A 57,671-nucleotide genomic window follows, 5' to 3' on the forward strand; every position below is an offset into this window, starting at 1 on the left:
TTTTTTCAGAATGATGCGGAACATGTCCACCTAGTTCCGGAACGTATTCGAATGGGCAACCGGCAACCGCTGTAAGCTCTGCTAATGGATACAAGCCACCCGCGATACATACGAAATCGGCTTCGTACACTTTTTCCGTACCTTTGATCACATTTCCATTCGCATCAATATCTGCAGTGAGGACGCCCTCCACGTGCTCCTTGCCAAGAATTTCAAGAGCTGCTTTTCTAAGTTGCAATGGTGTGCCATTTACCTTAACTCCGCTCTTAGGGAAAAACTTCATTGCTAATTTGCGGAATCCTTCATTTTTCATAAAACGGCTACCAAAACGCAACATTGCTGACGGGGCAAGATGGGCCGCATTTAGAAGCGACTTTATGACTTCCTCTGGTTCTCCGGCATTTTTGCTAAGCGGGCTCTTTTCAGGTAAAACAATGCGTTCCACATTAATTCCGGCTAATTGCAGCTCGTTTAAAATCGCAAATGCTAGAATGTTAGCACCAATGATGATGCCTTTTTTGCCGACTTCGACACGATGTACATTGGTCATGACCTGTGCAGCGCCAATGGACATAACGCCTGGAAGAGTCCAGCCTGGCACAGGAATTGGAAACTCAGCTGCACCAGTTGCCACTAGTACATAAGGAGCTGTTAGTGTTCCAATATTAGTATGAACATTCCATGAAACCTCATCTTTTTCTAGGTTGTATACAGTAACGCCGCAGCGGATATCTACTGATAGTTTTTGAGCTTCATTGTGCAGACGCTCTGATTCTTTTATTCCATTCCACCATTCACCAGACGGTTCCTGGTGTAATTGGCCGAGTAATCTTCCACCTGGTCTAACAAATTCATCAATGACGGTTACTTTTAAGCCATTTTCAGCACAGGATATGGCACCAGCTAAACCAGCTGGTCCAGCTCCTATTACGATTACATCTATCATTGCATCTCCACCATCCTTTTAACAATATTAGGATGCTGTTTCCCACTTTCAACAACCATATTTTCCTTCACAACAGTTAAACAGGCTCTTACATTGGCCTGACCATTTACATTTACACGGCATTCCATGCAGTGACCGATATTGCAGTAGAACCCTCTTGGTGTTCCGCCTTCCTCATGAACACGCAGTGTTCTCGTACCGTTTGCTAGCATGGCTGCTGCGATTGTTTCATTTTCATGTGCTTCATATTCTTTTCCATCAAATGAGAAAGGAATCTTTTTTCTATGGTCTAATTTTCCTAAAATAGGATGATCTATAATTCTAGTCATTATTTTCACCTACGGTTCCAAAAGTTACTGGGCGAATTGGAGGCTGATATTTTAGTGGGATTTCGGCTTCTTTTGCATCCGATACGATACTTTCAATGATCCCATCGACCGTTACTCTGCAAGTACGTCCTCCGCAGAAACCCATTCCTGCCCTTGTTCTAAGCTTTAGTTCCCTGGCTGTGCATTGATATTCATCCGCTGTTGCGAAAAGCTGTCCATAGGTAACTTCTTCACAACGGCAGATCACAAGTGCATCTTTGTTACTCATTTGGAAAGTCCCTCCTCTTTAATTATATGTAAAAATATAATGCAAGAATCGTACCAACTTTGAAGCCTGTATTTTAAATTAGCCTAAGCCGAGGCGTTTTAGACGATTGTAAAGAGTCGCTCGGGTGATTCCCAGTTTTTTCGAGCATTCTAATTTGTTGCCATTGGTTAATGTCAACGCTTTTTCAAGCACCTTCTTCTCATACTGGTCCATTTCCTCCTGAAGTGGCAATATATCTGTGTCCACTTCCATATAGTTTTCCTGAGGGACCTTATCAGCCCTATCCGAGTGAATCAATCCCGAATGAAATGGTAAATATTCTTTTCGAATGACGCCATCTGTTGCAAAAACAACAAGACGTTCAACGACATTACGCAGCTCCCGGACATTGCCCGGCCAATCATATTGAAACAATTCCTTCATCACTTCCTGTGGAAAATGATGAATAGGACGCTGATAGCGCAGTGAAAAATCTTTTAAAAAATAATGAATCAGTTCAACGATATCCTCGTTGCGTTCTCTTAATGGAGGAAGTTTTAAACTGACAACATTAAGCCGATAATATAAATCCTCGCGAAATTGACCTTCTCTTATTGATTCCTTTAAATCCCTATTGGTTGCGGCAATGACCCGAAAATCAGCTTCCAGTTCCTTTTCGCCGCCAACTTTGTAATACTTTCTTTCCTGAAGCACTCGAAGCATCTTGACCTGCATGTCTAAAGGCATTTCGCCAACTTCATCAAGAAAAAGAGTGCCCCCTTTTGCGAGTTCAATTTTTCCTTTTTTCCCTCTATGATCAGCACCGGAAAAGGCACCGCGTTCATAGCCGAATAATTCGCTTTCAAATAATGTTTCAGGAATAGCGCCGCAGTTTATAGAAATAAATGGTGCTTCTGGCCCCTCGGTAGCCTCATGAATAGCTTTGGCAAAGACCTCCTTACCGACGCCGCTTTCTCCTAAGATCAATACAGTTGATCGAACTGTGCACACCTTTTTCGCCATTTGCACCGTTTTCTCCATCACAGTACTTTTCCCTTTTATGCTATTAAAGGGATCTGAGGGCCTGTATTTCGCCATCTCCTGTTCTAAACGACGAACTTCTGACGACATATTAAACAATTTTTCATTAAGAACAACTTGGCTTGTCACATCGGTTTCCGAAACAACTGCCCCAATAATACTTTCATTAAAGTAAACAGGGTTTGCATTTATAAGAACAAATAGATTAGATCTTGCCTGGTGATGCTTTCCCCGAATTCTTTTTCCTTTGTGCAAGGATTCCAAGATTTCTAGATTCTTATGTTCAAAGAATTCTATGATTGGTTTGCCTATAATCTCATCTTTTTTAACAGAGAAAATTTTTTCTGCACCTTGTGTCCAAGTACGGACACGCTCATTAGCATCAATCACTGTCACTGAGGCGTCCATCGTTTCAATGACAGTTTCATAGAAAGCCTTTAATTGATTGTAGGAATCATGCAAAAAATCAATGATTTGTTCATTTGTAATGCAGCCAAGGTCTTTACCGCTTGAATCTGTGACGGTAACGGCTGGATAGTGCTTGCAAACATTAGCTAGTACAGAGAAGGAATCATGCAAATGAACCCTTCCTAAAGTGCTTTCATTATCTACTTGGTTTAGGTGGATAAAATTATTTTCAATTATTTCTTTTACTGACGGTAATTCAAACATAACAGTCTCCTTAAAATGTAAAAATATTTTTACACTGTTTAATATTTTATACACTAGTTTATCAATAAATTTAACAATTGCAAACGGATACAAAGTGAATATTCGGAATAATTGTAAAAATAGTATGGGATTTGTTGTTTTGAAACATTTACAAAAGTTGGCACGCAATTTGCATTAATAAAAAGATGTAACAGGATGAAGGGAGGTTGGTTTTGTGAGACATCATTGTGATGTTTTGGTTATAGGCGGGGGAATCATTGGCTGTGCAATTGCCTATTATACTTCTAAATCTGGAAGAGATGTAACAATAATTGAAAAAGGTGAATTTGTCAGTGGGACTTCATCCCGCTGTGATGGAAATATTTTAGCTATTGATAAAGATCCTGGCTTTGACAGTCAAATGTCACTTGTCAGTCAGAAATTAGTTGATGAATTAAGCGGAGAATTGAAACAACCTTTTGATTATCGCGCACCCGGAAGCATCCTTGTCTGTGAGACAGAAGAAGAAATGGAAGCAGCACGAAAATGGGTTGACCGTCAGAAGGAGGCCGGTTTGCCGTTCAGGATGTTGGATCGTCAGGACATCCGCCAAGATTCCAAGTATTTTGCTGATGATTTATTAGGCGGCTTAGAGTGTGCAACAGATTCAACAGTTAACCCATATCTTCTTGCCTTTAACCTTCTTGATGGTGCAAAGAAGATGGGCGCTAAAGCCCATAAACAAACTGCGGTTACGGGGATGAAAAGGGAGGCGGAGGGTACATTTACCGTTGAAACAACCAATGGGACGTTCACCGCGAATTATGTCATTAATGCTGCAGGTGTATGGGCTCCATATATTGGCGAGATGCTTGACTTATCAATTCCAATTAAACCGAGAAAAGGCCATATCATTGTTGCATCACGCCAGGAATTTGTTGGGCCAAGAAAAGTGATGGAATTTGGCTATTTAATATCCAAATTTGGCGGAAGGCGCCAGGTGGATCCGATTACCGAAAAATATGGAGTAGCACTTGTTTTCGAACCAACAGAAAGTCAAAACTTCTTGATTGGAAGCAGTCGTGAATTTGTTGGATTTAATACAAAAGTCAACAATGAAATTATTAAATGCATTGCCAATCGCGCCATTCGATTTTATCCGAAAATGGCTGACATGATGGTCATACGTTCCTATGCTGGTTTACGCCCTTGGACGGAGGATCATTTACCTATTGTGTCAGAAGTCGAGGGAATTCCGAATTATTATATTGCAGCCGGTCATGAGGGAGACGGAATTAGTCTTGCGGCTGTAACTGGAAAAGTGATAGAGGAAATGCTGAATAAAAAGGAGACTTGCATCCCGATTGAACCGCTAAAATTTTCTCGATTTAAGGAAAGGGTGTTGAGCTGATGAATGCAAATCGAGTTTTTACAACGATTGATACACATACGGGTGGAAATCCGACAAGGACTTTGATTAGTGGACTCCCAGAGCTAATAGGAGCAACAATGTCCGAAAAAATGCTACATATGCAAAAGGAATATGACTGGATTCGTAAGCTGCTGATGAATGAACCAAGAGGACATGATGTGATGTCAGGTGCGTTGTTGACAGATCCATGCCATCCGGAAGCAGATATCGGTGTGATCTATATCGAAACAGGAGGATACTTGCCAATGTGCGGTCATGACACAATCGGTGTTTGTACTGCATTAGTGGAAGCAGGGCTCATCCCTGTTCAAGAACCAGTGACTTCAATCAAAATTGATACACCAGCAGGCCTTGTGGAGGCTGAGATTAAGGTAGAGAACGGAAAGGCAAAAGAGGTTTCCTTCTGTAATGTCCCTGCCTTCCTGTTAAAGAATGTGTCAGTTGAGGTCGAGGGAATTGGAATCGTTGAAGCAGACATTGCCTATGGCGGTAATTTCTATGGAATCATTGATGCCGCATCTGTTGGGGTAGAGCTGATTCCGGAGAACGCATCAAAAATCATTGAAAAAGCGATCAAAATTAGAAATACGATTAACGAAATAACAGATATCGTTCATCCGCAGTATCCATTTATACGTGGTTTGACTCATATTGAGTTTTTCACTGAGCCAACTCATGAGGAAGCAGATGTGAAAAATGCAGTTATCGTTCCTCCAGGCGGGATCGATCGTTCACCATGCGGTACAGGTACATCAGCCAAATTATCTGTCCTTTATTCCAAAAAGGAGATCGGCATCGACGAGGAATTTGTGCATGAAAGTATTGTCGGCTCTTTATTCCGTGGAAGAGTCCTTGAAACAACAGATGTTCAGGGTGTGGAGGCTGTCATGACTAGAATCGCTGGTTCAGCATGGTTAATGGGAATGCACCGGTTCTTTTATAACGAGGAAGATCCGCTTAAAGAAGGCTTTTTACTCATTCCCCCAATGGAACATGAAATGGAGGATGTAAAATGAACATTCAAAAGGCTTACACAGCGACTGATGTACATGTAGCAGGCGAGGCTTTTAGAATTATTAAGGATGCACCATTTATTCATTATCAAAGTTTACAAGAGTTGAATGAGCAATTTCCGCATGCCTATGAGATAGAAATTAAACTTCTTTTAAATGAGCCTCGCGGATTTGCAGGCTTGAATGGTTGTTTGGTCGTTCCGCCTTTTAAAAGCGGCGCCGATGCAGCGGTTGTCTTTTTCGATCATAACGGAACCGTTCCCATGCAATATGGCGGAATTGTGGCTGTTATCACTGCATTACTGGAATGCGGTCAATTAAAGGCAAAGCCGTCAAATGAATACAGCATTGAAACAGTCAGCGGTATTGTTACGGTTACGGCTGTGATGGAAGCCGAAGAAGTGAAATTAGTGAAGTTAAAAAGCGAGCCATGCCAGGTTGCACAAACCCATGTGGCATTGTCTTATTTAGATTTACAGACAGAAGTTACTCTTGTTCAAGCCGATCAGCAATATGCCATTTTTGATAAAGCAGAACTGCCTTTTGAGATTGAGATGGACAACCTTACTGACATTAATCAATGGGGACAAAAGGCCATTAAAGCCTTAGAAGGCAAAAATAAGGTGGATCGAGTAGTCCTGCTGGATCATTCGCAAAAAAGTGAAGGAAAAATCAAAACGGTCACATTCCGTCCGGATTGCTATATTGTGCGTTCCCCAGGATTTGGCACAACAGCTGCCTGCAGCACCTATTTATTAGGCAATGGTGATGTTTCTGTATATAGTCCTATTGAAAATGAAAGTATTTTTAATGGCAAGCTGACAGCAGAACTTTTATCACAAATTGAAACTGATTACGAGTTTAGATTTTCAGCCCGTGGATTTATTACGGGTATGCAGACATATGTTTTAGACCCGACAGATCCTTTATCAGCTGGGTTTTTACTAAAATAAAAAAATTTAAGAATTTAGGAGGAAAATAAAATGACTAAAATTAGAGGAGCTTATCCAGTATTAATTACACCAATGACACAGGAGCAAGAAATCGATTGGGGCGGAGTAAAGAATAATGTTAATTACTTCATCGATCAAGGTGTGGCAGGTATTGTCATCAATGGAAGTACTGGAGAATTTGTCAGTCTATCAAAAGAAGAAAAATATCAAATGGTAGAAACGGTAATGAAGGAAGTAAACGGACGCATCCCTGTTATTGTGGGCACTTCAGGTGAGACAACAAAAGAAACAATCGAGAATACAAAGCAGGCAAAAGCGCACGGAGCGGATGCTGCTCTCATCATTAATCCTTATTACATGAAGCCGAAGGAAAATGAAATCTACTATCATTTCAAAGAAGTATCTCGTTCTGTTAATCTACCAATCATGCTTTATAACAACCCATTTACTTCTGGGGTTAATATGAGCACAGATTTAATGTTACAGATTGGTATGGAATGTGAAAATGTCACTCACATTAAGGAATCAAGCGGTGAAATTGGCAAGGTAAGAGATCTTGCAAGAAAAGGTAAGGGAGATTTTGAAGTATTCTGCGGTGCTGAAGAGCTTGTGATGGAGTCTTATTTAGTTGGTGCAACTGGCTGGATTTCTGTTGCTGGAAACATCGTACCAAAGCTTGTTACAGAAATGTATAACCATTTCCAAAACGGGGAGCTTGAACAAGCGTGGGCAATCAATGATCGTATTTTACCGCTTTGTGCATTCCTTGAAGGATCTGGAAAGTACGTGCAAATTGTGAAGAGAGCGATGGAATTAAGTGGACAAGCTGGAGGTCCTGCACGTTACCCTCGTTTAGGTTTATTACCTGAGGAAGATCAACTGCTAAAAGAACTACTTGCCAATTTAGAAACAGTAAATAACTAAAACAGCAAAGGAGAGAGAATATGCAAGCGACAAACTACAATTTAAAACCGAAAGTTCAAGAATTCTTGGAAGGTGTGAAAGGATTATATATTAACGGTGAATATGTACCGGCAATTAGTGGTAAAACGTTCTCCGTCGTTAATCCTGCCAATGAAGAGGTTATTGCACAAGTAAGTGAAGCGCAAGAGGAAGATATTAACGTAGCGGTAGCTGCAGCAAGAAATGCGTTTGATGAAGGCGAATGGACAAAAATGGATGCGGCTGAACGCTCTCATCTAATCTATAAATTTGCGGATCTCTTAGAAGAGAACCGTGAAGAGCTTGCACAGCTAGAATCATTGGATAACGGAAAACCATTTACAGTAGCTCTGTCAGATGACGTTGACGGAACGATCCAGCATTTTAGATATTATGCCGGCTGGGCTACGAAAATATTTGGTAAGACCACTCAAATTTCAAAGGATTATGTAACCTATACTCTACACGAGCCAGTTGGGGTTGCAGGGCAAATTATTCCATGGAACTTCCCGCTTGCAATGGCTGCTTGGAAGCTCGGATCTGCACTTGCTGTTGGCTGTACAGTTGTCATTAAGCCGGCAACAGAAACACCACTTTCTCTTCTTTACGTAGGAAAACTATTCAAAGAAGCTGGATTTCCAGATGGTGTTGTGAATATTGTGCCTGGATCAGGAAGAATTGCCGGAGAAGCGATCATTACACATAAAGATGTCAATAAAGTAGCCTTCACTGGATCAACAGCTGTTGGAAGAGAAGTTATGAAAAAGGCTGCGGATCAAATTAAAGGCGTTACACTAGAGCTTGGCGGTAAATCCCCTGCGATTATTTTAGAAGATGCCAATCTTCAAGAAGCGATTGAAGGGGCATTTAACGGAACGATGTACAATCATGGCCAAAACTGCAGTGCTTGTACACGTGTATATGTACAACGAACCATTTATGATAGAGTGGTAGAAGCTCTAGCAGAGAAAGCAAACGCTCTAAAGGTTGGGCCAGGTATGGATCCTGAAACAGAAATGGGCCCACTTGTTTCAGCTAAACAGCATCAAACTGTTCTTAATTATATTGAACAAGGGAAAAAAGAAGGGGCACGCCTTGTAGCTGGCGGTGAAAAAGCCTTTGAAAAAGGATATTTTGTTCAGCCAACCATTTTTGCTGATGTTGAAGATCATATGGTGATTGCTCGTGAAGAAATATTTGGTCCAGTTATGTCGATTTTCGTGTTCGATACGATTGAAGAGGTGATTAAACGAGCAAATGATAGTGATTACGGCTTAGCTGCAAGTGTTTGGACAGAAAATATCAAAAAGGCTCACTACATTTCTGGTAAACTTCAATCAGGTACAGTCTGGATTAATGATTTTGGTCTTGAATGGGAAACAATGCCTTTCGGTGGTTACAAACAATCAGGAATCGGCCGCGAAATGGGTGGAGAGTATGGGTTACAAAACTATACAGAAGTGAAAAGTGTATTTGTTAGCATCAAATAGGATGGGTCATTAGAAGGAACAATGGGACAAGCTGTATAGTTGAAAGGGAGCGGGACAGCATGTCTGTCCCATATCCCTTTCCATACCCTTTTCCTATCTGAAAATTTTTAATGTTATAAATACAAATAAACTATATAACGATTTATTTGAAGCGCTTACAGAGGAGGAATAAGATGGAAGAGTTGGTGAATAAAGCGTCGGGTATGGTTTGGAGTCTGGGGTTAGTAGCGTTTGCACTTGGTGCTGGATTGTTCTTTTCCATTATTACGCGTTTTGTGCAAATTAGATACTTTAAGGAAATGATTAAACTTCTTTTTGACAAGGGTGAACCGGAATCTGGTGTGTCCTCTTTCCAGGCGTTTTGTATGGCATTAGCCGGTCGGGTCGGTATTGGAAATATTGCTGGGGTTGCTACTGCGATTGCATTTGGCGGTCCGGGAGCAGTTTTCTGGATGTGGATTATGGCTTTATTGGGAGGAGCAAGTGCGTTTGTTGAATCGACTCTTGCTCAGGTCTATAAAGTAAAAGATGGTAACCAATACCGCGGCGGAACTCCTTATTTTATTGAGAAAGGTTTAAAAATGAAGTGGTTCGGGGTGTTTGTTGCGATTGTTGTTACACTGTGTTACGGAATATTAGTTCCAGGTATTCAGGCTAACACGATTGCTGTTGGATTTGAAAACACAATGGGTCTCAATAAAAGCATCACTGGTATCATTCTTGTGGCATTACTTGGCATCATTATTTTTGGCGGTGTTAAGCGAATCGCTTCTGTTGCAGATAAAGTTGTACCTTTTATGGCTTTAGGATATGTGATTGTCACGTTCGTACTTTTATTTGCTAATGCATCAGAAATTCCAGCAATGTTTAGGTTGATTATTTCAAGTGCATTTGGAGCAAATGAAATGTTTGGCGGTATGTTCGGTGCAGCGATTGCATGGGGCGTTAAGAGAGCTGTATTTTCCAACGTGGCTGGTGTAGGGGAAGGAACATATAGTTCAGCCGCGGCTGCCGTATCCCATCCGGCAAAACAAGGTCTTGTTCAAGCATTTTCTGTTTATATTGATACGATCATTGTATGTACAGCTACGGCACTTATGATTTTAATCACCGGCATGTACAACATTACTCCAGAAGGACAGTCTTCGATTGTTGACAACATCCCAGGTGTTGAAGCTGGTCCGATGTGGACACAAGCGGCTGTTGAAAGCGTTATTCCTGGATTTGGTGGATTGTTTGTTGCGATTGCGATCTTCTTCTTTGCCTTTACAACGCTAATGGCTTACTACTATATTTCTGAAACAACCCTCTTTTACCTTGGAAGAAATAGAAATTTGAAAGGGTTTAGAGCAGCCTTAATGATTCTTTTCTTAGGAATGATCTATATTGGAAGTGTCGAAAACGCATCCCTATTATGGGGACTTGGTGACTTTGGCTTCGGAAGCATGGCTTGGCTAAACTTAGTGGCTATTTTAATGCTAACGAAAACGGCCTTAAAAGTATTTAAAGATTATGAACAACAAAGGAAAGCGGGAATGGAACCAGTCTTCGATCCTGTTAAACTCGGCATTAAAGGTGCTGATTTTTGGGAGGAGAAATTGAAAGCAAGTAATACAAAAGGTAAGAAGAAAACAGAGGAAAAGCAAGCAAGAACAGGAACTACCTTACATTTATAAATCTAAAGTTCCCTTATTGCTGTTGGTGATAGTTCTTTAGTACTTCCCCAAACTTTTGGAGCTTGATTCATTGATGAATATAAAAAGTGCGAAGAGGACTAGTAAATTAAAAATTTGCTAGCCCTTTTCTCGTAAAGGATTGTGAATCTAATCCTAAAAATTTCAGGCTGGCCATGAATGGGCACTCGGTCACTTTGAACAATCGCTAGGAGCCCAAGTTAAATAGACTTCCGGGTGTATTATTGGTTATAATGATGAAAAAGCTGAAATAGTACTTCGGAGGTCAGATGATGAAACACTTTTACCACGATGATAGTTTAACTCTGCATACGGATCTATATCAGATCAACATGGTTGAAACGTATTGGAGAGATGGAATACATAATAAACGAGCGGTCTTCGAACTATTCTTCCGTAAGCTTCCGTTCGGGAACGGTTATGCTGTATTTGCTGGATTGGAGAAAGTGATTCAATTTATTCAAGGTTTCCGCTTTAGCGAGGAAGACCTCGAATATTTGAAAAATGAAGTAGGGTACCAGGCGGATTTCATTCAATATCTTAAAGATATCCGATTTACTGGAACTATCTGTGCCATGGAAGAAGGCGAGCTAGTTTTCGGCAATGAACCAATCATACGGGTTGAAGCGCCCCTTGCAGAAGCCCAATTGATTGAAACAGCCCTGCTTAACATTGTGAATTACCAAACATTAATTGCGACGAAGGCATCGCGAATCAAGCAAGTCGTGGGCGAAGAAGTGGCGATGGAATTTGGAACGAGAAGGGCACAGGAAATGGATGCAGCAATTTGGGGAACACGAGCAGCCTATCTTGCAGGTTTTGAATCAACAAGTAATGTCAGAGCGGGGAAACTGTTTGGTATTCCTGTATCCGGAACACATGCCCATTCGATGGTCCAAGCATATAAAGATGAATATACGGCCTTCATTAAATATGCTGAATCACATAAGGATTGTGTTTTTCTAGTAGATACATACGATACCCTCCGTCTTGGTGTGCCAAATGCGATCAAAGTGGCTAAGGAGCTCGGGGATAAAATCAATTTTATCGGTATCCGCCTTGATAGTGGTGACCTAGCCTACCTTTCGAAAGAAGCACGCAAATTGCTTGATGAAGCTGGATTCACTGATGCCAAGATTGTAGCCTCCAGTGACTTAGATGAATACACCATAATGAGTTTGAAATCACAAGGTGCCAAAATTGACAGCTGGGGAGTAGGGACCAAACTGATTACGGCCTACGATCAAGCTGCGCTTGGGGCAGTTTATAAAATTGTGTCCATTGAAGATGATAACGGAAAAATGGAAGATACGATCAAAATTTCATCCAATCCGGAAAAGGTGACGACACCTGGATTGAAACGGATATATCGAATCATCAATAATACGAACAACCATGCCGAAGGGGATTATATTGCACTAGCCGATGAAAAGCTCCCTGAAAAACGGCTGCGGATGTTCCATCCAACCCATACATTTATGAACAAGGTTGTTACCAACTTTACCGCAAAAGAATTACATGTGAGAATTTTTTCTGAAGGGGAACTTGTTTATGAAGTACCTTGCTTGGAAGAATCCCGTGATTATTTGAAGCAAAATCTCGTTGCCCTTTGGGATGAGTATAAGAGGATTACCAATCCTGCAGAATATCCAGTCGACTTGAGTCAAAAATGCTGGGATAACAAGATGAGGAATATAGAAGAGGTCAAAGATAAAGTTGCGGCCATGAAAGGCGACCAAGAAGAGAGCTTTTAATTAAAAAGGGCAGACTCCAAACGGGGATTAATAAATCCCCGCCTGAGTCTGCCCTTCATTTATTTTTGCCTAAAGAAATCCGTAAACGCATGGAAAATTTCAATCCCCTGGTAGGTAAGCATGCTTGCGGCTGATACGGAAAAAAAGCCAATAATAATAAAGCGAATCCACATTATAATTTCCTCCCTTATCATTGATAGATATCAGAATGATTCGGGAGCGTAGATCACATAGTTGGATTGATGAAATATTGGTATCAGAAAAATAAAGCTTCTGATAAAAATGATCGATAAATAAACAAGCGGAGAGGCAACTGCTGCAAGGATGACAGGAAGTACGAAAAGTGTGGGTAAGTCCATGGGCAGTTTCTTGTCATCGTCCCATTGCCCTTTCACCTTGGCATCATCTATGTTGATGATGGCCTTGATATTGGTATGAGAGTGGGAAAGTGAATATGAAAAGTGAAAATAGGTGAAAGCAAGAAAGGCAAGGAGTAACGAAATCGTAAGGTTATATTTCATCTTCATCATTATCCACTCCTTCCAATATTGAGATTGTTTTAATCATATACACTTTTATTATATTTGAAAATAAAAATATTCTGACAATTTTCTTGGTTTTTTCGAAAAAAAGGCTCTTTTCCTGAGCAAGTTTCGCAATCAACCATGCTTTGTGTTACAATCTTAGCAGTCAAAACGTGCAAAGGAAGAAACGAATGAGCAGAATCGTACCGGTTAATAAAAATGATTTTATAGATGTAGTGTTTGAAGATTTAACCCATGATGGGTCGGGTGTAGCCAAGATTGATGGCTACCCGTTATTTGTTCCCAATGGACTGCCTGGCGAAAAGGCAAAAGTGAAGGTCATTAAGACGGGTAAAGGGTATGGATTTGGGCGGTTGGTGGAGCTTTATGAAAAAAGCCCTGACCGGGTCGAGATTGAGAGCAGTGATATTCATAAATATGGAGGCTGCCAGCTCGAGCATATTAGTTATGAAGGTCAGCTAAAGTACAAGGAAAACCAAGTTCGTCAGGTACTTACACGGATCGGTAAACTAGAGGATGTCGTTGTACATCCCATTTTAGGAATGGACCAGCCCTTTCATTACCGCAACAAGGCACAGGTGCCAGTGGGGGAAAAGGACGGCAAACTAATTGCTGGCTTTTTTAAACCAAGAAGCCATGAAATTGTTGATACGAACGAAAGTGTCATTCAACTGCCTGAAATTAATGAGGCAGTAAAGACGGTGAAGGAAATTTGCAGTGAGTTAGGGATTCTTGCCTATCATGAGGAATCACATAAAGGTGTGCTAAGACACATTATGGCCCGATATGGTAAGCAAACAGGCGAACTTATGGTGGTCATTATCACAAGGACGGCTGACCTTCCGCATAAAGACAAGCTAGTGGAGCAAATAGTAGCGCGGCTCCCGAAGATAAAGTCGATTATCCATAATGTGAATTCCAAACGGACCAACGTGATTATGGGGGCGACAACGAACGTGTTATGGGGGAACGAAGTCATATACGACTATATCGGCGATGTGAAATTCGCAATTTCAGCCCTGTCCTTCTATCAGGTTAATCCTGTTCAAACAAAGGTTTTATATGATAAGGCGCTTGAATACGCGGATCTTAGCGGAGAAGAAAGTGTGATTGATGCCTATTGCGGGATCGGGACGATTTCTTTATTTTTAGCACAAAAGGCACGGAAGGTATTTGGTGTAGAGGTAGTTCCAGAGGCGATTGAGGATGCCAAGCGAAATGCCGCATTAAACGGAATGGATAATACCGAGTTTGCTGCTGGGGAAGCCGAGGTTGTCATTCCAAAGTGGTATAAAGAAGGGAATGTCGCTGATGTCTTGGTCGTTGATCCGCCACGTAAAGGCTGCGACGAGGCTTTGCTGCAAACGATCATCGAGATGAAGCCGAAAAAAGTCGTTTATGTATCCTGTAATCCAGCTACCCTGGCGAGGGACCTGCGGATATTGGAGGACGGAGGATACAAAACGGTGGAAGTGCAGCCAGTTGATATGTTTCCGATGACGACGCACGTCGAATGCGTCTCGGTTATGATTTTAAAAGAAGAGGCAGGAACCAAGTAAGGGATTTCCTGCCTCTACCACAAACAAGGAGTTACTCCCTAAATGGAGAAACTCCTTTTTCCCATTTAGTTTTATTTTTAGAACTTATACTTCAATTTTTCTTTTTCAAAACTACTTTCATTTCTCTCAAATCATCCCCATTCGAAGCCCTTACTTGTGTTTACTTCTAAGTTTTACTTAGTCAGAGTGTTCCCATAATAAGTATAGTCTACCGTATACTAATCTTCGAAAATCAATAGCTTTTTTATTTTAATTTATATTTTAAAATTTTCGCAATTCTTTAAATTTATATTGTAAATTGGTAAAAAAGCACATATAATCAAAAATGAGCATAAAACGTCAAATTCATTCAAAAGTGAGCTAAAACAGTCAAACGGCGCATTTTAAATGAATGGGAGGGAAACAATTCTGTGTACGGTATAGAAAGAAAGTCGGCCATACTAGAGTTACTAAACAAGAATGCTAGAGTAGATGTACAAGAATTAAGTCAACACTTCGACTTGTCTGAATCAACAATTCGTAGGGACTTAAAGGAACTAGAGGAAGCACAATTGTTAAAAAGAACGCATGGTGGGGCTGTCTTGTTCAAAAGTGTAACCTTCGAACCGACTTACATTGAGAAAGAAGTGCAGTTTCAAAAAGAGAAAAGGGCTATTGCAAAGGAAGCGGCTAAGCTTATTGAGAACGGTGAAAGTATCTTGCTCGATTCGGGTACGACAACTTATTATCTTGCTCAAGAACTAAGAAACTTTTCTAGCTTACAGGTAGTTACCAATTCAATATTATGTGCCAACGAATTAAAGGATGTATCGGGAATTGAAGTCTTATTATGTGGTGGTTCTCTGCGTTCAGAAACACTAGCGTTGGTAGGTCCATTGGCTGAAAACAGCTTTAATCAAATTTGTGTAGACAAATCGTTTATTGCTACGAATGGCGTTGATGTAGAAAATGGCTTAACCACCCCAAATTTAACTGAGGCATCAACGAAAAGGAAGATGATTGATTGTGCGGAAAAGGTTATTCTCATCACTGATCATACCAAAATAGGTCAAGTAAGCTTTGCGAAGTTTGCGGAGATTCATGAGGTAAATTATTTAATAACCGATAGTGCCGCAAAAAAGACTGTGCTTAGCCGCATTGAGGAATCAGGAGTTTCTGTTCGCGTAGTCTGACTTTTCCCCCAACGTAAGGATCTAATATCAGATAAAATTAAAAAGTGAAGGCGTTTAAATGAAAGCGTTTTAAAGAAATATCCACATCATTTTTAGGGGGTGGTGCTTATAGAGTTGTGAAAATAAAAGAAGGAGATTTTAATCGTTTAAATTACTTTTTCTTTGGGAGAGAAAATGAAAGAATCACAAAAAAGGTTACGAATTAGGGCAACCACGACCAAATGGAAAAAAGCCCCAAATCATAACCCTGCCTGAGTATATCTAAAATTAATACTAATTTTAGCACTCATTTTTATAATACGAAATTACAGATTTTTTTACAAGAATTGTGTTTTGCTAGAAGTATTTATTACTTTACATAACTATATTTAGGAGGAATTACAAACGATGAAAAACTTTAAAATTTTTAACATAGTATTATTAATTTTAACTTTATGCTTTTTAGGTGCATGCAGTAATAATGAAAGCGCTTCTAATTCTGGTAAAACAGATGACAAGTCTAATACTGAAAAAAAGCTAAAGATTGGTTTAACAGTTCCAAATTTAAGTAATCCATTCTTTGTAGCAATGTCTAAAGGGGCTAAAGAAGTTGCTTCTAAGTATAATGCTGAAGTAACGACTGTAAGTGCCGATCAAGATCTTGCTAAACAAACTGCACAAATTGAAGACTTTATCACAAAAAAAGTTGATTTAATATTATTAAGCCCATTTGATTCTGCTGGCATTGCTGGTGCAGTTAGTGAGGCAAAAGCAGCAGGTATTCCGGTTGTTGCTCTTGATGGATTTGCAGAAGGTGGCATTGACACAGTGGTTATGTCTGATAACGTTCAAGCAGGTAAATTAGCTGCGGAGTACCTTGTTAAACAACTTAATGGAAAAGGTAATATTGTTATTATTGATGGACCTCCTGTTTCAGCAGTGACAGACCGAATTAAAGGTTTTAACGAAGTAATTAAAAAATATCCAGAGATCAAGGTTGTTGCTAAACAAAATGGTGAGGGTAATCGTGAAAAGGCTCTTACCGTAATGGAAGGGACACTAACAGCAAACAAAAAAATCGATGCAGTATTTACAATAAATGATGAAGAGGCTGTTGGAGTACAAATTGCTCAAGAACAAGCTAGTAGACAAAAGGAATTCTTTGTCGTAAGTGTTGACGGTGCGCCTTCTGCTGTTGATGCGCTGAAAAAAGGCGGAAGCTTTGCTGGTACTTCAGCACAATTCCCAAATCAAATGGTTATTGATGGTGTTGCCTTAGCATTAAAAGTCATTGATGGAAAGAAAGTTGACTCAAAAGTTCTTATTCCAACTAAATTTATCACTAAAGATAATGTTAATTCCTATAGTGGCTGGTAATTGACTTCCCTCTAGTGGAGGTAAAATATGGTGCTCTCTTTGGAGCACTATATTTATATCTAAGTAAAATAGGGCTTAAAAAGAGACTTAGGGAGTGGCGCTAATGGCAGTATTTCAGGTTCAAGAACAAATAAATCGTCGTCTACCAGAGAGTCAGTTACCCATCCTTAGGATGAAGGCGGTTACGAAGAAATTTTCCGGTGTTAAGGTGTTGCAAAACGTTAATATCGAACTCTATAAAGGGGAAGTTCATGCCTTGATGGGGGAGAATGGTGCAGGGAAATCTACGTTAATGAAGATCATGGCTGGTGTGTATCAGCCTGATGGAGGAACAATTGAATATAAAAGTCAAGAAGTACATTGGAATAATCCAATGGAGGCAAGAAATAAAGGGATCAGTGTTATTCACCAAGAAATAAGCCTTTCACCTAATTTGTCCATTGGTGAGAATATTATGATGGGGACAACATTTAAGAAAAATAGGCTGGGCCTAATAAATTGGAATGATATTTATGAAAGTGCGGCCCAAGTATTAAAATCCATAGGATCTTCCTTGGATCCTCGAGCGGATGTTTCCACCTTAAGTGTGGCCCAGCAACAAATGGTAGAAATTGCTCGAGCCTTATCACTTAACTCTGAGATTTTAATTATGGATGAACCAACGGCATCTCTGACAGATAAAGAAATAGAAAAGCTTTTTGGCATCATTGAAGAATTAAGAAGAAAAGGCGTAGCTATTGTTTATATCTCTCATCGAATGGATGAGATTTTTAAAATTTCAAATCGCTTTACAGTTCTTAGGGACGGTCATTGGGTTACAAGTGGACCAATTTCGGTTACAAATCCTGAGAATCTAGTAAAACTTATGGTAGGAAGAGAGTTAAATGAGCTATTTGTAAGAGAAAGAATCGAAAGTATTGATAGGTCTGAACAAAAACCTGTCCTTGAGTTAAAAAATGTCTCTGACAAGAAGTTTGTAAAGGGGATATCGATGAAAATCTACCCTGGAGAAATTGTGGGCTTAGCAGGCCTTGTCGGTGCGGGACGGACTGAGCTGGTAAGAACAATCTTTGGATTATCCGAACTGTCAGAGGGTCAAATAATTTTGGATGGCCAGGAGGTTCATATAAAAAGTCCTATTGACGCAATAAAACTTGGCATTGCTCATGTTCCTGAGAGCAGGAAGGAACAGGGGTTATTACCAAATTTATCTGTAAAAGAAAATATACTGATGGCACAATTGCCAACCTATCGTAAATTTAAACTATTGCAGTATAAGCAAATGAATCGTGATGCGGATCGATACATTAAAGAACTTGGAGTAAGAACGGCATCAAAGGAACAAAATGTTATGGGCCTTAGCGGAGGAAATCAACAAAAGGTTGTTATTGCTAAATGGTTATCTATAGGTCCTAAAATACTGCTGCTTGACGAACCGACCCGGGGTGTAGACATAGGTGCAAAGACTGAGATTCATAAAATCATAACTAAATTAGCAGAACAAGGGCTTGCTGTATTGATGATTTCTTCTGAATTACCAGAAGTATTAGGAGTTAGTGATCGGATTTTAGTGATTCATGAGGGGAAACTCAGAGCTGAACTATCTCGTGATGAAGCTACACAAGAAAAAATTATGTACTATGCTACAGGAGAGGTTAAACAATGAATACAAACTTACAAACGTCAAGTCCATCCGTAGTTTCATTCAGGGAACGGTCAAAACAGATTTTTAATCAGCTGGGCATGGTAATCATTCTTGCCTTATTAATCATCGTTATGATTATTGTTGCACCGAATTTCACGGACTCAAGTAATATCTTAAACGTACTAAAGCAGAGTTCAATCACTGCTATTCTGGCAGCTGGGATGACTGTAGTTATATTAACAGGAGGAATTGATTTATCGGTAGGCTCAACCCTTGCATTAAGCGGTGTTATATCTGTATTACTATCAAATGCCGGAACTCCTCCAGTTATCGCTATGTTAGTAGGAGTTGCGGTAGGATATGTTGCTGGGGCTATTAATGGATTTTTAACAGCTGTACCTAAGTTGCCTGCCTTTATCGTGACGCTTGGAAGTATGACCTACCTGAGGGGGTTGGCTTATGTTATAACCGGAGGATATCCTGTAGTTTTGGCATCAAAGCAGTTCAAATTCATTGGTGCAGGTGAAATTCTGGGGATTTCTACTCCTATTTATGTGATGGCAATTGTTTATATCATCATGATAACTGTTTTAAAGAATACGATGTTCGGGAGACATGTTTATGCTATTGGCGGTAATGAAGAAGCTGCACACCTTACAGGGATTAAAGTTAATCGCACCCTGATTAATGTATATTCCATCAGTGGCTTATTGGCCGGTGTTAGTGGCGTTGTGATGGCAGGACGTTTGTTCTCAGGGCAGCCCATGGTAGGAATAGGATTTGAGCTAGATGCGATAGCAGCTGTCGTACTAGGTGGTACTAGTTTTGTAGGGGGACGTGGCCGTATACAAGGAACTATCATTGGGGTTTTGATTGTGGCTGTGTTAACGAATGGAATGACCTTACTTAACGTGGATTATTACTGGCAACAAGTTGTAAAAGGGATAGTTATTGTTATTGCCGTCCTTCTTGATAGATTACGAAGCAGAACTTAAATTAGTTCTTTCAAATAACAAGCCAGAAGAGTAGTCTTCTGGCTTAATAAATTCTAGACATTGCCAAAACGAATGGCGTATTTGTTGAGAAAAAGGAGCTACAGGACGCTTTCAATAATAAGATTGAATTTTGTTTTATTGATCCAACTTTGGAGGAAATAAAATAGGCAAACAGTAAGTGGGGAATTTATTTTTACCTTATATCTAAACACGACTTTATTACTTTAAATAATATTATGTATTTCATTTTAACCGATACTCATATATAATGTAGCTTAAATGAATATAAATAACTAGGGGTGTCCAATAAGTTGGGCTGAGAAAGAAACACGATGAAGTTTCTTGACTCTTGGGACCTGATCTGGATCATACCAGCGTGGGGAAGTTAGAATAGACAATCTTCAATGCAACTATACTTCTGCATACATTTTAGCCGGGTCCAACCATTTATGGTCCCGGCTTTTTGATGTACTTTTATACGCTTATTCACTTGTTATGTTCTGTATCTCGGCCTTTATATTCAAAAAAAAAGGAGAGATTTATTATGTCAACGACTTCATTAAACGAACAAAATATTTCCATCATGTCTAGTTTTCCAGGAAGTAAAAAAGTATATGTAACAGGTTCGAGATCCGACATTAAAGTACCAATGCGTGAAATTGAGTTAAGCCCTACTACGGGTACGTTTGGTGAAGAGGAAAACCTTCCAGTACGCGTGTATGATACAAGCGGTCCTTATACGGATCTAAATTATTCTGTTGATATTTCAAAAGGTCTTCCTGCCATTCGAAGCACATGGATTCATGAACGAGCAGATGTTGAAGAATATGAAGGTCGAGAAATTAAGCCTGTAGATAATGGGTATAAGGATGAAAAAGATCCTCGTGCCAATCATAATGTGTTTCCGGGTTTGAAGCGCAAACCATTACGTGCAAAAAAAGGGAAAAATGTTACACAGCTTCATTATGCAAAAAAGGGAATTATTACTCCTGAAATGGAATTCATCGCAATAAGGGAAAATATGAAACCTGAATTTGTGCGTGATGAAGTTGCAAAAGGTCGAGCGATCATTCCTTCTAATATCAATCATCCAGAGTCAGAACCTATGATAATAGGACGTAATTTTCATGTTAAAATTAACGCGAATATCGGTAACTCTGCTGTTTCATCATCCATCGAACAAGAGGTTGAAAAAATGACATGGGCGACACGCTGGGGTGCTGATAATATTATGGATCTATCAACAGGTAAAAACATTCATAAAACAAGAGAATGGATTATTCGAAACTCAGCCGTTCCTGTCGGCACCGTCCCCATTTATCAAGCACTTGAAAAAGTAAATGGTGTTGCTGAAGATCTTACATGGGAGATTTACCGTGATACCTTGATTGAACAAGCGGAGCAAGGTGTTGATTACTTCACAATTCATGCTGGTGTTCTTTTACGATATGTTCCACTAACGGCAAAACGATTAACAGGGATTGTATCCCGCGGTGGTTCAATCATGGCACAATGGTGTTTACACCACCATAAAGAAAGCTTTTTATATACTCACTTTGAAGAAATCTGCGAAATAATGAAATCTTATGATGTTGCATTCTCTTTAGGGGATGGTTTACGTCCTGGGTCTATCGCAGATGCGAATGATGAAGCGCAGTTTGCAGAATTAGAGACTCTTGGAGAGTTAACAAAAATTGCTTGGGAACATGATGTACAGGTGATGGTTGAAGGACCTGGTCACGTACCAATGCACCTTATTAAAGAAAATATGGATAAACAACTAGAAGTGTGTCAGGAAGCACCATTCTACACACTTGGACCTCTTACAACTGATATAGCACCTGGTTATGATCACATTACATCTGCTATTGGGGCTGCCATGATTGGTTGGTATGGAACAGCTATGCTTTGTTATGTAACGCCTAAAGAACATTTAGGTTTACCGAATAGAGAGGATGTTCGTGTAGGGGTTATTACATATAAAATTGCGGCCCATGCTGCTGATTTGGCAAAAGGACATCCAGGAGCACAAAAAAGAGATGATGCCTTATCAAAAGCTCGTTTTGAATTCCGTTGGAGAGATCAGTTTAATTTATCTTTGGATCCTGAACGAGCGATAGAATATCATGATGAAACTTTACCTGCGGAAGGTGCAAAAACAGCTCATTTCTGTTCAATGTGTGGACCAAAATTTTGTAGCATGAGAATCTCTCAAGATATTCGTAATTATGCGCAAGAAAACAAACTTGATACGAAGGAAGCTATTGAAACAGGTATGAAGGAAAAAGCTAAGGAGTTTAAGGTATCTGGGGGCAGCATATATCAGTAACTTTCTTGGGAGGTTATTCGGATGAATGTTCAAAAGATTAAAGAGGAAATTACCCAAATGAAAACTAGCCTTGCTTTTTTAGAGGAGCGTTTAAAGGAGATTCAGCAAAATTGTGATCATCGTTTTGATGGCGATCAATATTATGAAAAATGTTTGAAGTGTTATAAGGTAAACGTATTATATTATTAAACAAAAAACTCGAAAAAAAACACTCTCAACAAGAGGGTATTAAAAAGATAGCCATGTAACCTTACCTTGATTAATAATCGGGTAAGGTTTTTTATTTTTCTCAATAAAATTCCGTAGTAAAAACTATTAATCACTTATTATTATTACAAATGTAAGAGAAGGTAATTCGCCATTATTAGGATTTTTATATCACATTCCAGAAACAGGGCATGACTATGACTATTGTGAATATGATGAGGTATATCTTACAGAATGTTTTTTAGAAGGCTCTGTTAAATAGTATTGGTGATTTTCTCCTTAAATTAATAGAACTGGTTCGTTAGAAAGCGATAACAGTCTTCGTGGAACTAGAAAACACCACTCTGAAGTGATGTTTTCTTAGAAACAATGCTTTCACTCGGAGGAAATTTACCTAATCAATGTTCTACCAGGCTTGATACAGAAACACTTTGTTTATTATTTGGTTCATCTAGAGGATGGATTGTAGTTGTTCCGTTTTGTTGATCTACATGCTCAATATAGATACGTGTTCCGTTATACGTTACATTAGCCATAGTCGGTGAATTAGTAATTTCTTGTGCTCGTTGTACGTCCATGTCACGACCTCCTTTCCGTATTAAAGCCATTTTAAGTATTTCCTCTGAACTACTTGTTATACGACTATTTTAGAAATGAAGTTATTTGATTACCTTTTTTTTACTGGTTCAGTCTGTTTATTCATTAACAAACAGGCAGCTTTACAGTTATACTCGTCCCTTCATCTGGCTTACTACGAACCTCAATCGTTCCTCTATGAACATCTACAATCCATTTACATAAAGACAATCCAAGCCCAGTTCCTCCATGACTCCTTGATCTGGAATCGTCCGCGCGATAAAATCGCTGAAAAATAAAAGGCAAGTGTTCCTCTGAAATCCCGATCCCATTATCAATTACATTAATATAAATGAATTTTTCCGTCCTGTTTGCCTTGATTTCCACTGTGCCACCTTCTGGTGTGTACTTAAGCGCATTTTCAATCAAGTTTATAAATAATCTTCGTAAGAGATCTTCATCCCCGAATAAAATGAATGGATCGGGTATTTGAATATGTAATTCAATCTGTTTTTTCATTTCCAATGAAAGTAAATGATTCCTAACATTTTGGAATAAGAGCATTCCGTCAACGGTTTTTCGCTCTATCAGATTTGAATTAGAGGTATTTCTCGATAAATATAAGAATTTTTCTACCATATCAGATAAATAGATGACCTCTTCCAAAACAGCATACAGGACGACTTTATATTCCTCTTCAGATCTATTTCTATTTAAGGCAACATCCAATTCTCCTCGCATAATTGTTAAGGAAGTACGAAGTTCATGAGAAACATCGGAAGTAAACTGCTGAATTTGCGTGAATGAGCTTTCTAGTCTGTCAATCATATGATTGAGAGTTTTAGATAAACTATACAATTCATCTTCCGGCCCTTCGATAGGCAGCCGTTCGTGTAAACTGGTTGCAGTAATGGTATTAGTCGTACTGATAATTTGATGAATCGGCTTCAGAGTTTTTTTCGAAATCAACCATCCCATCACGATGGATATTCCTAGGAATACAAAATTAGAGATGATAATAATGTTCCGCAACTGATCAATGGCGAAATGCCGTATCGTGTCGTTAGTAGCAACCGTAATTCTGTATGTCAATTTATTTTCTGAAATCAGTTGCATGGACATCGCACGAAGCGGTATCCCATTTAGCTCAGGATCCCAGCTGAAGGTATTTTCGTCCATCTTCTTTAAAGTTTCTGAATCGTTGATGAGTTGACCGTACAAATTTCGAGATTCAGCAATGATTTCCCCTCGATCAGTTTCAATTGTCCAATAGATCTCTTCTTGATTTACGCTTTCAAAACTTCGCAATCGGTTGATGTGTTGTTCGATTTTAGAATATGAATCCCCTTCCTCCAAACAATAGGCAATCAAACCAAGTTCTCTGGTAAGAATCGAATCGACTTCTTTGGTTACCATTTCAGAAAATGTAAAATATAAGAATCCACTAAATAGGAATAAAATGAATATAAACATAATCGAATGCCAAATCGTAATTCTCCATACGATACTTTTTAAAAACCTCATGATGGTTTATTCTTCACTTTTGATTATATAACCAATACTATATACCGTTTGTATTAGTTTAAAATCAAAGTTTTTATCGATTTTATTTCTTAAGTGATTAATATAAACATCAACTACATTGGTTCCTATGTTATAAGCATCCGTCCAAACGCGTTCTAGAATTAACGTTCTAGATAAAATCTTACCGGCATTTCTCATCATAAATTCCAAAATAGCATATTCCTTATTGGAAAGGAATATATGGAGTCCCCCTCGAGTTACCTCTCTCGTAGAAGGATTCAACGTCAGATCCGCTACCTGTAAAAGAGGTGATGCCAGTTTTTGGTCTCGTCTTAATAGACACCGTATACGTGCTAATAACTCCGTAAAAGCAAACGGCTTTGTCATATAATCGTCCGCTCCTAAATCGAGTCCATCTACTTTATCTGCCACGGAATCTTTAGCACTGAGAATGAGAATAGGAATATTTTTTCCATTCAACCTTAGTTCCTTAATCAATCGCATTCCATTTTTCTTCGGAATCATTAGGTCGACAATTATAAGATCATATTCTTCTGCAAATGCGAGTTCAGAAGCGATTTCACCATCGTTCGCCACATCTACAACATAATGGTGTTCTCTTAATCCTTGCGATATAAAACGGGCTACCTTTGACTCATCTTCAACCAATAACAACCTCATGTACATTTCCCCTAACAAACTCATTCATTTTATATAACGATAGTGATAATCATTATCAATTATTTTATAATAATATCTTAAATTATCACTCTTTTTTGGTCAATCAGGTAATAGTTTCCTTTTGAAATTCAACTAAAACAACTCTTCTCATTAAGCAACATGATAATTTGCTCATTGAGATTTTATCTAAACTGTAAGATACCTTAATTGAAAATAATCATAACCAAGTGACTTGACTAGAAATATTAAATTTTTTTAATTTTATTTTAAATAGTTTTTAAGAACTTTTTTATAATATATCGCCAACGGTTAAAAAGTGATAATGATTATCATTGTCACTTTTGCTTCGATCAATATATATTTTGGAGGGGGCTTATGATGCAAAATCAAAATAATTTAGGAAAACATTTTTTTCATAATTTAGTCGTTTTAATGCGCATTCTATTTGGAATAGGCTGGCTTTTAGCAGGAGTAACGAAGATTTTAGGTGAAGGGGGTTCTTCAGGACATTCTTGGTTTACTCAACCAGGAGTATTTCTAAGTGATTATCTGATGAATACATTAGATAAACCCAATGTGCCAGAGTTTTATAGATTTTTTATAGAAGAAGCAGCCTTGAAGCAAGTAATGGCTTTAAATTATGCCATTCCCATCGTTCAGGTGACGGTTGGTTTGTTTCTCATCGCCGGGTTTATGATACTTCCATCCATTCTGGCGTGTCTCTTTATGCATATTAACTTTCTCCTTTCAGGTAATATCAATATAATGAGCCTTACCCTTTATACAAGCGCATTTGGATTGTTACTTAGTGGAAGAAAAATGTATCGTTTAAGCTTGGATAAATATTTCAAGTTAAATCAGTTATTGAACTTAACTATTAATAAATCCAGAGATTTAACGATTCCTAAATTTAAAGAAATGTATCCTCAAGACGACCTTAAAAAACTTTTGCAAGACAGTATGAACGAGGTTGTAAGTTCTATAGAAAAAGCACAGGTGTCCCAAAATGAGCGGATCGAACAATTTATCACTTATATTCAAGAAACTTACTTTAGTGAAAATAGTCATATTGAAAAAGAAAAGCATGTAAAATCATTAATTCGTCAAGAATAATATCATTTTGGCACCCTTATAGACCATTTTTTATAAGGGGATGTGAAAATAAATAGATTATGAGAAATAACTTAATTACGTAAATGAAGCTAACTTTAATTGATAATGATTTTTATTATCAATTAAAGTTAGAAAATGACATAATAATCATTTTTCAATTATAGAGTCATAAATTAAGGGAGTGAAGAACGATAATGAGAACACTACCATGGAAAGTGATGACAACATTCGCATTGGCTACATCGCTTTTATTAACGAGTGCCTGCTCAAACGAGAAGTCAATTGCAAAAAAAGATACAAAAGCGGAAACGGAAACAGAAAAAAGCAGCGTATCTGTTCCAGTGATAGATTATAGGTTTGATACAGCGGCGAATATGTTTGCTTATGCAGAATTTGAGCTCTCCGGAGAGCCCTTAGTAGAAGGTCTTGGCTTAGATTTAGATGTTCTTGATGTAAGAAAGCTTGATCAACCATCCAAATTTGACTACACGTCAGGTGTAGAATCATATGAATATTCAGAAGAAGCGATGTATGAAGTGACGGAGAAGTCCGGAATGGGCATACATTTAATCCACGGCCCGGCGGTTGCAGAATTAGCGAAGAAAACAGGAAAAGACGCACCAACTATGCTAGGTGAACGTTTTTATGAACTGGCAGACAGTGTCGGTTATCCAAAAGATGAATTGTTTAGGAATATGTTTCCAACATTAATTGAATATTCCTCTGGTGACCCGCACTACATACAAAATGTGGATACAAAGGATTATGCAGAAAATGACGATGACTCTTATGTCCCAATGTATCAGGTGAATTTTGAAACGTTGCGCTGGGGTCGGGCAAAGATGGACAAAACGTTAAATCCGTCAGCATATGGAGCAACCTTCTTGAAGCAGGCTCTTTGGTCTGGAGACTTTATGGGAGGCTTACATAAAGTAGACAGCGATGAAGAACTTGAAGCGACATCACCGAAAGATGATGATGACGCAAACATCGCGTTAGGGGTTAGTTCAGCTGATGGGATGCAGGGAGCCATTCTGACGGAACAAATTTGGAACAAGTTGGCCTACATTCGCGAAGGATTATTTTATGATACAGCTAAAAAGCAACTGACGGCTGGGACTGGAAGCAAATATAATCCAGCAAATGGCTTTGTTTATTTGCCGCACCAAATCGAGGTCGTGGAAGACGGCCATAATGAGATGCCAAGCGCCAAACAATTGACCGTAAAAGATGCACGAAGCATGCTGCAAGATCAATGGCTGATGCTGTGGCCGGCATCCGAATTTTACGGCATGACAGATCAGCGCCCGGAAAACAAAGCGCAAAACCCGGCGTTTTTAGCCGCATTTGACGGTAAACCGTTTCCGAGTGCAGTTAAGGAGAATGTAGATGGTTCTGCTGCCAACGATGTAAAGGCATCTGATCCTTATTCCATCAACCGCGATGTGTTGCTGCAAGTCTTTAAAAATATCGATGCCATGCACTTTAACAATGAAGCGGGAGCTTTTATCGATCAACATGACGGAAAGACACAGGGAGCTCATGTAGATACATTTCAGGCCGGATACACGACAGAGGCGCTGCGAATGTTCCAGCGTGCGATTGACGGTCTTCCTGTCGGATACGCCAATGGTGAGGATGCAAAAGGATTAGAGACTGAAGAAGGAAAGCGTGCTCTGGAAATGATTAAAAAGCAAGCCGACTTTATCATCAATGAGTTAAAACGTGAAGATGGGCTAGTTGCAAACGGATATACGATCGGAAAAGGTAAGGACGATACAGAGCCAACTTTAGATGCACAACTAGGAGCGATTAGAGGCTTGACTGGGGCATTCTTAGCAACGAAAGAAACGAAGTACCGCGATGAAGCACGTGAATTATACCAAGCGATGGATGAGAAAATGCTCGATAAAGAAACCAATTTATATTACACAAGTAAAGATGAAATGGAATATAACCCCATGACCGCAGGGGCTTTATCAGCTGTCTTCCGTGTTGCTTTAAATAACTTATACAATGCGGACGGAGACCAAGAGACGCTGTCATCTCTGGACCGTGAAACGATAATCTCCCGCTATGTTTCTTTTTACGATACGGTTATTGACGGGCCATCGTTACAGGAAGGAATGCAGGCAAGTGAGTTCTGGGATACAGGAGATGCTTATATTGATGGTAAAAAGCTTGGGAATACCGACAAAGACAATGTTCCGCAAGTGCAGGCAGGGCACGGGAAATATGGGATTGCGCCTATTTTAGTGAATGTAGAAGTGAAGAAACGGTAAGGAAGGAAATATTATGTGGTGGAAGAGACTCTTGCAATTAACAATTTTATCTGCAACGGCCATTATCGCTGTAAGCTGTATGCCGGAACAAATGGCCACGAACAAAGAGGTCCTTCGTGACCATGCGGTTCATAGTGATAATATGGTGCTAAATGACAAAGGTGATACACTTTATGTGGCCAATATAGATGTAAATACCATATCGATTCTTGATGCAAAAACGAAAAAAATACAAGCGGAAGTTTCGGTCGGAAAACAACCGCAGCAGCTAACATTAAGTCCCGATGGCCAATTCGTGTATGTCTCGTGTTTATTTGATAATCAGGTAGACGTCATTTCCACAAAAAAGAGGAAGGTGGTCGACTCCATTGAGGTTGGCATTCAACCATTTGGGCTTGTCACAAGCCCAAATGGTGAAACACTTTATGTAGCAAACTATCAGTCTGGTACTCTATCTATCATTGATACCAATGAGAGGGAAGTAAAGAAGGAATTAAAAATTGGTGACCGTCCTAGAACGGTTGCCATGACCAAGGATGGGAAAAAGCTATATGTTCCTCATTATTTAGATGGCCATATCTCTGTCATCGATACAGAGGCAGACAAAGTGACAAAGACTATTACCTTGGCTAATTCACCGGATCAGACTAACCGTAAGAAAAGCCAGGGAATTCCTAATACTTTTGAGCAGTTTGTGATATCGCCTGATGGGAAAAAAGCGTTTGTTCCACACTTGTTAACGAATATCGATACCCCAATTCATTTTCAAGAGACGATCTTTCCTGCGGTGTCCGTTATCGATTTAGAAAAAGACGAAGAAATCGTAGATGAGCGAAAAGAGCTCTTTGACGAAATGAAAATACGGGATGTAAAAAATGAAACCATCATCGTAGCGAACCCATATGATGTAGCCTTTCAGCCGGATGGCAGCAAAGCCTATGTGGTGATGTCGGGCAGCGAAGACCTTGTCGTTTTTGATTTAACACGTGGCGGAAATGCGACCCAAATTTTGCGGCGCATTAAAGGAGATAACCCACGGGGAATTGCCATTTCAAAAGATGGCCAGACACTATATGTTCATAATGCGATGAGTCATAATTTAGCGACGATTCAAACAGGGGGAGACAGCCCTTATGCACGGGCCACTATGTCAGGGGAACCTATAAAACTGATTAAAAAAGATTCTCTGTCAAAAGAGGTGCGGGAAGGTAAAACAATATTTTACAGTGCAAACAGTGATGAATTCGCCACAAGCATAACGGGGAACAACTGGATGAGCTGTGCTTCGTGCCATGCCGATGGGGACATGAATCGCTTAACGTTAACGACGGCAAAAGGTCCACGTAATATTCCAAGCAATGTGGTGACGACAGAAACAGGGCTGTTTTTGTGGGACGGGTCACGCAATGAGTTTACGGATTACATTCATACTGTTCAAGGCGAAATGGGAGGCATGATGGAACTTGATCCTGCCAAACCGATCCCAGAAGATGTACAGCACATGTATGATGCACTCCTGGCTTTTTTGCAAGATCCAAACTCGTATCCTCCTCCTCAAAGTCCTTTTCGGAAGAAAGATGGCAGTTTAACAAACACAGCCAAAGAAGGAGAACGGTTGTTCAACGGAAAAGGAAACTGTCTCAGCTGCCATGGCGGGGAGTTCTTCACTGACAGCGGCAAGGCTGTGAATGGAGAAGGAGAGCTGACGGAACGAAACACAAACTTTCTCCATGATATTGGAACAGGAAGCAAACTCGACGTGCCTTCAAAAGGAGATGCACGCGGTCAATATCAGAATCCGCGTGATGGCAAAAGGTTTGATACTCCAACTTTAAGGGGTGTTTGGGCAACTGCTCCGTATTTTCATGATGGCAGCGCAAAGACCATAGAGGATGCGATTGAACGTCATGGAAATGACAGCATTCCGAAGCTATCAACATGGGAAGTGAACGCCATTGCCGAATATATTAAATCGATTGAATAATAGAAACCTGTCGTGAAAGCGGCAGTTTTTTTTAGTAACGAAAGTATAAACGGTACTCAATTAATGGAGTGCCGTTTTTTTGCACAGAAATATGTTTTATTAATTTATTTACCGATAAATTCGTAATATCCGAGCTAGACGAAATTTCATCCAACAAGTTTTTTAGATGTTCAATTTCCTCTAAATTGTCTTGTTTCTCTAGGAGGTATAGCAACTGTTTAATGATTGCCGAATTTGTTCACATAATTGTAGAAAAGCTTTTGAAAAGACTAAATTAATAGGAATTCTAATGTGATATTATTTTATCTGTAGGAGGTAGCAAAATGGAAGCATGACAAAAAAATAATAGTTTTTCATTTGGACGTTTCTGTCCTCTATCATTTTCCCCAACCAAACAATGATTTTATGAAAACCTCGAAGAATAAATCCAACTAGTAAATTTTGCGAACGTTTTCTAATAACCATCTTATTGAATCCACACTTTTTTCTGCTTTAACATCCATTCTTTCCATATTTTTTCGGATAAATTGTTTTATAAAAATAGACCCGAAGGCATAGGTCTGTTTTGTAAACATATTATCATTTAAAAGTTTCCCTAGACTATGATTTCTGGTACGTAAATTATATCTGAAGGAGGATAATTTAATGGGTCACGATATATCAGGATATAATAAAGCAGGGCATGAAATTGCTTATGCTCGTTTTAGCATGGGGAATTATAATGCTATCATACTGTATGATTTACTTGATGCAAATAAGTACTATGCAGGAGTTAGTGGGTCAGGAGGCAGTTCTATCTTTTCGAAACAACAAATTGAAAAGGCTGTCAATGCCTACAAACAATTTTTTAACAATGGTGAGTCCTTGTCAGAAAGTGACTCCTTACCTTGGGACCAAAAACAAATCCTGGATTTTATCAAAAATTGTTTAGCAACGGCAAAGATAGAAGGCAGTGTAAAAGTATATTTTGGCTAATGTTTTAAATGGGTTTTAACTGTGGACTTAAAGAGCCGAGCACTCAAGGCTCTTTTTTCTTTTTGCAAAAAAAAGAAAATGGATCAGAGTATAAAACTAGAAAAAATATCATTATATCATTTACAAAATCAATACTTTCACCTACTCTACAACAAATAAACTTGTGATTACTATCGAAACAACCCTTGAGAAAAAGGATCAGAAGATAGAGGAGCAAATACGGAAGGAAGTATCAAAGCAATTGGTGAATAAATTGTGTGCCATAAGTTCGGGGCTCTTTTTCAGAAAATTATGTACACCAAATTATTAATATGTTATAGTTAGTGAAAATTCCATATCGTGTAAGAATTGGTGCCAAGCTAAGGCTTGGCTTAAAAGGGAAGAACGGTGTAATTCCGTCGCTGTCCCGCAACTGTAAATCGGAGTGAATCACAAATACCACTGTCTATTCGACGGGAAGGTGTGAGGAACCATGATGATAAGCCAGGAGACCTGCCAAATTCCAGTACACACCAAATACCTACGTGGAAATAGGTGGTGACCTTCATTTGTACGACTAACGAGTTATGAGCAGCATTGTTTATGCATGCTGTTTAGCTAAACTTTAACTTGATTGTAGAGCCATTTCCATTTTGTGGAGATGGCTTTTTTGTATTTGGGAATTTTGTAACTATAAAAAGGAGGAATGAAAAATGAATTTAGTTAGTACAGCTATTGGTTACCCGTATATTGGTGATAACCGGGAGTGGAAACGATGTCTAGAATCTTATTGGAAGACAGCGATATCAGAGGAGCAATTCAGTATAGATATGAAAACGATTCGCTTAAATAATTTGAAGCGCCAGCAATCATTAGGCTTGGATTTACTAACAGTTGGAGATTTTACCTTTTATGACCGGATGCTAGACCATGCGGCAATGTTCGGAATGGTTCCAAATCGTTATCAGTGGACAGGTGATGAAGTAAATCTATCAACCTATTACGCAATGGCACGAGGAGCAAAGAATGTAGTAGCATGTGAAATGACAAAATGGTTTAACACAAACTATCACTACATCGTCCCTGAGTATGAAGGCCAGTCATTAAGATTAACGAAGAATTACATATTAGATTATTTTCTAGAAGCCAAACAGGATTTAGGTCTAATTACAAAGCCTACCTTAATCGGTCCTTTTACTTTTGTGAAATTAGCGAAAGGATACGATGCCAAATCGAAAGCATTGTTTATTTTAAAACTCCTACCACTCTATGTACAAGTATTACAGCAACTTGTAAATGCAGGCGCCCAGTGGATTCAAGTGGAAGAACCCGCACTAGTCCTTTCACTTACAGCGGAGGATGTAAAACTAGTCCAAGAGATTTACAAACAATTAGCAGCACAAGTACCGGCTGCCAAAATCATGTTACAAACCTATTTTGAAGGATTATCAGCGTATGAAGAACTATCTCAATTACCGGTTGCTGGGCTTGGTCTTGATTTCATCCATGGTTCTGAAGAGAATATGACCTCACTTCGAAAATACGGCTTTCCCCAAGACAAAGTATTAGGAATTGGTATCATCAATGGACGGGATATTTGGCGGGCAAATTTGGCTGAAAAAGCATTCAATATAAAAGCTGTTTTATTATTAAGCGGTGTAAATGAAGCTTGGATTCAGTCATCATGTAGTTTGCAGCATGTACCTGTGACGACGAAGGCAGAAACACGTATTGATGCCACATTAAAAAATGCCCTATCATTTGCAGATGAGAAAATTGTGGAGCTAACACAGTTAACAGCCTATGTGTGTGACGAGGCGTGTCCAGGAAATAAGAGTGTGTCAAAAAGTATGAAAGCGACCCAAGCATTAGAACAGCATGAGGCGCGGAAAAATGTACGTGTGAAGGAGCTTGAGTTACAAGTAATACCCGAACATTTTGCCCGTCCATTGACATTTAACGAACGCCAGCCTTTGCAGAAGGAGGCATTAAAATTACCAGATTTTCCAACCACAACGATTGGCAGTTTCCCTCAGTCGGATCTAGTAAAACGTAAACGAACAGCCTGGCGGAAAAAAGAACTTACTGACGCTGCATATGCAGTGTTCTTGGAGGAGGAAACAGCTCGTTGGATTCAAATTCAAGAAGAGATTGGACTGGATGTTTTCGTACATGGTGAATTTGAGCGAACGGATATGGTTGAGTACTTTGGAGAAAAGCTAGAAGGTTTTGCTTTTACAGAAAAAGCATGGGTGGTATCCTATGGTTCACGCTGTGTCAAACCACCAATTATTTATGGTGACATCGAGTGGACCGCTCCAATGACCGTGAAGGAGGTAGAAGCTGCCCAGCAATTAACGTCAAAATATGTGAAAGGGATGTTAACAGGTCCTGTCACCATCCTAAATTGGTCTTTTGTCCGTGATGATATTTCACGTGAACAAGTAGCCAACCAACTTGCTTTAGCGCTGAAAGAAGAGATAAAAGCGTTAGAAGATGCAGGCATTGTCATTATTCAAGTAGATGAACCTGCATTACGTGAAGGATTGCCATTACGCCAAGAAAAATGGGCGGACTATTTAGCATGGGCAGTCAATGCCTTTAAGTTAGCTACTTCCAGTGTGAAAAATGAGACCCAAATTCATACCCATATGTGTTATTGCGAGTTTAATGACTTTATTAAACCTATTCGTGCCCTTGATGCAGATGTTATTTCAATCGAAACGTCTAGAAGTCATGGGGAGCTAATTCAATCTCTTAAGCAAAATCCATACGAACTTGGGATTGGTTTAGGAGTGTACGATATTCATAGTCCACGAGTGCCAGGTGTAGAAGAGATCAGTACAATATTAAAAGATAGTTTAGCGGTTATTTCAAAAGAACAGTTCTGGGTTAATCCTGATTGTGGTTTAAAAACACGTCATGAAGAAGAAGCCATTGCATCTCTTAAAAATATGGTGACTGCTGCCCGGAAACTCCGCCAACAGCTGCATCAAACGGTTTAAATCATTAGAGCCTTTTCCATTTTTAGAAAAGGCTCTTTGGGTTGTTTAATTAAACATCACCACCTAGGCAAATGTGCATAAAATGATGAAAGCACAATAATGGAGGTGTGATGTTCCCAAATGATGTTCAATCATTATTATAGAAATAATCCGTTCGATATTTATAGACAATACAAGCAATTACAGGCTCAAAACGAACAATTAAGAAAAAGAATAAAAGAATTAAAGCGACTTGTAGGGAATCAGAATTTAAGGGCGAATGACCAAAACTGGGAAATGCATTTGGCCGACCAGGGAAATACGAATTTTTCTAGTGCCATCTTGCCTGCTGATTTGACGTTATTGACGTTAAAGAAAGATCCATTTAATAATGCTTCTGCATTATTTAGTGTAAATCAAAATCAACTGTATTCGGTTGAACGAATCTCGAAAAAAATACTCTCTGCCACCGACTTGGATACTTATAAAGAGAGATGGAATTTTTCAATAGAAGAACAGAATGGGTTTCTTGATTTAATAGCAAGAGACGGAGTAATTTACGCTTCAACGATGACAAAAATTTATGCGATTAAAGATAACGGAAGCGCTCCACAGACACTTTGGACCGTTGATAGCTTTGCGAATCGCCTTTTAATTGACCAGAATACGTTGTTTTATTTAACAAGAACAACTGAAGGTTTGAATGCAATTGGTACGGTTGATGTAACTACGGGTCAAAGAAAGTGGACATATCCCCTTAAATTCCAAGAGCAGTTGGAAGGAGTTTTCGCTGCTGGCGATAACCGACTGTTTGCAAATATACGGAATCCAGTTCAAATGACATCCAAAATGTATGCATTCGACACCTCCACAGGCACGGTGCTTTGGACATATAATCTTGACTCAAGTTTGCCTATTTATGGGGCCCCTGTCTATAAAGACGGGAAGCTTTACTTCGAAACGAAACCGGCGACGACAAGAAATATCTGGGCATTGGAAGGCGCAAGTGGAAGAACATTATGGAAGTTTAGCCCCACGGGTATGTTTACACAACCTCTATCTGTAACGAGTGATTCTTTAATTGTCCTAGATGAGACCAATATCATCTCGGTAGACAAAAATACCGGAGTGCAAAAATGGAAGACCTTGTATGCAGAACAGTTTGTTGCTGGTGGACTTCAGACCGTTAAAGGGTCAAGTGGAATGGTCGTAGCCTCTGATAAAATTATTTTGGCAAATTACAACAAAATAAAATTCTTTAATATCGCAAATGGTCAGCTGATTTATTCAACTCTTCAGCTGACACCAACTACTGGCGCATCTGGCTTGCGGCCAATCGGCGTCATCAAAGACACGATTTTTGTAACAGAGACGAATCAATTTCTATATACGTACGCCGTTCCAAAAACATCCCAGTTAGATACAGAAAAGCCAACGGCAACAATCGATTTACCAGCAGTCAGCCAGCTTACTATGCAGGATGGGAAGAACCAAATTAAAATTCCCATTACCATCAGTGAAACCGCAGATATGGATGTAACCATTGTGGATGAAAGCGGCCAGCTAGTTCAGACCATTGGGTGGGGACGCCACTTGAAGGGTACATCCAATTTTTATTGGGATGGAAAAAACAGCCGTGGCTTTAATGTAATCCGTGGAAACTACTATCCAATTGTAAAACTTACAGATCTTGCTGGGAATAAGAATGAATATACAGCACGTGACAAATCCATTCTGATTACAGAAGGTTTTGGTTTAACCTTGAAAAATTCCAATTTGCGCTCGGCAGCCACCACTCAAAGCACTATCCTAACAACAATCCCCGCTGGTTCAGAAGTGATTATAACTGGAGAAACGGGTGATTGGTATCAGATTGAGTACAGGATTATAAGCGCGGTTCTAAAAGGATATGTCTCCAAACCATTAATCAAAGTTCCAACCAATCAGGAGATTCAAGCAATCGAAAATGCTAAGACAAGGACAAACGTCAATGTTAGATCCAATCCTGGAACTCAGTATGATACAAAGATTGTGCTCCCGATGAATACAGATATAATAATATATTCCGCAATCGGAGACTGGTATTCAATAGAATACAAGAAAGACATCAATACTCCGGATTCTGGGTATGTTGCAAAATTTACTGTAACCCTTCCAACAGTATCAACCGTTGAATACACTGTTGTTGCTGGAGATTCGCTTTGGAAGATAGCTCAGAAGAATGGTGTAACGATTGACTCTATTGTCAAAGCCAATAACCTCGATCCCAATCAACCAATTTATATTGGACAAAAACTGACCATAGTGAAATAATCCTTTTTCAGGTAAAGGTGAAGGGCAGAGTATATATGAAAGGGATGTATAAGAATTTATTTGACATTTCTAATCGAAGTGTTAACATTAACCATGCAAGGGAATTTTTATAAATGAATAAATAACAATCCGCTAGAGGTGCCTTTTTAAAGGGCTGAGATTGAAGTGATACTTCGGGACTCTATGAACCTGATCTGGGTTATACCAGCGTAGGGAAGTGGAAGCATGGATATTTGAAGAATCATTTTTATATTTCAAATTATCAACCACTTTCTTATCAAAAGGAAGTGGTTTTTTGTTTTTCACTTTATTTCATTGAGATTCGGAATCGTGATTATTGGGGGTGACTTGTATTTTAACTAGTGTTAAAGAGTTACATATTATATCCAATGGTAAAATGCCGATCGAGCAGCTATGTGAAATTGTCATGGATATTCATCCATATGTAACCGCGATTCACTTACGAGAAAAACAGAAAACAGCGAGGGAACTTTTTCAAGCGGTTGAACTATTAACCAAGACAAACCTGTCACTATCAAAGATTATAATCAATGATCGTGTGGATGTTGCCTTAGTTACAAAGGCTGGCGGGGTTCAATTAGCCTTTCATAGTTTAGATGCAGCCATTGTAAAAGGGAATTTTCCTCAGCTTAAGGTAGGAAGTTCCATCCACTCCTATGTGGAAGGACAAAAAGCAAAAGAAAAGGGTGCTGATTACATGCTTTTCGGCCATGTCTTCCCTTCACAATCAAAACCAGGAATGACCCCTAAAGGCCTTGAGGAGTTATCAAGGATCACACAATTAGAGGTTCCGGTAATTGCCATTGGAGGCATAACCCCCGAGAATACGGGACGGGTACTAGATGCTGGGGCAAAAGGAATCGCGGTCATGTCAGGGGTATTGGAAGCTCGGGATCCATTATTAGCAGTAAAGGCTTATTTAAATGTATTAAGAGATGGAGATGGAACAAGTGGAAAATTCATTTGATGTTGCCATTATCGGAGGAGGGATTAACGGATCCTCCATTGCCTATCAACTAGCAAAAATGGGAAGAAAAGTAATCATAATTGAGAAGGAACGATTGGCTTGCCAAGCTTCCAGTGCGGCTGCCGGTATGCTGGCAGCACAAGCGGAGATTGAACAAGATGGTCCTTTATTCCAGTTGGCATTAAAGAGTCAAGCAATGTTTTCTACTCTCTCAAGTGAGTTATTTGAATATTCGGGAATTGATATCGAGTTTGTGAATAAAGGAATGCTAAAAATTGCAGAAACGGAAGAAATAGCAGCAGAGGTAAAAAAACAGGTCAGCTATCAAAGGAATTGGGATCCAACTATAAAATGGCTGGATGGAAAGGTATTACGAGAAATGGAACCGTCTTTAGCACCAAGTGTTGTTGGAGGGATGTATCTCCCAAACGATGGACATGTGCAGCCAGCAAAGTTAACACAAGCGTTTGCACATGCGGCTGTTTATTTTGGAGCGGAAATTCGTGAAAATACGGAGGTTCTTTCTTTTATTTTTGAAGACGGTCAGGTTAAAGGGGTTAAAACGACCAATGGTGTCATACATAGTGAACAAGTTGTCGTGGCCACCGGAGCTTGGGCAGCGAAATTAATGCGTGAATCGGGTTTGGACATTAGCGTGTATCCTGTTAAAGGAGAATGCTTTTCCGTTCGAACGGAGGAGCCGATTATTAACACGACTATTTTTTCCGACAAACGCTGTTATCTGGTACCAAAACGGAATGGGGAAATTTATATTGGTGCTACCATGCTTGAAAATACCTTTGATAACAAGGTTACACCCGAAGGGATTGCTTCATTAATAGAAAGAGCGACTAAGTTAGTTCCTCAGATTAAGGAAGCAGCATGGGAGCGAGTGTGGTCAGGATTCAGACCGCAGACAGGCGATGGAATCCCTTATATTGGCGAGCATCCAAAATGGAAGAAATTGTTCGTGGCAGCAGGGCATTTTCGAAATGGGATTTTATTAAGCCCTATTACAGGGAAAATAGTAGCTGACCTATTAGCAGGTAGACGGCAAGATGAGGCTCTTCTCGCAGCTTTTCACCTTGAAAGACACAAAGAGACAGTTGGTTAGGAGGTTCATGATGGAAGTAATATTAAATGGCGAGTATATCCACTTACCAGAGCATATCATATTTGTTTCGGATGTTCTCAAACATTATGAAATCCATGATAAGGTCATTGTCGTGGAAGTAAACGGTGAAATCTTAACCAAAATAGATCACCAAAGTACTAGATTATCAGATAAAGATCGAATTGAAATAGTCCATTTTGTAGGAGGCGGTTGACATGTTAAAAATAGGTTCATTATCCTTTCAATCTCGTTTGTTTCTAGGAACGGGAAAGTATCCAAGCTATGACATCCAAAAGGAAGCAGTGGAAGTTTCCAAAGCAGAAATCCTCACGTTCGCGGTAAGACGAATGAATATTTTTGAATCAAGTCAGCCGAATTTCTTAGAACAGCTAGACACCAATAAATATACGCTGCTGCCTAATACAGCGGGTGCGAAAACAGCGGCAGAGGCCGTCCGTATCGCAAAATTAGCAAAAGCATCCGGCCTATGCGATATGATTAAAGTGGAAGTGATTGGCTGTGATAAAACATTACTTCCTGACCCGATTGAAACCCTAAAGGCGACAGAAGAATTAGTGAAGGAAGGATTTATTGTCCTCCCTTATACCTCAGACGATGTTGTTTTAGCTAGGAAACTTCAAGAAGCTGGCTGTCATGCTGTCATGCCAGGGGCCTCGCCAATCGGATCTGGTCAAGGGATCATCAATCCCGTAAACCTTAGCTTTATTATCGAACAAGCTGTCGTTCCTGTTATTGTTGATGCCGGAATTGGCTCACCTGCCGATGCGGCTTTAGCGATGGAATTAGGAGCCGATGGCGTCTTATTGAATACGGCTGTGTCAGCGGCCAAAGATCCAGTAAAAATGGCAAAAGCAATGAGATTAGCGATTGAAGCTGGACGTTTAGGCTATGAGGCCGGCCGAATCGAGAAAAAGAGATATGCCACAGCAAGCAGTCCCAAAGAAGGAATGAGTATCGGGTGATTAATCGGTACTCACGACAAGAACTTTTTTCACCCATTGGAAAAGACGGGCAGCAGCGAATTTTCGATAAACATGTACTCATAATTGGAGTGGGAGCACTCGGATCAGCATGCGCAGAAGCACTTGCCCGTGCTGGAATTGGTAAACTAACCATTGTTGATCGTGATTATGTAGAATGGTCCAATTTACAGCGGCAGCAGTTATATACAGAAGAAGATGCCAAAAATCGAATTCCTAAAGTAATAGCGGCCAAAAACCGCTTAACAGCCATTAACTCTTCTGTGAAAATTGAGGCAATCATTGCGGATGCCTCTGTGTCAGAACTGGAAGACTGGGCCAAAAAAGTTGATCTTATTATGGATGCAACGGATAATTTTGAAACAAGAATGATCATTAACGATGTATCCCAAATGTATGGTGTCCCATGGATTTACGGTGCTTGCGTTGGAAGCTATGGAATCTCCTACACGATCATTCCTGAAAAAACACCTTGCCTTTCTTGTTTAGTAGAAACCGTTCCTCTTGGAGGATTAACCTGTGATACAGCTGGAATTATTAGTCCAGCTGTGAACATGGTCGTTTCTTTTCAAATAAGCGAAGCATTGAAAATTTTGGTGGGTGACTTGGATTCATTGCGAAATAAACTCGTTTCTTTTGATTTATGGAAAAACCAATATAGTTCCATACAAGTAGATAAATTGAAAAAGAGGGATTGTCTTTCTTGCGGGGAAGAACGTACTTACCCTTATTTATTATTCGAAAATCAAACAAAGACAGCTGTGCTATGTGGAAGAGATTCAGTTCAGATACGTCCTTCTATACCTGCCATTCGTGATTTGGATGCTTTAGAAAAAATATTGGCAAATCAAGGAGGAGCCGTGGAGCGAAATCCTTACCTCTTATCGTATACTGTGAATCCTCACCGATTAGTAGTTTTTAGAGACGGAAGGGTTTTAGTACATGGAACGAAGGATATATCCGAAGCAAAGGCGCTATACCATAGATACCTAGGTTAATTAGAATGAAACAACTTCAGACTCTATAATTACTAAATTAATATCAACTGTTTAAGGAGAGCAAACGTGCTCTCTTTTTTTTATTTAAACTATTGGCTGTGTTCAAGGTTAATATCTATTTTGGCACTCTGTTGACCTTCGTTCCAGGCATGAAGACTCCTGCGGGAGTACGGGGCAGGGGAGACCCCGCAGGAGCAAAGCGACGAGGAGGCTCCCCGGCACGCCCGCGGAAAGCGAAGTGCCTGGAACGGAAATCAACAGACAAGTTAAATACACCCAAACTATTAACAAGGCATAAGGGATAATCGCCACCTTTAATGGGGGGAGTTTTTTTAGATTACTAATATTAGTTATAAATTTGTATAATGAACTAGAAAAAATTGACTATATATACATTTTTTATAAAAATTAAATTTTCCTCAAAATCATAAATCTTTTTCGAAATATTCTCGTTAGCATAGTGGAGGTGAGAAAATGTCGGACTTAGAATTAATTGCAGAGATAAAGAGAGGGAGCCGAGCGAGCCAGGAAATATTGGTGAGGCGGCATTATAAGCTGATTTACAGCTTTCTTTATCGGATGGTAGGCGATAAGGAGCTGGCAAAGGACCTTACCCAGGAGACCTTTATTAAACTATTAAACAACATTTCAAAATTCAGGCCTTCCTCCGAGTTTCGAAGCTGGATGTTGAAGGTCGCAAGCAACCACGCCAAAGACTATTTGAAAAGCAAGTCTTACAAAGATAGCAGGAATACATATGAATGGTATGAAAATGACGGTTCAGGTTCAGAGAAAAGTGTTTCCTCTATTTTTGAAAAAAATGAAAAACGAAATGAGATCAAAGAGGCACTCGAGGAGCTTCCAGATTTTCAACGAGAGGCGATTTTGTTTAAATACTATCATGATTTGAAGATATCGGAAATTGCTTCGGTGACAAATACAAGTGTACCGACCGTGAAATCGAGGCTTAATCAGGGCCTAAAGAAGCTTAAAACTTACTTGCAGCGGGGGGATAGGGATGAACAAAATACAAGTGGATAAAGAGGTTAAAGAATATCTAGATTCTTATAAGGTGGATTTTCCCCATGAGGAAGAAATAGAATCATCGATTGGATTGATCATGTCACAGGTGCAGCCAATCCAAAGCAGGGCCAATGTATTTCAATCTCGTGCCAAAAATTTAGTTGTAAACTCGATCCAGGAATTTTTTCGTTTTGGTTATTTATTTTGGGGACTTAACAGCTTGTTTTTACTGCTAGGTATAGTTGGTCTGATCCATTTGAAAACCGATCCGTATGTTACGGCGTTTGCTCTGGCACCACTACCTTTTATTGTAGGGATAATAGAAATTCTTAAGAGCAAAGATGAAGGGTTGATCGAGCTTGAAATGACGTTAAAGTATAATGCCCAGCAAATATTTATTTCAAGGCTTTTTGTAGTCGGATTGTTTAACTTAATGGTCAACATAGGGATTTCATCGATCTCTATGGCAGTCTTTCCAGAAGTTATTTTTTCAAAACTCCTCTTGGCTTGGACGATTCCCTATGTTCTTGTGACGGGCCTGGCCTTTTTATTTGCCATGAATATGAAAGGGAATGTGGCGAGCGGCGTGTTGCTCGCAGTCTGGTTTGCACTCTGTTATGGTTTACTGCAAGTGGAGGAAATCATGGAAATGGTATTCAGCATGGATATCCTGCCGGCTGCAGGTATTCTTTTGGCCGGGGGCTTACTCTGGACGGTGAATCTAGTGAAAATAAAAAGACTTGAAATCGGGAGAGAATATTATGATGCTTAATATCGAAAACGTTTCAAAGGTGTTCGGGGATAAACGGGCAGTTGATGGAGTAAATGCAGAGCTGACCAATGGTGTTTACGGATTTCTAGGGGCAAATGGCTCAGGGAAAACCACCTTAATGCGGATTCTTGCGACCGTCTCAAATGCAACTTCAGGAACGATTACTTTTAACGGAGAGGATATTAGAAAAATGGGAGACCGTTACCGTGATATCATCGGTTATCTCCCGCAACATTTCGGATATTACAAGCATTTTTCCGTTGAAAAATTTCTGTATTATATTTCCAGTTTAAAAGGCATCGAGAAGACGGAAGCAAAGCGAAAAGTAGAAGACCTGTTAGAGACCGTAAATCTCACCGATAAGAGAAAAGTTAAGATGGGCAAACTGTCCGGTGGGATGAAGCAGCGTGTTGGTATTGTTCAAGCCCTCTTGAATAACCCTAAAATACTAATAGTTGACGAGCCAACTGCGGGGCTCGATCCAAAGGAGAGAATCCGGTTTCGGAATCTACTTGCTGAAATAGCCATGGAACGGATTGTTCTTCTTTCGACCCATATCGTTTCAGATATAGAATACATCGCTAAGGAAATTCTAATTATGAAGGACGGGCGGCTAATTGAAAAAGATTCACCGCAAAAGTTAATGAGTCGAATTCAAACTAAGATTTGGTGTGTAGAAGCAAGCGAGGCTGAGATAGCAACTTACCAGGAAGGATTTAAAGTGGGTAATATCGCAAGGAAAGTCGATGGAATTGAACTGCGGATTATATCAGAGGAAAAACCTGCCGATGATGCTGTAAATGTCCCTGTAAATCTCGAAGATCTGTATCTGTATTATTTTGACGAGGGGGTAGGGGCATGAGCGTAATTAAATGGGAACTGGTGAAGATATTTAAGCAAAAAAGTCTTTATTTTATTGGAATCTTTTTATTTGGCTGGTTTACGATGATTGCCTTCGATGTTGAAAATCCAAAAATATCGCAAGAGGTATATCAAAAGTGGGAAGGGCCAATTACCGCAGAAAAAATCGCCGAAGCAGAAAAAGTGAACAAGGAATTAACAGAATATTTTTTGGCTGAAAGTGCTCCAGATGAGCGAAGGAGTGCTGAATCAGCAGTGGTAGAAAATATCGCTTATAGCCAAAACATTAAAGCTCAAATTAAAGAGCGAGCCGCCGGCTTAGATCAGTTAATCAAAGAGGAGAATGAAAAGGGAAATATCGCCTTGGCTAACAAACTAGAACTCCAAAAAGATATGTACAATCAGGTAGAAATAAATAAAATTTCATATTATAAGGCACCAATGGAAGCGGTAGATTTCGTTAATGTATTTGGCCTTGTATTAACCGGTGTATTTCTGTTAATTGGCTTAACAGGAATCTATTCAAACGAACATTCATCAGGTGTGGATAACTATATCCTCAGTACGAAAAATGGCAGAGTAATAACAATGAGAGCAAAGCTGTGGGCTTCATTTATTTTCACAACCATTGTCGTTATCGGGTGGGATGTTTTTAATCTGGTTGTGAGGACGGTAATTTACGGTACAAAGGGCTGGGACCTTCCCATCCAGTATTCGTTTAAATATTTTACCTCTCCCTATAGCCTGACGTTCATGGAGTATCATTTGATTCAAATAGGTATCCATTTGCTTGCGGCACTTGCTTTTGCAGGTGTAATAGTTGTCGTCTCGACATTATCAAAATCGACAGTCATCTCCTTCTTCATCTCAGGGTTCCTGTTTGGCATTCCACTTCTCGCCAAAAGCATTATGACCATCGACACCATCTGGATTTCAAAAATATTTAGGTTCACACTGACAAATATAATGAAAGTGGAAGACTTGTACATGAATTTTATATCCCTGAATTTTTGGGGATATCCGGTGCTTGTTCCCTATGTCGGTATTGTGGTGACAGTGGTCATACTTACACTTTCCATATTCATCACTAGATGGCAGATCATAAAAAAGCAAATTGTCTGAAAAAATTAATTGAATATTTTTACAAATAGGTTTAGTATTAAAAGTGGATATAGGGATTTATGCTCTAGTCTACTTGTGAATTTAGAAAAAAAGTCAGTGACTCTTTTTATAGGCAATGAATCTCTAGACATGTTGATGCTAGAATTTAAGCCAAAATAAGCCGTAGAAACTCTACGCTTATTTTGGCTTTTTTATTTATTATTAAAAACTAAAGACAGGTGGGGGAAAATGGAGAGGGATGAGATAAAACGTCTAAACTTTCTGCTTCAAATATATATCGATGTCAATGTGGATAAGGATTTCTCTGTTTTATCAAAAAGTGCAGACCCATTCTTTATCCTGAATATGGATGGGCAATTGGTTTATGTAAATGATGTTTGCGAAACACTCTTAGGTTTTTCCATACCTGAATTATTACAGATGAGGTTGAGTCGAATATTCCTCTCCACAAGTTTGAATGAATCACAAACGTTCTTCTTTGAAAAGGGCCGTGAAAAACTAACAAATTTTGATGCAAAGATTAGTATGAGACCCGAATCATTAATGGATGTAAACGTAACTGCATTCCCAATCCTATTTAATAAGGATGTGGTAGGGTCATATGTAGTTTTAAAAGATATCACTCAAATTAAAAAAGAAAGACAATTACTATCGGAAAAACAAGCGGTGGCAGGTCAATTAGCGGCGGGAATTGCCCATGAGATTCGAAATCCGATCACAGCGATAAAAGGATTTTTACATTTAATGGCTAGGGATTATCATGGGGAGCCCATGTATTATGATATTGTAGAGTCAGAGGTTGCACGTATTGAAGTAATTCTCAAGGAACTAATGGTACTGGCAACACCAATCAAAAAAAAGTATGAAAAATTGACGATTAGTTCCTTATTAGATCAAGTTCTAGCATTAATGGAGTCCCAAATGTTATTAAATAATATTCAGGTTGATAAAAAGTTCAGTTTTCTGGAAGAATCCATTTTAGGGGATGGAAATCAATTAAAACAAGTATTTATCAATTATATAAAAAATGCAATTGAGGCCATGCCAAATGGCGGCAGTATCTTAATTGAAGGGTCCATTACTGAGGAAAAACATGCTCAGATTCGAATCATCGACCAAGGATGCGGCATCCCTCCCGATATGATTAACCGAATAAATGAACCGTTTTATACGACAAAAGAATATGGGACCGGGCTCGGAATGCCGGTAAGTTATCAAATTATTGAAGAGCATAAGGGAAAAATTGATATTACCAGCAGCAATAAGGGAACTTGTATCGAAGTAAGTTTACCAACCTTCTATAAAATTAAATGATTGCTAGTAAGGTAAATATCGTGTTAAAATGTTAAGGTCTAATGTCTTGCAGTCATTAGTTATGGCATTTATTATATATCCAGCAAAAATATATCCTAATCAATTGTATGGTAAATGGAAGAAACTATAAAAATAGTCGTCTTAGCCGTGGCCTAACTTCTTTTTCTAGAAGTTAGGTCTTTTTATTTTCCTGAAAGGAGAAGTTAATGAGTAAATCTACACAAGAGAATTTGCTATATCTTAGCAGTACGTTTAGTAAGCTCCTCAAGCGCAGATTTGGTAAGGGTCCAGAAACCTGTACGATGATGTCAAAAGGAAACCGATTATATATATACATTCGAAACTTTATTACGCCAGCAGAGGAAGTTTTGTTGAAAAATAATCAGTTGATTTTAGTCCATAATTTTCGTTCAGCCGTAATCAATGCAGTCATCAATGAGTTTAAACCGGAAGTTTCGAAGGTATTCGGAGGAAAAATTGATCACTTTTTCCATGATTGGAATTATGATTCGAATACTGGAATTATTCTGTTAGAAAATGTTCCATCTACTGATGAAGTAAAAATGGAAGAAGATTTTGAGAAAACTCTTTTTAACTTGATTGATTTTGTAGGGACCCGTTATCATAAACGACCGGTTGGTTTAAAGGTAGTAAAGTTTACACAAAATATTTGTGCGATTGAAGCAAGAGAAGTCCTCTTACAATTAGAAAGTTTAGCGTATGAACAAGGAAATCTCGATCTGCTTCTTCATCAAGCAAGGGAAATCAAAAGCGGTTATTTGAAAAATAAGAGTCTATTTGAAGATTTATTTAATCGCGTCATCGAAGATATATTTATTGTCTGGGATTATGAAAAGAACCGCAACTATCTCATTTTTGTTTTTTTTAAGTAATATCAATGAATCGAAAACATGTGGCAACAGGATTTTCCTGCTTATCACATGTTTTTTTTTTAACAAGCTGGTCTTTGGTACATAATAAAATGATGGAATATTTGTACCTAATTAAGGAGTAGAAAAGGATGATTAATCAAAACAAGGAAGAATTTATTAGTAGTTATGTTAGTAAGTTGTTAAGAAAAAATTTTGGAAAAGGGCCGCATACATGTCGGACCACCCTGTCCAAAAATCATCTCGTCACGTATATTCGCGGGTTTTTAACCCCAATGGAAGAGATCTTGTTACAGCAAGGACAGAATAGGTATGTTGACGATGTAAGAGCTGCTATTATTAACCATGTTTTGAATGAAATAACCGGGGTAGTAAAAGTGACTCTGGAAGTCGATGTAGAAGAATACTATCATGATTGGAACTTCCCAAATAATTCGGGCATTCTTATTTTTGTCTTAGAGGAGACAATAGGTCAGGTTAGTCAAGCAGATATAGATATGCAAAGGTTAGAATCGGAGGTTGGACGGCTCAGCTACTTGGTTGAAAAAGTACCTGATCATATCCATATCTATCCCATTTCACCATCCGTTTATTTAGTTGAAAGAAGCGGTATTCTTGTACCTATTGAAAAGGCATTAATTGAAAAAGGGTTTGAACAAGAACTTAGATTCACAAAGGATGAGTTGGAAAAAAAATATTTCCACCGGGAAGGCAGATTTGAGGATATTTTTAAAAAATCAATAAGAGATATTTTTATTGATTGGAATTTTAAAGAAGATAAATCATTGATGGCCTTTATGCTTGGTTCATAAGCTTAGGGTTTATATGTATAAAATAAGCTCTTCCAAGACGGAAGAGCTTGTTTTGAATGGATCAGTTTTTCTGCTAGGATCTTGCAGCCACCTTATTCAAAAACTGTAAAGTCCGTTGATTTTCTGTGTTCTCAAATACCTCTTCGGGGGTACCCTTTTCTACGATAACTCCTTGGTCCATAAAGATGACTTGGTCGGCAACATCTTTGGCAAAGTTCATTTCATGGGTTACAATGACCATTGTCATATTCTCCTTTGATAAATCCTTCATGACCTTTAAAACTTCGCCAACTAACTCAGGATCTAGAGCAGAAGTAGGTTCATCAAAAAGCAGTACTTTAGGATCCATGGCCATAGCTCGGGCGATTCCCACACGTTGTTGTTGTCCCCCAGATAGTTGATGAGGATACATCTCGGCTCGTTCTCTCAAACCAACTTTATCCAGAAGGGTTCTTGCTTTCGTCTCTGCTTCTGACTTTGACCTTTTAAGAACAGTGGTCTGTCCTTCCATTACATTTTCAATTGCTGTCAAATGTGGAAATAGGTTGTAATTTTGAAAGACCATGCCTGTATTTTTACGAAAAGAAACAAGTTCTTTTGCCTTCATCTTATGGTTTTGGTCAAAATTTATTGATTGTTCCGCAAGCTTAATCGAACCTTGATTAGGCATTTCCAACAGGTTAAGACAACGTAGTAAGGTTGTTTTTCCAGAACCGGAAGGACCGATAATCACGGCTGTCTTTCCTGTTGGGATGGTCAGGTCAATTCCTTTTAATACCTCAAGCTGCCCAAAACTTTTATGCAAATTGTCTATGTGAATCATTGGATCACCTCCATTATTTAGCGACACTTCGCTCAAATCGAATCTCCATTTTTGTCTGGAAATAAGAAAGAACGGTACTGAAGATTAAATAGATAAAGGCGACTTCAATATAAATCCAAAGAGGTTCATAGGTAGCAGCCGCGATTTGTTGACCTTTTTGGAATAGTTCCGTAACCGTAATGGTTGCTGCTAAGGAGGTGTCTTTTACTAAACTAATAAAAGAGTTTCCGAGCGGCGGCAATGATACACGAATGGCTTGAGGAATAATAATTCGTCTCATCGCCTGAGATTTGGTCATTCCAATTGAAAAAGCTGCTTCCCATTGCCCCTTTGGAATCGAAAGAATCGCTGCCCGAATAATTTCCGAACTGTAAGCACCTTTATTTAACGTAAAAGCAATGACAGCAGCCGGAAATGGATCAAGTGTTATTCCCATACTAGGTAATCCGTAAAATAGAATAAAGATTTGAACAAGTAAGGGAGTGCCGCGAAAGATCCAAACATAAAATTTGGCGACAGCATTTAAGACTTTCATATTGGATAGCCGTGCAAGTGCAATAAAGAAGGCTAAAATTAGCCCTAGAATAAAGGTGATAATTGTTAATGGGATCGTAAACTGAATTCCCGCTTTTAAAATAGGAAAAAAGGAATCACTAAGGATTCCTATAATTCGATCTATTCGTTCTTGGTCTGCAAACATATCGTTCCATTCCTTTACTTAGATACGTCCTCATTAAACCATTTTTTAGAGATTGCTAGGTACGTACCATCTTTTTTCATATCTGCAAGAGCGCCATTTACCGCATCTACAAGTTCTTTATTTCCTTTACGGAAAAGAAAAGCATTGCTTGTTGCGTCTGCTTCTTCATAAACTTTTTTAATAGGAAGATCTGGACGCTGTTTCTTTAAGTCTAGGTATGAAAGGCTATCGTTAATTGTTGCATCAATACGTTTTGAAGTGATTAGGTCGATGGATTGATTAAATCCTTCAACAACTGTATTGGTTGCCCCATGTGCTTCAGCGATTTTGCGGTAGTTACTGTCTAAGGATTGTCCAACTTTTTTACCCTTTAAGTCATCAAGTGTTTTAATATCGTTATTGTTCTCATGAACAACAAGAACAGCTTTTGAGACAATATACGGTTCTGACATATCGTATTTCTCTAAACGGTCAGGACGAACAGCCACTTCATTTGCAACCATGTCATAACGCTTAGCATCAAGACCGGCGATCATGCCATCCCATTTTGTTTCAACGAAAACGGGTTTAATATCTAATCTTTTAAATACTTCTTCAGCAATTTCTATATCAAAGCCTGTAAGCTTTTGAGAGTCATCATGATAAGTAAAAGGAGCATAGGTACCTTCTGTCCCGATTGTAATTTCACCTTTTGCCTTAATCTGCTCATAAAGATTTTTACTCTTAGCAGAACTTACCTTTTCCTCTTTACTGCTACAAGCGCCTAAAGCTACGGTAAGAAGGAGGGCTAAAAAAATTAGTGCAAATTTCTTCATGTTTCTTACATCTCCTAGTATTTTTATAGGTTTTATATAAAATAACTTTAATAGAATAATATACATCTAAATAAATGTCAATCTAAACGGGGAAACATGGCCTAAAGAAAGAGTCCCAATTCTATTTTTATTAGGATTGGGACTCTTTCTTACTATCCGAAAAATGTGTTTTATTTTTCCTCAAACCATAGTCGCGTTTTGTCGTCAGGGTCACCATTGTAATTGATGCGAATTTCCGCTCCAGCTTCTATGTCGGTATAGGCATAAAAGTTAATGGTTCTTTTTTTTAGTTTCCTTTTAAAGATAGCGTTCGGTTGGCTGGAATGGTTAAATAGCGAACCCATACCTAGTGCTAATGCACATTCATCAAAATCTTTTCCCCACCAGAAGACATAGTCAATTAAGGTAGTTTTCTCCAAATACTTAAACTCTTCTTTCGGGAAGATGATAACGGGTGACACCTCTAATAGCTCATCCTTCTTGATATCACGTGTAGCAAAAATCCCTCGCCCATGTTGAGATTGCTTTAGCTCCAACATAACTCTGTATACCTCCAGTTTCCCTTCTAACATTTTTTGTTTTTTTATTAATGTATGAAAAAGGTATATGTTTGGTATAGGTTATTTGGGGCGGAGCAGATTGAAATTGAAAAAATCAAGTTAGCTCTTACCTGTTATTAAAATAAACCGATAGTGCATTTGTAATATCATCTTGGTCATTTGTTTGGATCTGATAAGTCACTAAGCCCCTGATTTTGTTTTAGAAGAATAAGGAAGGAGATTTATAAATACAACGAATTTAATTACAGTTGCTGACTTATTTATTGGGGATGATTACTTGGATAAATAGATTTATGTTATAAGGCATTGTGAAGCAGAGGGGCAATCACTCGAGGCGCAGCTTACTGAAAGAGGAGTTAGGCAAGCGGCTGACTTAACCGAGTTTTTTGCTGATATGAAAATTGACCGTATCATTTCAAGTCCCTATTTACGGGCAATCCAGTCAATTGAGCGGGTTGCTGGGCTGGGGGGGCAGGTTAAGCACCCGAGCTGTTAAATAAACGGAAGAATTCCTCTTAATTCGAAATTATTATTAAAAAAGGCTCAAATAGACGGAGAGATTCCGCCTATTGACTCGAAAAATTCGAAAAGGGGAGATTTTGCTTTGCATAAACGGAAAATCTCCGCTTATTTACCCCGAAACGAGCTCCATTCTGCATATAACCGGAAAGTCTCCGCTTATTTTACTTTTGCTGGCTACTCGGTTAAGGAAAAGACATCTTATTTAAAAAGAAGTGAGTTTCCAATGGAACCTCATTTTGAGGCATTACGCTTACACGTTGTTTTGTGTCAGCCTTTTTGTCTGATTTCAATAGGTGAAAGGCGGATAAATGGTTATAATGATGGTGGAGTTGATATAGATGAATTCGAATGAAATCAACGCGCGGATTGACGCGCTTGATTATTTACGAGGTTTTGCCCTCATGGGAATTATTTTGGTTAATATTATTCCATTATTGTCAGTGAAATTACCGCTTTCCGGTACCAGCGATGCAACGTATTGGAGGTTTTTAAACTTATTTGTGGAGGGCCGCTTTTATACGATTTTTACTTTTTTATTTGGTGCCGGGTTTTACATATTTATCTCGAGAGCAATGGCGAAGGGGAAAAATGGGTATGTGTTGTTTTTACGGAGGATTGTTGTATTGTTTTTACTTGGGTCCATTCATGTACAATTCCATCCAGGAGAAGCATTAACAATTTACGCTGTTTGCGGTCTGATTATCTTACCATTTTATAGAGTGAACAAGGTTGTGAATCTTGTTTTTGGACTGGGCATGTTGCTAGTCATAAGTTTGTTTGCTGAAAAAATATTTATGGTAGTCCCGTTGATGACGCTAGGAATCGCCGCCGGGCAGTTTCAATTATTTGAACGGATGACAAATCAGTGGAAAGTAACTGCCCTTTTTACAGGTGTTATGTTTGTTTGTAGTGTAGCAGGTCTTATTTATCAGTATCAGTATGCCCCGTTTGCATTTGGATCAGGTGATGTGTCTCATGAAACACAAAGGTTCTTACGGATTGGAATTATGATTGGTCCGATTGTCTCTGCTTTTTATGTGGGATTGCTGCTTGTACTTCTGAACTTTCCCTTCATCCGGCGGATTCTCTCTCCATTAAAAAGCTATGGAAGGATGGCGCTGACCAACTATGTTTCACAAACAGCGCTAATCCTCCTCGCCGGAAAAGTTTTTGATCTATTTGATCAATTGGCGTATATCCAATCGCTTTATTTGTGTGTGGCGATTTACGTCATTCAGCTTATTTTTAGTACAGTCTGGCTTCGGTTTTTTAGGTTCGGGCCATTGGAATGGGGATGGCGCATGTTGACCTATGTGGAAATTCCGCCAATGAGGAAACAGCCATCTTCATAAAAGGTGACTCGAAAACAATAAGTCAGTCCTCTAGACTTTAATCAAAGCTGGGGACTGACTTTATTTTTGTTAATTGGTTAAGTCAAGAAATGATGGTTATTTTTCAATTTCTACATCATGTTCTTTTGCTAGTTTATTCAATTTAGTTTGATATTCTCGAAGATGTCTTCGTGCATCCGCCAACATGTCATTAGCCTTTTGAATCAAGTCTGCATCCTGTTCCTCTATCGCCTGTTTAATTATAGCAAAGGCGTTAAATTGTATATCTGCCCCTTCAATATATATTTCGTGAATTTCTCTTAGCTTATCAGTTTCAATTTTTACAGAATCTAGTTCTTTAATAAATTCGCTGTAATTGGGAATGACATCACGATTTAAGACATCGTACATGGTTTGATCATTCTGATAGTTTGTACCCGAGACCCCTTCATAGGCCGAAACGGCGGTCTCTTCTAATTTCGCAGCTTCCTTCATTTCTTTATTTACATAATTAAGTAAATCATCTTGAACAGGATCACTGGAGCATCCAGACAATAAAATCATTATGGGTAATAATATAGCCAATAGCCATCTCTTCACTACATTCACCTCCTAATGCCCAATTTATGAGGATCAGGAAGTCCAATATGAGTATGGAACGGATAAAATTATTATTCATTATGATGTTGTTTAGGGATAAAAATAAGGGACAAATGTATGATTTTGGTAGTTTAATTGAAAAAAGTTCTCAATTAGTGTTGACTTCAAATTTCTGAATGTTATAATCAACTTAATTTGTTAATGATAATGATTTTCATTATCATTAACGGATCGCTAGAATGATAGAAATGATGGGGACAATTATGAAGAAACGATATTTACTGTTAGCGTTAATAATCTTATCTGCAACCTCGCTATTTGTAGGTGTTAGCAGTCTTTCGCCATTAGACTTGCTAGACTTTCAAACAGAGGAGACACAAATTTTCTTGGTGAGCAGGGTACCGAGACTCGTTGCGATTCTACTCGCGGGGGCTGGGATGAGTATCGCCGGATTGATTATGCAGCAACTGAGCCGGAACAAATTTGTTTCTCCTACAACCGCTGGAACCTTGGATGCCACCCGACTTGGAATCCTTGTCTCCATGTTGTTATTTGCCAATGCAACTATGCTTGAAAAAATGGCTGTAGCCTTTGTGTTTGCGCTTGGGGGAACCTTTTTATTCATGCAGATTCTTGACCGAATCAAGTTTAAGGATGCCATTTATATTCCACTGATTGGTTTAATGTTCGGTAATATTTTGTCATCGGTTACCACCTTTTTTGCTTACCGAGCAGATGTCATTCAAAATATGTCGGCCTGGCTTCAAGGGGATTTTTCGATGATTATGAAAGGTCGTTATGAACTTCTCTACATAAGTATCCCAATTTTAGTCATTGCCTATTTTTATGCCAACCGCTTTACCGTGGCAGGGATGGGTGAGGATTTTTCAAAAAATCTAGGTCTTGCCTATCGAAGTGTGGTAAATATCGGGTTGATACTTGTTGCACTAATTACGGCATCCGTTGTCCTGACCGTCGGAATTATCCCATTTCTTGGCTTAATTATTCCGAATATTATCTCTATTTTCAAAGGTGACCATTTACAAAAAACGTTGCCGCATACCGCATTTCTAGGGGCTATTTTCCTCTTGGTTTGTGATATTTTAGGCAGGGTGCTCATTTATCCATATGAGATTTCAATCAGTCTCATGGTTGGTGTGATCGGCAGCGGAACGTTCTTATATTTGCTTTTTTGGAGGAAGGCCTATGCGTAATCCCTTAAGAATGGCCTGTCTCGTATTGATTGCTGCGGGATGCTGTGCCGTATACCTGATTCATGATTTAAATGGAAGCTTTGATTATGCGTTGCCAAGGCGGGGAATTAAAGTACTTGCCATGGTGTTGACGGGCTTTACCATCGCATATGCCACCGTGATTTTTCAAACGATTACACATAACCGGATTTTAACGCCAAGCATTATGGGACTAGATGCCCTTTATCTTTTATTACAGACGGTGATTATTTTCTTTCTAGGTTCTTCACATCTGGTTGTCACCAATAAACAAATAAACTTTTTACTATCAGTTGCTGTGATGATTGTGTTTGCCCTTTTCTTATATCGATTTTTGTTTAAAAAGGGTGGCCAGTCCATCTACTTTTTATTATTGATTGGAATTATTGTTGGGACATTCTTTTCGAGTATCTCGACGTTTTTACAAGTGCTGATTGATCCAAATGAGTTTCTGATTGTTCAAGACCGGATGTTTGCTAGTTTCAATAATATCAATTCAGATCTAGTGTGGATGGCGATTGTCATCGTATTGCTTGTGCTGATTTATGCATGGCGGTATATAAAGTATCTCGATGTTTTATCACTTGGGCGAGAGACGGCGATTAATCTAGGGGTTCCATATGATTCGATTGTGAAACAAATGCTTGTGATTGTTGCCATCTTTATTTCAATCTCAACAGCACTAGTTGGACCGATAACATTTTTTGGATTAATTGTTGCCAACCTGTCCTATCAATTTTTTCATACCTACAAACACAAGACTTTGATAAGCGGTGCGGTTCTCATGAGTATCATCGCACTTGTCGGGGGACAGTGGTTTGTTGAACGGGTCTTTACTTTTTCGACGACGTTAAGTGTCATTATCAACTTTATCGGCGGTGTGTATTTCATCTATTTACTGCTTAAGGAGAGGAAAACTGCATGATAACAGTGAGATCATTGTCAAAGTTTTACGGAAAAAAACCGGTGGTAGAAGATGTTACGATCAATATTCAACCTGGAAAAATAACATCGTTTATAGGCCCAAATGGAGCGGGGAAATCGACACTCGTGTCGATGGTCAGCCGTTTGCTCGATGCCGATACGGGTGAAGTGCTGATTGATCAATCAGATGTCCGCAGGATGAAATCTAGTGATTTTGCCAAGCGGGTTTCGATTTTAAAGCAATCGAATTATATGAATGTCCGCCTCACGATCCGAGAACTTGTTTCCTTTGGGAGATTCCCATATTCAAAAGGGCGGTTAACGGAGGACGATGAACGGATTGTCGACCAATCGCTCGAGTATATGCATTTAACAGAAATGCAGGATAGCTTTTTAGATGAATTATCCGGTGGTCAGCGCCAGCGTGCCTTTATTGCGATGGTGATCGCGCAAGATACAGAGTATATTCTCCTTGATGAGCCGTTAAATAATTTGGATATGAAACATTCTGTTCAGATTATGAAAATCTTGCGGAGATTGGTGGATGAGCTCGGTAAAACGGTTGTCATCGTTCTCCATGATATTAACTTTGCATCGGTCTATTCTGACCGGATTGTTGCCATGAAGGATGGTAAGGTCGTGAAGGATGGACCGACCGAGGAGATCATTCAATCAAAAGCGTTGAGTGAGATTTATGATATGGAAATTCCGATTCAGGAAATCAATGACTGCAGAATCTGTGTTTATTTTAATTCATAATAAAGGGGAGTTTTGAACATGAAAAAATGGAATTTATTGAGTCTGATGTTTGTGATTATTCTAGTGTTAGCCGCTTGTGGGTCAAATGAAAAGGGGCAAACGGAAACGGCATCTGCCAGTAAGGAAACAGCAGAGAAAATGACGATTAAGCATCAATATGGTGAAGCTGAAGTGAAAAAGAACCCGGAAAAAGTAGTCGTTTTTGATTTTGGTGTCCTTGATACCCTAGACGAGTTAGGTATCGATGTCACAGGGGTGCCACAAACAGCGGTCCCATCCTATTTGAAAAAATATGCTGATAAGAAATATACGAATGTCGGAAGTTTAAAAGAGCCGGACTTTGAAGCCATTCACGAGCTGCAGCCAGATGTAATCTTTATCTCAACACGGCAAGCCGAATTATATGATCAGTTTGCTGAGATTGCACCAACGGTCTATATGGGTCTTGACTATGAAAACTACATGGAATCCTTCAAGAAGAATATGAACCTAATTGGGGAAATCTTTGGCAAAGAAAACAAGGTAGCTAGTGAATTAAAAGAGATTGATGCTAGTATTGAAAAGTTAAATACACAGGTTTCATCCCTTGATAAGAAAGGACTTATTTTGCTAGCAAATGAAGGGAAAGTCAGCGCCTATGGACCAAGCTCCCGTTTCGGCTTAATCCATGATGTATTTGGGTTTGGGGCAGCCGATCAGGACATCGAGGTATCCACACATGGACAGAGCATTACCTTTGAATACATTATGGAGAAAAATCCTGACGTATTGTTTGTGATTGACCGTGCTACGGCAGTCGGTGGAGAAATTGGTGCAAAAGAAATTATTGAAAATGAGTTAGTTAAGAAAACAACTGCCTTTAAGAATAATAAGATTATCTACCTTGATGCAGACACCTGGTACCTAAGCGGTGGAGGCTTAAAATCTGTTAAATCAATGGCTAAAGATATTGAAAGTGCATTATAATAGATTTATAAAAAGGTAAATAAAATGTAAGCATGCAGTTTGATAGAAATATCTGTCTAAACTGCTTGCTTTTTCTTTGTGAAGATTTTGTCATTTTACGTAAAAAAATGAGGTTTTATCCGAAGTGGGGAAAGGGTAATGCGAAATATGTATAGTTTCCTCGGAAATAAGCGAATTATAGGCATACTAGACCATCTTTCTTAGGTATTTAATAATGTGTGATTGAGGAGATATAGATTAGAAGTGGTTCTATTTTTCTAGATAGTCACAGTAAATAGTTACTATATTAGAGTATATTTCCAGAAGTCTATTAAGTTCTCAATAGTGTGAAAATGCTGAAATATATAGGAATGGCAAGGGTTTTGTAGTACGATTCTAGTTTACTAAATGTTAACATTTGTAAATAATTAAGGGGGTTGATAACAAAAAGGGGGGAATTATATGTTTCGTCGGAAATCTATTATTACAATTCTTGCAGCAGGGATGGTTTTGTCCAGCGGGGCTGTTTATGCTCAAACAATAAGTACACCAAATGGACAATCTGACACAGCCTTTGATAATAAAATTATTAAGAAGATTAGTGCTGATAAGATGTATAACAACATTGCTTTGTTGTCAGAGCAGCCAAGGGAAGCGGGAACAGAAGGAGAAGTTCGTGCCGTAAAATACATAGAGGGCGAGTTTAAGAGCTTAGGCTTTGAAACAAGAGTATTACCATTCCCAATCTATGATTATCGAACAAACCATGTTTGGGTGAAAATTGGTGGAGTCGATATTGCAGGGACTGAACCGCGTGCCTTTAGCGGCAGCGTAAGCAAAAAGGTAACAGCACA

At 39.0% G+C, this 57,671-nt stretch carries 51 protein-coding genes, 1 pseudogene and 3 riboswitches (2 of these 55 running past the window's edge); of the genes and pseudogenes, 39 read left to right on the forward strand and 13 right to left on the reverse strand.

The features are described 5' to 3' along the window. From QNH17_RS02075 to QNH17_RS02090, 4 genes are all read right to left on the reverse strand, one after another. On the reverse strand, positions 1-946 hold the 5' portion of the coding sequence (locus tag QNH17_RS02075; protein ID WP_283877168.1) for an NAD(P)/FAD-dependent oxidoreductase. The gene continues 293 nt to the left of window position 1, outside the view; the window shows 946 of its 1,239 coding nt (coding positions 1-946); the start codon lies at positions 944-946; the stop codon falls past the left edge of the window. Further along, a complete protein-coding gene (locus QNH17_RS02080; protein ID WP_283877169.1) occupies positions 943-1,275 on the reverse strand; it encodes a (2Fe-2S)-binding protein in 333 nt (110 codons plus the stop codon). The genes QNH17_RS02075 and QNH17_RS02080 overlap by 4 nt, the downstream gene beginning before the upstream one ends. Next, positions 1,268-1,543 (reverse strand): (2Fe-2S)-binding protein, encoded by a 276-nt coding sequence (locus QNH17_RS02085; RefSeq protein ID WP_283877170.1) that lies wholly within the window; start codon positions 1,541-1,543, stop codon positions 1,268-1,270. Before QNH17_RS02085 ends, QNH17_RS02080 begins: the two co-directional genes overlap by 8 nt. A gap of 78 nt (positions 1,544-1,621) precedes the next feature. Next, complete coding sequence (locus QNH17_RS02090) at positions 1,622-3,235, reverse strand: sigma-54 interaction domain-containing protein (protein ID WP_283877171.1); 1,614 nt, start codon at positions 3,233-3,235, stop codon at positions 1,622-1,624. 214 nt (positions 3,236-3,449) lie between these two features. On the opposite strand from QNH17_RS02090, the gene QNH17_RS02095 reads away from it, so the two are divergent. The 7 genes from QNH17_RS02095 (at position 3,450) to QNH17_RS02125 (ending at position 12,492) form a co-directional block, all read left to right on the forward strand. Continuing rightward, complete coding sequence (locus QNH17_RS02095) at positions 3,450-4,625, forward strand: NAD(P)/FAD-dependent oxidoreductase (RefSeq protein WP_283877172.1); 1,176 nt, start codon at positions 3,450-3,452, stop codon at positions 4,623-4,625. After that, entirely contained in the window at positions 4,625-5,662 is a 1,038-nt protein-coding gene (locus QNH17_RS02100; RefSeq protein ID WP_283877173.1) for a proline racemase family protein, read from the forward strand. The genes QNH17_RS02095 and QNH17_RS02100 overlap by 1 nt, the downstream gene beginning before the upstream one ends. Beyond that, a complete protein-coding gene (locus tag QNH17_RS02105) occupies positions 5,659-6,612 on the forward strand; it encodes a proline racemase family protein (RefSeq protein ID WP_283877174.1) in 954 nt (317 codons plus the stop codon). Before QNH17_RS02100 ends, QNH17_RS02105 begins: the two co-directional genes overlap by 4 nt. Before the next feature lie 30 nt (positions 6,613-6,642). After that, positions 6,643-7,536, forward strand: a complete 894-nt coding sequence (gene dapA / locus QNH17_RS02110) for a 4-hydroxy-tetrahydrodipicolinate synthase (protein ID WP_283877175.1) — start codon at positions 6,643-6,645, stop codon at positions 7,534-7,536. A gap of 20 nt (positions 7,537-7,556) precedes the next feature. Beyond that, a complete protein-coding gene (locus tag QNH17_RS02115; RefSeq protein WP_283877176.1) occupies positions 7,557-9,044 on the forward strand; it encodes an aldehyde dehydrogenase family protein in 1,488 nt (495 codons plus the stop codon). Between the two features lie 173 nt (positions 9,045-9,217). Then, positions 9,218-10,720 carry an alanine/glycine:cation symporter family protein gene (locus QNH17_RS02120; RefSeq protein ID WP_283877177.1) on the forward strand — a complete coding sequence of 501 codons (1,503 nt, stop codon included), beginning with the start codon at positions 9,218-9,220 and terminating at the stop codon, positions 10,718-10,720. A gap of 290 nt (positions 10,721-11,010) precedes the next feature. Further along, positions 11,011-12,492 carry a nicotinate phosphoribosyltransferase gene (locus QNH17_RS02125; RefSeq protein WP_283877178.1) on the forward strand — a complete coding sequence of 494 codons (1,482 nt, stop codon included), beginning with the start codon at positions 11,011-11,013 and terminating at the stop codon, positions 12,490-12,492. A gap of 203 nt (positions 12,493-12,695) precedes the next feature. On the opposite strand, the gene QNH17_RS02130 is transcribed toward QNH17_RS02125, so the two are convergent. Next, complete coding sequence (locus QNH17_RS02130) at positions 12,696-13,022, reverse strand: hypothetical protein (protein WP_283877179.1); 327 nt, start codon at positions 13,020-13,022, stop codon at positions 12,696-12,698. 185 nt (positions 13,023-13,207) lie between these two features. Between QNH17_RS02130 and rlmD the strand changes: the two genes are divergently transcribed. From rlmD to QNH17_RS02165, 7 genes are all read left to right on the forward strand, one after another. Continuing rightward, positions 13,208-14,596, forward strand: a complete 1,389-nt coding sequence (gene rlmD, locus QNH17_RS02135; protein ID WP_283877180.1) for a 23S rRNA (uracil(1939)-C(5))-methyltransferase RlmD — start codon at positions 13,208-13,210, stop codon at positions 14,594-14,596. Positions 14,597-15,006: 410 nt separating this feature from the next. Then, positions 15,007-15,768 carry a DeoR/GlpR family DNA-binding transcription regulator gene (locus QNH17_RS02140; RefSeq protein ID WP_283877181.1) on the forward strand — a complete coding sequence of 254 codons (762 nt, stop codon included), beginning with the start codon at positions 15,007-15,009 and terminating at the stop codon, positions 15,766-15,768. A 387-nt stretch (positions 15,769-16,155) separates the two neighbouring features. Beyond that, positions 16,156-17,124: an ABC transporter substrate-binding protein gene (locus QNH17_RS02145; RefSeq protein ID WP_283877182.1), complete on the forward strand. Its 969-nt coding sequence runs from the start codon at positions 16,156-16,158 to the stop codon at positions 17,122-17,124. A gap of 103 nt (positions 17,125-17,227) precedes the next feature. Then, entirely contained in the window at positions 17,228-18,790 is a 1,563-nt protein-coding gene (locus QNH17_RS02150; protein ID WP_283877183.1) for a sugar ABC transporter ATP-binding protein, read from the forward strand. Then, a complete protein-coding gene (locus QNH17_RS02155) occupies positions 18,787-19,764 on the forward strand; it encodes an ABC transporter permease (RefSeq protein ID WP_283877184.1) in 978 nt (325 codons plus the stop codon). Before QNH17_RS02150 ends, QNH17_RS02155 begins: the two co-directional genes overlap by 4 nt. A 285-nt stretch (positions 19,765-20,049) precedes the next feature. Continuing rightward, positions 20,050-20,164, forward strand: a riboswitch (TPP riboswitch). A 144-nt stretch (positions 20,165-20,308) separates the two neighbouring features. After that, entirely contained in the window at positions 20,309-22,093 is a 1,785-nt protein-coding gene (gene thiC, locus QNH17_RS02160; protein ID WP_283877185.1) for a phosphomethylpyrimidine synthase ThiC, read from the forward strand. A gap of 21 nt (positions 22,094-22,114) precedes the next feature. Then, complete coding sequence (locus QNH17_RS02165) at positions 22,115-22,282, forward strand: serine protease (RefSeq protein WP_283877186.1); 168 nt, start codon at positions 22,115-22,117, stop codon at positions 22,280-22,282. Positions 22,283-22,698: 416 nt separating this feature from the next. Here QNH17_RS02165 and QNH17_RS02170 read toward each other — a convergent pair whose 3' ends face one another. From QNH17_RS02170 to QNH17_RS02180, 3 genes are all read right to left on the reverse strand, one after another. After that, on the reverse strand, positions 22,699-22,878 hold the full coding sequence (locus tag QNH17_RS02170) for a small acid-soluble spore protein H (RefSeq protein WP_045522495.1): 180 nt from the start codon (positions 22,876-22,878) through the stop codon (positions 22,699-22,701). Between the two features lie 124 nt (positions 22,879-23,002). Beyond that, the gene (locus tag QNH17_RS02175; RefSeq protein WP_283877187.1) at positions 23,003-24,400 is read right to left on the reverse strand and encodes a sensor histidine kinase; all 1,398 of its coding nucleotides are present in this window, start codon (positions 24,398-24,400) and stop codon (positions 23,003-23,005) included. Between the two features lie 6 nt (positions 24,401-24,406). Continuing rightward, entirely contained in the window at positions 24,407-25,081 is a 675-nt protein-coding gene (locus tag QNH17_RS02180; protein WP_283877188.1) for a response regulator, read from the reverse strand. A gap of 375 nt (positions 25,082-25,456) precedes the next feature. Here QNH17_RS02180 and QNH17_RS02185 point away from each other — a divergent pair, with 375 nt between their 5' ends. From QNH17_RS02185 to QNH17_RS02270, 18 genes are all read left to right on the forward strand, one after another. Then, a complete protein-coding gene (locus QNH17_RS02185) occupies positions 25,457-26,194 on the forward strand; it encodes a hypothetical protein (RefSeq protein ID WP_283877189.1) in 738 nt (245 codons plus the stop codon). A 194-nt stretch (positions 26,195-26,388) separates the two neighbouring features. Further along, the gene (locus tag QNH17_RS02190; RefSeq protein ID WP_283877190.1) at positions 26,389-28,476 is read left to right on the forward strand and encodes a glycoside hydrolase family 88 protein; all 2,088 of its coding nucleotides are present in this window, start codon (positions 26,389-26,391) and stop codon (positions 28,474-28,476) included. A gap of 13 nt (positions 28,477-28,489) precedes the next feature. After that, the gene (locus QNH17_RS02195; protein ID WP_481858561.1) at positions 28,490-30,460 is read left to right on the forward strand and encodes a beta-propeller fold lactonase family protein; all 1,971 of its coding nucleotides are present in this window, start codon (positions 28,490-28,492) and stop codon (positions 30,458-30,460) included. A gap of 645 nt (positions 30,461-31,105) precedes the next feature. Beyond that, entirely contained in the window at positions 31,106-31,435 is a 330-nt protein-coding gene (locus tag QNH17_RS02200; protein ID WP_283877191.1) for a hypothetical protein, read from the forward strand. 332 nt (positions 31,436-31,767) lie between these two features. Continuing rightward, positions 31,768-31,949: riboswitch (cobalamin riboswitch) on the forward strand. 178 nt (positions 31,950-32,127) lie between these two features. Next, complete coding sequence (metE, locus tag QNH17_RS02205; protein ID WP_283877192.1) at positions 32,128-34,419, forward strand: 5-methyltetrahydropteroyltriglutamate--homocysteine S-methyltransferase; 2,292 nt, start codon at positions 32,128-32,130, stop codon at positions 34,417-34,419. Between the two features lie 120 nt (positions 34,420-34,539). Further along, positions 34,540-36,711, forward strand: coding sequence for an outer membrane protein assembly factor BamB family protein (locus tag QNH17_RS02210; RefSeq protein ID WP_283877193.1), 2,172 nt, complete (start codon positions 34,540-34,542; stop codon positions 36,709-36,711). 124 nt (positions 36,712-36,835) lie between these two features. Further along, positions 36,836-36,944: riboswitch (TPP riboswitch) on the forward strand. A 110-nt stretch (positions 36,945-37,054) separates the two neighbouring features. Further along, the gene (locus QNH17_RS02215; protein ID WP_349632579.1) at positions 37,055-37,699 is read left to right on the forward strand and encodes a thiamine phosphate synthase; all 645 of its coding nucleotides are present in this window, start codon (positions 37,055-37,057) and stop codon (positions 37,697-37,699) included. After that, on the forward strand, positions 37,683-38,813 hold the full coding sequence (thiO, locus tag QNH17_RS02220; protein WP_481858562.1) for a glycine oxidase ThiO: 1,131 nt from the start codon (positions 37,683-37,685) through the stop codon (positions 38,811-38,813). The genes QNH17_RS02215 and thiO overlap by 17 nt, the downstream gene beginning before the upstream one ends. 10 nt (positions 38,814-38,823) lie before the next feature. Next, positions 38,824-39,027: a sulfur carrier protein ThiS gene (thiS, locus tag QNH17_RS02225; RefSeq protein WP_283877195.1), complete on the forward strand. Its 204-nt coding sequence runs from the start codon at positions 38,824-38,826 to the stop codon at positions 39,025-39,027. 1 nt (position 39,028) lies between these two features. After that, positions 39,029-39,796: a thiazole synthase gene (locus QNH17_RS02230; protein ID WP_283877196.1), complete on the forward strand. Its 768-nt coding sequence runs from the start codon at positions 39,029-39,031 to the stop codon at positions 39,794-39,796. Then, positions 39,793-40,812 carry a thiazole biosynthesis adenylyltransferase ThiF gene (locus QNH17_RS02235; RefSeq protein ID WP_283877197.1) on the forward strand — a complete coding sequence of 340 codons (1,020 nt, stop codon included), beginning with the start codon at positions 39,793-39,795 and terminating at the stop codon, positions 40,810-40,812. Before QNH17_RS02230 ends, QNH17_RS02235 begins: the two co-directional genes overlap by 4 nt. Positions 40,813-41,286: 474 nt before the next feature. Then, entirely contained in the window at positions 41,287-41,853 is a 567-nt protein-coding gene (locus tag QNH17_RS02240; RefSeq protein ID WP_283877198.1) for an RNA polymerase sigma factor, read from the forward strand. Then, positions 41,831-42,607: a hypothetical protein gene (locus QNH17_RS02245; RefSeq protein WP_283877199.1), complete on the forward strand. Its 777-nt coding sequence runs from the start codon at positions 41,831-41,833 to the stop codon at positions 42,605-42,607. The genes QNH17_RS02240 and QNH17_RS02245 overlap by 23 nt, the downstream gene beginning before the upstream one ends. Then, positions 42,597-43,469 carry an ABC transporter ATP-binding protein gene (locus QNH17_RS02250; protein WP_283877200.1) on the forward strand — a complete coding sequence of 291 codons (873 nt, stop codon included), beginning with the start codon at positions 42,597-42,599 and terminating at the stop codon, positions 43,467-43,469. Before QNH17_RS02245 ends, QNH17_RS02250 begins: the two co-directional genes overlap by 11 nt. Further along, a complete protein-coding gene (locus QNH17_RS02255; protein ID WP_283877202.1) occupies positions 43,466-44,590 on the forward strand; it encodes a hypothetical protein in 1,125 nt (374 codons plus the stop codon). The genes QNH17_RS02250 and QNH17_RS02255 overlap by 4 nt, the downstream gene beginning before the upstream one ends. A gap of 228 nt (positions 44,591-44,818) precedes the next feature. Beyond that, positions 44,819-45,904 (forward strand): ATP-binding protein, encoded by a 1,086-nt coding sequence (locus QNH17_RS02260; protein ID WP_283877203.1) that lies wholly within the window; start codon positions 44,819-44,821, stop codon positions 45,902-45,904. A 206-nt stretch (positions 45,905-46,110) separates the two neighbouring features. Continuing rightward, positions 46,111-46,797 carry a Na-translocating system protein MpsC family protein gene (locus QNH17_RS02265; protein ID WP_283877204.1) on the forward strand — a complete coding sequence of 229 codons (687 nt, stop codon included), beginning with the start codon at positions 46,111-46,113 and terminating at the stop codon, positions 46,795-46,797. A 128-nt stretch (positions 46,798-46,925) separates the two neighbouring features. After that, the gene (locus tag QNH17_RS02270) at positions 46,926-47,606 is read left to right on the forward strand and encodes a Na-translocating system protein MpsC family protein (protein WP_283877205.1); all 681 of its coding nucleotides are present in this window, start codon (positions 46,926-46,928) and stop codon (positions 47,604-47,606) included. A 73-nt stretch (positions 47,607-47,679) separates the two neighbouring features. Here QNH17_RS02270 and QNH17_RS02275 read toward each other — a convergent pair whose 3' ends face one another. The 4 genes from QNH17_RS02275 to QNH17_RS02290 all read right to left on the reverse strand — a co-directional run bounded on the left by QNH17_RS02275 (position 47,680) and on the right by QNH17_RS02290 (position 50,483). Further along, complete coding sequence (locus QNH17_RS02275) at positions 47,680-48,429, reverse strand: amino acid ABC transporter ATP-binding protein (protein WP_283877206.1); 750 nt, start codon at positions 48,427-48,429, stop codon at positions 47,680-47,682. A 13-nt stretch (positions 48,430-48,442) separates the two neighbouring features. Then, positions 48,443-49,129: an amino acid ABC transporter permease gene (locus QNH17_RS02280; protein WP_283877207.1), complete on the reverse strand. Its 687-nt coding sequence runs from the start codon at positions 49,127-49,129 to the stop codon at positions 48,443-48,445. 14 nt (positions 49,130-49,143) lie between these two features. Next, entirely contained in the window at positions 49,144-49,944 is an 801-nt protein-coding gene (locus QNH17_RS02285; RefSeq protein ID WP_283877208.1) for an amino acid ABC transporter substrate-binding protein, read from the reverse strand. 170 nt (positions 49,945-50,114) lie between these two features. Beyond that, complete coding sequence (locus tag QNH17_RS02290) at positions 50,115-50,483, reverse strand: SET domain-containing protein (protein ID WP_283877209.1); 369 nt, start codon at positions 50,481-50,483, stop codon at positions 50,115-50,117. A 310-nt stretch (positions 50,484-50,793) separates the two neighbouring features. Here QNH17_RS02290 and QNH17_RS02295 point away from each other — a divergent pair. Then, a pseudogene (locus QNH17_RS02295) lies at positions 50,794-50,964 on the forward strand (histidine phosphatase family protein); the annotation flags it as partial. 400 nt (positions 50,965-51,364) lie between these two features. Further along, positions 51,365-52,378, forward strand: coding sequence for a DUF418 domain-containing protein (locus tag QNH17_RS02300; protein ID WP_283877210.1), 1,014 nt, complete (start codon positions 51,365-51,367; stop codon positions 52,376-52,378). 96 nt (positions 52,379-52,474) lie between these two features. Here the strand turns inward: QNH17_RS02300 and QNH17_RS02305 are convergent, their stop codons facing one another. Continuing rightward, entirely contained in the window at positions 52,475-52,957 is a 483-nt protein-coding gene (locus tag QNH17_RS02305) for a hypothetical protein (protein ID WP_283877211.1), read from the reverse strand. A 263-nt stretch (positions 52,958-53,220) separates the two neighbouring features. On the opposite strand from QNH17_RS02305, the gene QNH17_RS02310 reads away from it, so the two are divergent. From QNH17_RS02310 to QNH17_RS02330, 5 genes are all read left to right on the forward strand, one after another. Beyond that, the gene (locus QNH17_RS02310) at positions 53,221-54,171 is read left to right on the forward strand and encodes an ABC transporter permease (RefSeq protein ID WP_283877212.1); all 951 of its coding nucleotides are present in this window, start codon (positions 53,221-53,223) and stop codon (positions 54,169-54,171) included. Beyond that, a complete protein-coding gene (locus QNH17_RS02315; protein ID WP_283877213.1) occupies positions 54,164-55,114 on the forward strand; it encodes an iron chelate uptake ABC transporter family permease subunit in 951 nt (316 codons plus the stop codon). The genes QNH17_RS02310 and QNH17_RS02315 overlap by 8 nt, the downstream gene beginning before the upstream one ends. Further along, a complete protein-coding gene (locus tag QNH17_RS02320) occupies positions 55,111-55,872 on the forward strand; it encodes an iron ABC transporter ATP-binding protein (protein ID WP_283877214.1) in 762 nt (253 codons plus the stop codon). The genes QNH17_RS02315 and QNH17_RS02320 overlap by 4 nt, the downstream gene beginning before the upstream one ends. Before the next feature lie 18 nt (positions 55,873-55,890). Then, positions 55,891-56,838: a siderophore ABC transporter substrate-binding protein gene (locus tag QNH17_RS02325; RefSeq protein ID WP_283877215.1), complete on the forward strand. Its 948-nt coding sequence runs from the start codon at positions 55,891-55,893 to the stop codon at positions 56,836-56,838. Between the two features lie 441 nt (positions 56,839-57,279). Beyond that, positions 57,280-57,671, forward strand: partial view of a M28 family peptidase gene (locus tag QNH17_RS02330; RefSeq protein WP_283877216.1) — the 5' end (the start) only. The gene runs 1,003 nt beyond the window's last position; the window shows 392 of its 1,395 coding nt (coding positions 1-392); the start codon lies at positions 57,280-57,282; the stop codon falls past the right edge of the window.

It is taken from the genome of Neobacillus sp. SuZ13 (assembly GCF_030123365.1).
Lineage (GTDB): Bacteria > Bacillota > Bacilli > Bacillales > Cytobacillaceae > Neobacillus.

Excerpts from the sequence above, each read along its gene's own strand:
- QNH17_RS02100 (WP_283877173.1), top strand. The coding sequence starts at position 4,625 with ATGAATGCAAATCGAGTTTTTACAACGATTGATACACATACGGGTGGA.
- QNH17_RS02145 (WP_283877182.1), top strand. The coding sequence starts at position 16,156 with ATGAAAAACTTTAAAATTTTTAACATAGTATTATTAATTTTAACTTTA.
- QNH17_RS02300 (WP_283877210.1), top strand. The coding sequence starts at position 51,365 with ATGAATTCGAATGAAATCAACGCGCGGATTGACGCGCTTGATTATTTA.
- QNH17_RS02315 (WP_283877213.1), top strand. The coding sequence starts at position 54,164 with ATGCGTAATCCCTTAAGAATGGCCTGTCTCGTATTGATTGCTGCGGGA.
- thiS (WP_283877195.1), top strand. The coding sequence starts at position 38,824 with ATGGAAGTAATATTAAATGGCGAGTATATCCACTTACCAGAGCATATC.
- QNH17_RS02280 (WP_283877207.1), bottom strand. The coding sequence starts at position 49,129 with ATGTTTGCAGACCAAGAACGAATAGATCGAATTATAGGAATCCTTAGT.
- QNH17_RS02275 (WP_283877206.1), bottom strand. The coding sequence starts at position 48,429 with ATGATTCACATAGACAATTTGCATAAAAGTTTTGGGCAGCTTGAGGTA.
- QNH17_RS02185 (WP_283877189.1), top strand. The coding sequence starts at position 25,457 with ATGATGCAAAATCAAAATAATTTAGGAAAACATTTTTTTCATAATTTA.
- QNH17_RS02155 (WP_283877184.1), top strand. The coding sequence starts at position 18,787 with ATGAATACAAACTTACAAACGTCAAGTCCATCCGTAGTTTCATTCAGG.
- QNH17_RS02260 (WP_283877203.1), top strand. The coding sequence starts at position 44,819 with ATGGAGAGGGATGAGATAAAACGTCTAAACTTTCTGCTTCAAATATAT.
- metE (WP_283877192.1), top strand. The coding sequence starts at position 32,128 with ATGAATTTAGTTAGTACAGCTATTGGTTACCCGTATATTGGTGATAAC.
- QNH17_RS02230 (WP_283877196.1), top strand. The coding sequence starts at position 39,029 with ATGTTAAAAATAGGTTCATTATCCTTTCAATCTCGTTTGTTTCTAGGA.
- QNH17_RS02255 (WP_283877202.1), top strand. The coding sequence starts at position 43,466 with ATGAGCGTAATTAAATGGGAACTGGTGAAGATATTTAAGCAAAAAAGT.
- QNH17_RS02105 (WP_283877174.1), top strand. The coding sequence starts at position 5,659 with ATGAACATTCAAAAGGCTTACACAGCGACTGATGTACATGTAGCAGGC.
- QNH17_RS02120 (WP_283877177.1), top strand. The coding sequence starts at position 9,218 with ATGGAAGAGTTGGTGAATAAAGCGTCGGGTATGGTTTGGAGTCTGGGG.
- QNH17_RS02130 (WP_283877179.1), bottom strand. The coding sequence starts at position 13,022 with ATGATGAAGATGAAATATAACCTTACGATTTCGTTACTCCTTGCCTTT.
- QNH17_RS02125 (WP_283877178.1), top strand. The coding sequence starts at position 11,011 with ATGAAACACTTTTACCACGATGATAGTTTAACTCTGCATACGGATCTA.
- QNH17_RS02165 (WP_283877186.1), top strand. The coding sequence starts at position 22,115 with ATGAATGTTCAAAAGATTAAAGAGGAAATTACCCAAATGAAAACTAGC.
- QNH17_RS02320 (WP_283877214.1), top strand. The coding sequence starts at position 55,111 with ATGATAACAGTGAGATCATTGTCAAAGTTTTACGGAAAAAAACCGGTG.
- QNH17_RS02190 (WP_283877190.1), top strand. The coding sequence starts at position 26,389 with ATGAGAACACTACCATGGAAAGTGATGACAACATTCGCATTGGCTACA.
- QNH17_RS02240 (WP_283877198.1), top strand. The coding sequence starts at position 41,287 with ATGTCGGACTTAGAATTAATTGCAGAGATAAAGAGAGGGAGCCGAGCG.
- thiC (WP_283877185.1), top strand. The coding sequence starts at position 20,309 with ATGTCAACGACTTCATTAAACGAACAAAATATTTCCATCATGTCTAGT.
- QNH17_RS02245 (WP_283877199.1), top strand. The coding sequence starts at position 41,831 with ATGAACAAAATACAAGTGGATAAAGAGGTTAAAGAATATCTAGATTCT.
- QNH17_RS02325 (WP_283877215.1), top strand. The coding sequence starts at position 55,891 with ATGAAAAAATGGAATTTATTGAGTCTGATGTTTGTGATTATTCTAGTG.
- QNH17_RS02310 (WP_283877212.1), top strand. The coding sequence starts at position 53,221 with ATGAAGAAACGATATTTACTGTTAGCGTTAATAATCTTATCTGCAACC.
- QNH17_RS02290 (WP_283877209.1), bottom strand. The coding sequence starts at position 50,483 with ATGTTGGAGCTAAAGCAATCTCAACATGGGCGAGGGATTTTTGCTACA.
- QNH17_RS02180 (WP_283877188.1), bottom strand. The coding sequence starts at position 25,081 with ATGAGGTTGTTATTGGTTGAAGATGAGTCAAAGGTAGCCCGTTTTATA.
- QNH17_RS02150 (WP_283877183.1), top strand. The coding sequence starts at position 17,228 with ATGGCAGTATTTCAGGTTCAAGAACAAATAAATCGTCGTCTACCAGAG.
- QNH17_RS02265 (WP_283877204.1), top strand. The coding sequence starts at position 46,111 with ATGAGTAAATCTACACAAGAGAATTTGCTATATCTTAGCAGTACGTTT.
- QNH17_RS02090 (WP_283877171.1), bottom strand. The coding sequence starts at position 3,235 with ATGTTTGAATTACCGTCAGTAAAAGAAATAATTGAAAATAATTTTATC.
- rlmD (WP_283877180.1), top strand. The coding sequence starts at position 13,208 with ATGAGCAGAATCGTACCGGTTAATAAAAATGATTTTATAGATGTAGTG.
- QNH17_RS02200 (WP_283877191.1), top strand. The coding sequence starts at position 31,106 with ATGGGTCACGATATATCAGGATATAATAAAGCAGGGCATGAAATTGCT.
- QNH17_RS02195 (WP_481858561.1), top strand. The coding sequence starts at position 28,490 with ATGTGGTGGAAGAGACTCTTGCAATTAACAATTTTATCTGCAACGGCC.
- QNH17_RS02085 (WP_283877170.1), bottom strand. The coding sequence starts at position 1,543 with ATGAGTAACAAAGATGCACTTGTGATCTGCCGTTGTGAAGAAGTTACC.
- dapA (WP_283877175.1), top strand. The coding sequence starts at position 6,643 with ATGACTAAAATTAGAGGAGCTTATCCAGTATTAATTACACCAATGACA.
- QNH17_RS02115 (WP_283877176.1), top strand. The coding sequence starts at position 7,557 with ATGCAAGCGACAAACTACAATTTAAAACCGAAAGTTCAAGAATTCTTG.
- QNH17_RS02285 (WP_283877208.1), bottom strand. The coding sequence starts at position 49,944 with ATGAAGAAATTTGCACTAATTTTTTTAGCCCTCCTTCTTACCGTAGCT.
- QNH17_RS02170 (WP_045522495.1), bottom strand. The coding sequence starts at position 22,878 with ATGGACGTACAACGAGCACAAGAAATTACTAATTCACCGACTATGGCT.
- QNH17_RS02210 (WP_283877193.1), top strand. The coding sequence starts at position 34,540 with ATGATGTTCAATCATTATTATAGAAATAATCCGTTCGATATTTATAGA.
- QNH17_RS02175 (WP_283877187.1), bottom strand. The coding sequence starts at position 24,400 with ATGAGGTTTTTAAAAAGTATCGTATGGAGAATTACGATTTGGCATTCG.
- QNH17_RS02080 (WP_283877169.1), bottom strand. The coding sequence starts at position 1,275 with ATGACTAGAATTATAGATCATCCTATTTTAGGAAAATTAGACCATAGA.
- QNH17_RS02270 (WP_283877205.1), top strand. The coding sequence starts at position 46,926 with ATGATTAATCAAAACAAGGAAGAATTTATTAGTAGTTATGTTAGTAAG.
- QNH17_RS02250 (WP_283877200.1), top strand. The coding sequence starts at position 42,597 with ATGATGCTTAATATCGAAAACGTTTCAAAGGTGTTCGGGGATAAACGG.